Origin of the sequence: Streptomyces thermoalcalitolerans (assembly GCF_039525155.1) — a bacterium.
In the GTDB taxonomy this organism is placed as follows: Bacteria; Actinomycetota; Actinomycetes; order Streptomycetales; family Streptomycetaceae; genus Streptomyces; species Streptomyces thermovulgaris.
Window position 1 is genome coordinate 1 of the sequence record NZ_BAAAHG010000024.1, and the last position, 55,692, is coordinate 55,692.

A 55,692-nucleotide genomic window follows, 5' to 3' on the forward strand; every position below is an offset into this window, starting at 1 on the left:
CGGGGTCTGCGGGGGCTGGGCCGGGGGCGGAGGCGTGTCCTGGCCCGAGCCCTGGCCCGGGTTCTGGGGGGCGCCGAAGCCGCCCTGGGCGGGCGGCGTCTGCGGAGGGGGCCCGAAGCCGCCGGCCGGCGGCTGCTGCGCGGCCTGCTGCTCCTGCGGCTGCTGCGGCTGGTCCTGCGGTGCTCCGAAGCCGCCCTGCGGCGGCTGGTTGGGCGGCTGGGTCATCAGCGCGTTCCCCCCTCGATCCACTGATTTCTCGCCATGCCCTGGGGCACGTGGCGGGCCCAGAGCCAGGTTCGGAAAGCTCTCAAACGTCTCCCTTCCTATCACCCGCCCATGACAGTCCACCGGCCCGCGCGGACCGCTGTTTCCAAGTGTTCCCAAGGGAGGACCGGCCTGTGACGCGCTTGTTATACGCCTCCACGCGCCCTTCACACGGCGCACGCGCCTGCGCTCATCCGCCCTGTACGTCTTCGGCGAGTTCCAGCCACCGCATCTCCAGTTCCTCCCGCTCGCCGGTCAGCGCGCGCAGCTCGGCGTCGAGTTCGGCCACCTTCGCGAAGTCGGTGGCGTGCTCGGCGATCTGGGCGTGCAGAACGGCCTCCTTCTCGGAGATGCGGTCCAGCTGCCGTTCGATCCGCTGCAATTCCTTCTTGGCGGCGCGCAGTTCGGCGGCGCTCTTCTCCGGCTTCCCCGTCTTCCCCGGCTTTCCCGGCTTTCCCGTCTTCTCCGTGCCGGCCTTCTCGGCGGCGGGTGCCGGGGCCAGGGCGGCGGCCGCCCGCTGTTCCATCCGCTGCCGCCGCTCCAGGTACTCGTCGATGCCGCGCGGGAGCATCCGCAGCGTGCCGTCGCCGAGGAGGGCGTACACGGTGTCGGTGGTGCGCTCGATGAAGAACCGGTCGTGGGAGATGACGACCATCGAGCCGGGCCAGCCGTCGAGAAGGTCCTCGAGCTGGGTGAGGGTCTCGATGTCGAGGTCGTTGGTGGGCTCGTCGAGGAAGAGGACGTTGGGCTCGTCCATGAGCAGGCGCAGCAGTTGCAGCCGGCGCCGCTCACCGCCGGACAGGTCGCCCACCGGCGTCCACTGCTTCTCCTTGGTGAAGCCGAACTTCTCGCACAGCTGTCCGGCGGTCATCTCCCGTCCCTTGCCGAGGTCGACGCGCTCACGCACCCGCTGCACGGACTCCAGGACCCGCCAGTCCGGGTCGAGTTCGGCGACCTCCTGGGAGAGATACGCCAGTTTCACGGTCTTCCCGACGACGATCCGCCCGTCGGCGGGCTGCTCCTCGCCCTGGGTCCGCACGGCCTCGGCCATGGCCCGCAGCAAGGAGGTCTTCCCGGCGCCGTTGACCCCGACGATGCCGACCCGGTCGCCCGGCCCGAGCTGCCAGGTGACGTGCTTGAGCAGCACCTTGGGCCCGGCCTGCACGGTGATGTCCTCGAGGTCGATGACCGTCTTCCCCAGCCGCGAGGAGGCGAACCTCATCAGCTCGCTGCTGTCCCGCGGCGGCGGCACGTCCTTGATCAGCTCGTTGGCGGCCTCGATGCGGAAGCGCGGCTTGGAGGTCCGGGCGGGGGCGCCGCGGCGCAGCCAGGCCAGCTCCTTGCGGATCAGGTTCTGCCGCTTGGCCTCCTCGGCGGCGGCGATGCGCTCGCGCTCGGCGCGGGCGAAGACGTAGTCGGAGTAGCCGCCCTCGTACTCGTGCACGGTCCCGCGCTGCACGTCCCACATGCGGGTGCACACCTGGTCCAGGAACCACCGGTCGTGGGTGACGCACACCAGTGCCGAGCGGCGGGCGTTCAGATGCCGGGCGAGCCAGGCGATGCCCTCGACGTCGAGGTGGTTGGTGGGCTCGTCGAGCACGATCAGGTCCTGCTCCTCGATGAGCAGCTTGGCCAGCGCGATGCGCCGCCGCTCACCGCCGGACAGCGGTCCGATGACGGTGTCCAGTCCCTGGGGGAAGCCGGGCAGGTCCAGCCCGCCGAACAGCCCGGTCAGAACGTCGCGGATCCTGGCGTCGCCCGCCCACTCGTGGTCGGCCAGGTCCCCGAGGACCTCGTGCCGCACGGTCGCCTCGGGGTCGAGCGAGTCGTGCTGCGTGAGCACCCCGAGCCGCAGTCCGCCCATGTGCGTGACCCGCCCGGTGTCGGCCTCCTCCAGCTTGGACAGCACCCGGATCAGCGTGGTCTTGCCGTCACCGTTGCGCCCGACGACCCCGATCCGGTCACCTTCGGACACGCCGAGCGAGACGCCGTCGAGCACGGCACGCGTGCCGTACACCTTGCTGACGTTCTCGACATTGACCAGATTGACGGCCATTTCACTCCTGTGCACGGGGTCGGTCGGTCGGCCTTCCAGCGTAGGACCTGCGCAGGCGGGGGTGACGCGCGAGGGGAGGGTCACCCCATGTGGTGATGTGAGGGGAAATGGGCCTTTACCGTGGGGACAGGCAGCAGGATCCCGTCCATGGGAGGAACCATGACCGCCGAGCCCGTAGAGCACCGCCACACCTGGCCGGTGCCGCCGCCGGACGGCTACACCGTGGACGACCTGTTCACCCTGCCGGATCTCCCGCCGCACACCGAACTGATCGACGGGAGTCTGGTTTTTGTGAGTCCGCAGCGCCGTTTCCACTCTCTTGTGATCGATGTGCTGGTCAGCGGGCTGCGCGGCTCTCTCGGACCGGAGTTCAGTGTCGAACGGGGGATGACCGTCGTCCTCGACAGCCGCAACGGCCCCGAACCCGACATCAGCGTGGTCCGGGCCGACGCGGTCACCGGACTGGATCAGACCAGCTTTCAGGCCAAGGACGTCCTGCTCGCGGTGGAGGTCGTCTCTCCGGACTCGGAATCCCGCGACCGTACGACCAAACCGCAGAAGTACGCCGCCGCGGGCATCCCCGACTTCTGGCGCGTCGAGCAGAACGGAACCACCGGCGGGCCCGTCGTGCACGTCTATGAACTCGACCCGCTCACGAGGTCCTACGTACACATGGGCATGCACCGCGACCGGATCAAGGTCGACAAGCCTTCCTCCCTCGACATCGACCTGACCACGATGGAAGGGCGCCCCTGACCCCTCAGGTCAGATCACCGTCGATCAGATCACCGTCGCCCCCGGCACCGGACCCGCCGCGGTCCGTACCGACCTGCACGTCCCCGACGTCTGCAGCGCCTTGGCCACCGCGGACGCCGACTCGGCGTCCTCCACCAGGAACGCCGTCGTCGGCCCCGAGCCGGAGACCAGTCCCGCCAGGGCCCCTGCCGCGCGGCCTGCCGCGAGCGTGTCCGCGAGGGAGGGGCGCAGGGACAGCGCGGCGGGCTGAAGGTCGTTGGAGAGAGTGTCCGCGAGCGCGTGGGCGTCGCCCTTCGCCAGGGCGGCCAGAAGGTCGTCGGAGGCGGTCGGCTCGGGGATGCTCACGCCCTCGGTGAGCCGGTCGAACTCGCGGAACACCGCCGGGGTGGACAGCCCGCCGTCGGCCATCGCGAACACCCAGTGGAAGGTGCCGCCGGCCTCCAGCGGCCTGAGCCTCTCCCCGCGTCCGGTGCCCAGCGCCACCCCGCCGACCAGGCTGAACGGCACGTCGCTGCCCAGCTCGGCGCAGAGATCGAGGAGTTCCTCACGCGAGGCGTTCGTGCCCCACAGCGCGTCGCAGGCCACCAGGGCGCCGGCGCCGTCCGCGCTGCCGCCCGCCATGCCGCCGGCGACTGGGATGTCCTTGGCGATGTGGATGTGCACAGCGGGGCTGCGGCCGTGGCGCTCGGCGAGGAGGAGCGCGGCACGGGCGGCGAGGTTCGTACGGTCCAGGGGGACCTGGCCGGCGTCCGGGCCCGCGCAGGTCACCCGCAGCTCGTCGGCCTCGGTGACCGTGACCTCGTCGTACAGGCCGACCGCGAGGAAGACGTTCGCCAGGTCGTGGAAGCCGTCGGGACGCGCGGCGCCCACGGCGAGCTGGACGTTGACCTTGGCCGGGACGCGGACGGTGACGCTCACTGGTTCCTGGGCTCCTCTTGTGGGGATGCGGGGGCCGTCCTCCGCGACGGTGCGGCCTCGGCGATCCGTGCGAACTCCTCCACGGTCAGCGACTCCCCCCTGGCCTGCGGCGACACCCCGGCGGCGATAAGTGCCGCCTCCGCTGCCGCCGCCGACCCGGCCCAGCCGGCGAGCGCGGCCCGCAGGGTCTTGCGGCGCTGGGCGAAGGCCGCGTCGACGACGGCGAAGACCTCGTCCTTGGTGACCGTGGTACTGACCGGCTCCGTGCGCCGGACCAGCGACACCAGTCCGCTGTCGACGTTCGGCGCCGGCCAGAAGACGGTGCGGCCGATGGCACCGGCCCGCTTGACCTCGGCGTACCAGCCCGCCTTGACCGACGGCACGCCGTACACCTTCGAGCCGGGCTCCGCCGCGAGCCGGTCGGCGACCTCCGCCTGCACCATGACGAGGGCGCGCTCGATGCTGGGGAAGGTGTCGAGCATGTGCAGCAGGACCGGGACGGCCACGTTGTAGGGGAGGTTCGCGACCAGCGCGGTGGGGGCCGGGCCCGGCAGCTCGGTGACGTGCAGGGCGTCGCGGTGGACCAGCGCGAAACGGCCGGCGCGGTCCGGCATGCGGGCGGCGATGGTCGCGGGCAGCGCGGCGGCGAGCACGTCGTCGATCTCGATGGCGGTGACGCGGTCGGCGACCTCCAGCAGGGCGAGGGTGAGGGAGCCGAGCCCCGGGCCGACCTCGACGACCACGTCCTCGGGGCGGACGTCGGCGGTGCGGACGATGCGGCGGACCGTGTTGGCGTCGATCACGAAGTTCTGGCCGCGCTGTTTGGTGGGGCGTACGCCCAGGGCTGCCGCCAGTTCGCGGATGTCGGCGGGGCCCAGGAGGGCGTCGGAGGTGGGGCTGGTCACGGCCATAAGGGTACGGGGCCGCGCGGTGGGGGTGCGCGGGCCCAGGTGCGGGCCGGGTGTGGACCGGGTGTGCGGGGCTGCCGGGTGTGCTGCTAGGTGTGCAGGCGGTCGCCGCAGTGGGGCCAGGGGCTCGTGCCCCGGCGCGTGTACAGCATCTTGGCCCGGTACGTCTGTTCCTCCGCCGACGCGTCCTGGGGGCGGCCCCTGCCGCCGAGCCGGTGCCAGGTCTCGGTGTCGAACTGGTAGAGGCCGCCGTAGGTCCCCGAGGGGTCCACCGCGTCCGGCCGGCCGCCGGACTCGCACTGGGCCAGGGCCTTCCAGTTCAGGTGGTCGGCGCCCCGCACGGACCGCGGGCGGGTCCGGGTGCCCACCTTCACGATCCGGGTGCGTGGCTCGCGCACGACCTCGGACGTCACCAGCCGCGGGCGCTGCCGCACGCCGTTGACGGTGCGCAGCACGTAGGTGACCCGGCGCACGCCTGGTTCCCCGGGCTGCTCGACGACCTCCGTCCCCGTGAACAGGGAGGGGTCGGGGATGCGCCGTACGGTGAAGGGGATCGGTTCCTCGCGGACCTCCCGGCTCCTGGTGATCCGCAGCACGGTGATCGTCTGCCCGTCGCGCGGGAAGCTGTCCGGCGGCACGGACGTGGTGTCCTGGCCCCGCAGCGTGACCCCGGCCGCCTCCACCGCCTCCCGTACGGTCGCCGCATGCGTGCGGACGGTGCGTGCCCGGCCGTCCGCCAGCACGGTCACCGAGCGCTCGGTGCGCACCTCGAGCGCGAGCCCCGCACGGCCGATGGGCCGGGAGCGCGGGACCGACACATAGGCGCCCTCCACGCGCACGCCCAGCTCCCGGAGCATCTCCTCCACCGTGCGTGCCGTCGTCCACACCTCGTGGGGGTAGCCGTCGAGCGTGAGCCGGACCGGCCGCCCGTGGCGCACGGCGATCTCGTCACCGTCGGTGAGCGGCGCGTCGGGGTCGGGCGCCACCACGTCGTGCGGTCCGAGCCGCACGCCCTCGTCGGCCAGCAGCCCGGACACGTCGTCGGCGAAGGTGTGCAGGGTGCGTCTGTGGCCGTCGACGTCGAGCTCGACCTCCTTGTCCTTGGCGACGAACGCCGTGGTCCCGCCCGCCAGGCACGCCACGATCAGCGCGCGCGGCAGCAGCCGGCGCACCCCCGCCTCCGGGCGCCGTCCGGTGTGCCGCGCCCTGCGCCGCCGGCCTCCTCCACCCCTCTGGCGGGGCAGCACCGGCGGGGCGGGCTCATGGGCGGCGGGCCGGCGGGGGCCGGGGTACGGCACCTCATGAGCTCCGTGCGGCGGCGTCAGGGCGTCGTGCGTCCGGTGGGGCTCGTGTGTCCCGAGGGGCTCGTACGGCGAGTTGTTCACGGTGCCAGAAGCTAGCGGAGGGATCGTCACCCTCCAAAGCGGCTCAGCTACTGTGCGTAGTCGAATGCCCGTGCCGTGTTCGCTGCCAGTGCCGCCGCCAGCGTGTCCTCGTCGATGCCCCGTACGGCGGCCATCGCACGCACCGTGACCGGAACGAGGTACGGCGCGTTGGGCCGTCCGCGGTACGGCACTGGGGTCAGGAAGGGCGCGTCGGTCTCCACGAGGACCAGCTCCAGCGGGGCGACGGCGAGGGCGTCCCGCAGGTTCTGGGCGTTCTTGAAGGTGACGTTGCCGGCGAAGGACATGTAGTAGCCCGCGCGGGCGCACACCTCGGCCATCTCCGCGTCCCCGGAGTAGCAGTGGAACACCGTCCGCTCGGGGGCGCCCTCCTCCTTGAGGATGCGCAGCACGTCGGCGTGGGCCTCGCGGTCGTGGATGACGAGGGTCTTGTTGTGCCGCTTGGCGATCTCGATGTGGGCGCGGAAGGACCGCTCCTGCGCCTCCTTGCCCTCGGGGCCGGTGCGGAAGTAGTCGAGCCCGGTCTCGCCGACGCCCTTGACCTGGGGCAGCGCGGCCAGCCGGTCGATCCCGGCCAGCGCCTCGTCCAGCGCCGCGTCCCCGCCCGGCTCGCGGGGTCCCTGCCGGGACCATCCGTCGGGGTCGCCGTGCACGATGCGCGGGGCCTCGTTCGGGTGCAGGGCGACCGCGGCGTGGACGCTCTCGTACGCCGCCGCCGTCTCGGCCGCCCACTGCGAGCTCTTGAGGTCGCAGCCGACCTGGACGACCGTCGTCACTCCCACGGAGGCGGCCTTGGCCAGGCCTTCCTCGACGGTGCCGGACTGCATGTCGAGGTGGGTGTGGGAGTCGGCGACCGGTGTCCGGAGCGGTTCCGGAAGCGGGGGCGCCGTGTTCTTGTCGGCGGTGGAAGGCATGCTCCGATCCTACGAACCCGGTGCATACGAACCCGGTGACAGGGGGATGCCGGGGAGACCGCCCCGTTCACTGCTCCCGCTGCTCCCCCGTCCGCCGCCCCGTGCGGCGCCCTTCTCGCGTCCCCCGCACCTCACCGCCTCCGCACGGCGCACGCGGCGCACCCGCTTGTGCGCCTCACGCCTCCTTCGCGTGCTTGGCGGCGACCACCGCGTCGAACACCTCCCGCTTGGGCACCCCGGCCTCGGCCGCGACCGCCGCGATGGCCTCCTTGCGCCGCTCGCCGGCCTCCTCGCGCGCCCGTACCCGCCGCACCAGCTCCTCGGCGCCGACCTCCCCGCCCCTTGTCTCGGGTGCCCCCTCGACCACGACGGTGATCTCGCCGCGCACCCCCTCGGCGGCCCAGGCGGCCAGCTCCCCGAGCCCGCCGCGCCGTACCTCCTCGTAGGTCTTGGTCAGTTCCCGGCACACGGCGGCCCGCCGCCGGTCGCCGAACACCTCGGCCATCGCGGCGAGCGTGTCGCCGAGCCGGTGCGGGGCCTCGAAGTAGACCAGCGTGCGCCGCTCGCCGGCGACCTCCCGCAGCCGGGACAGCCGCTCGCCCGCCTTGCGCGGCAGGAATCCCTCGAAGCAGAACCGGTCGACGGGCAGCCCGGACAGCGCGAGCGCGGTGAGCACGGCGGACGGCCCCGGTACGGCCGTCACCCGCACGTCCTTCTCGACGGCCGCCGCGACCAGCCGGTAGCCGGGGTCGGACACCGACGGCATGCCCGCGTCCGTCACCAGCAGCACGCGTGCGCCGCCGAGCAGTTCCTCGACCAGCTCCGGCGTACGGGCGGACTCGTTGCCCTCGAAGTACGACACGACGCGCCCCTTGGGGGTGACGCCGAGCGCCTGTGCGAGCCGGCGCAGGCGCCGGGTGTCCTCGGCGGCGACCACGTCCGCGCCGGCCAGTTCCTCGGCGAGCCGGGGCGGTGCGTCCTGGACGTCACCGATGGGAGTGCCCGCCAAAACCAGGGTTCCAGTCACATGCCCCATCCTCTCAAGCCCCCTGCAACACGGACGTATCCGGCCGGTACCGGCCATGAGCGGGACTCCCGCGGCATGGTTCCCTACGATGGCGCGGTGACCAGTACCGCGTCCTCCACGGACACCCGGCAGGCCCTGGCCCCGTACGACCAACAGCCGTCGTGGCAGCAGCGGCTGCGCCGCTTCGGCCATGCGGCGGGGCCCGCAAGCGACGTCCGCGACCGTCTGGTGCCGCCGTTCACCCGGCCCGGCCCACGCCTGTGGGCGGCCCTCGGCATCCCGCGCACGCTCGCCGACCGGATCGTCCGCTGGTCGGGCTGGGGCGGTCCCCTGCTGGTCACGCTGCTGGCGGGCGTCCTGCGGTTCTGGAACCTGGGCAGCCCGAAGGCGGTGATATTCGACGAGACGTACTACGCCAAGGACGCGTGGGCGATCGTCCACCGCGGCTTCGAGGTCTCCTGGGACAAGAACGTCAACAACCTGATCCTGAAGACCGGCGGCGACGTCCCCGTCCCCTCGCACGCGTCGTACGTCGTGCATCCGCCGATCGGCAAGTACGTGATCGGCCTGGGGGAGCTGGTCTTCGGGTTCAACCCGTTCGGCTGGCGGTTCATGACGGCCCTGCTCGGCACGCTGTCCGTGCTGATGCTGTGCCGGATCGGCCGGCGGCTGTTCCGCTCGACCTTCCTGGGCTGTCTGGCGGGCGCGCTCATGGCCGTGGACGGCCTGCACTTCGTGATGAGCCGGACCGCGCTGCTCGACGGCGTGCTGACGTTCTTCGTGCTGGCCGCCTTCGGCTGTCTGCTCATCGACCGCGACCGGGCCCGGGCGAAACTCGCCGCCGCGCTCCCGGCCGGCGCCGACGGCCGGGTCCGGCCCGACGCGCACACGGCCGAGACGACCCGTCTGGGCCCACGCCCGTGGCGCTGGGCGGCGGGCCTCATGCTGGGCCTGGCGTTCGCCACCAAGTGGAACGGCCTGTACATCATGGCCGCGTTCTGTGTGATGACCGTGCTGTGGGACGTCGGCTCCCGCAGGGTGGCCGGCGCCCGGCATCCGTACCTGGCGGTGCTGAAGCAGGACCTGGGCCTGGCGTTCCTGGCCACGGTCCCGGTCGCGCTCACCGTCTACCTGGTCTCCTGGATCGGCTGGATCCTCTCCCCCGCCGACGGCACCGGCGGCTACTTCCGCGACTGGGCGACGAAGGCCGGCCGCGGCGGCAACTGGACGTTCCTGCCGGACTGGCTGCGCAGCATGTGGCACTACGAGCACCAGGTCTACACGTTCCACGTCGGCCTGTCCTCACCGCACCCCTACCAGTCCAACCCGTGGAGCTGGCTCGTCAACGGCCGCCCGGTGTCGTACTTCTACGAGTCCCCCTCCCCCGGCAACGACGGCTGCCCGGCGGACACGGCCGACAAGTGCGCCCGCGAGGTCCTCGCCCTCGGCACCCCCCTGCTGTGGTGGGCGGCCTGCGCGGCGCTGGTGTACGTGCTGTGGCGGTGGTTCTTCCGCCGCGACTGGCGCGCGGGCGCCATCGCCTGCGGTGTGGCGGCCGGCTACCTGCCCTGGTTCCTGTACCAGCAGCGCACGATCTTCTTCTTCTACGCCATCGTCTTCCTGCCGTTCCTCTGCCTCGCGGTGGCGATGCTGATCGGCGCGATCATCGGCCCGCCCGGCTCCACGGAGACCCGCCGCGTCACGGGCGCGGCCGGCGCGGGGGTCCTGGTCCTGCTGATCGCCTGGAACTTCATCTACTTCTGGCCCCTGTACACCGGCATCCCCATCCCGATCGACGACTGGCGGGCACGGATGTGGCTGGATACGTGGGTTTAGCTGGACTGATGCACCGTGATGGCCCGGCCAGCCGGCCGGGCCATCACGGTCCTTGTTGGTCGTCAGTGATCGCTGTTGGCCACCCTCGGACGGCCCAGAGACGGCCCCGCTGCAGATTTACAGTCTTCTGCAAACAGCGCACTTATTCTCCGCACTGACCAGCGCGAATGGCGTTGGTCGGCCGCTTGAACCTCCAGGTCGTCCATATCTCGTCCAAGAAGCGGAGAGTCCGCACCAGTACTCGGCAGTGCGCAGGTAGGCCAGATGACTCATACGGGCTAAAGAGCTCGTACGAGAGAGTCAACTCTCGTCACTAGGTGTAACCTTGCCCCGGCGTGTGTCGTTTAGCGACCTCAATGCACACCAGGGGGACATTGGGTGGGGGAAGAGCTACTGCCGCGCAGCCATCAGTACAAGGTTGTGCGCGAAGCCCTTGAAGAAATCATGTCCGGCGGTGGCTGGTCACTGCACAAGGGCGGACATTGGGGCAGTCTCATCTGCGACGCCGGCTGCCACCGCATCCCCGTCAGCGGCACACCACGAGTCCCGGAGCGGCACGCTCGCGACCTGCTGCGGCAGGCGAGAACCTGTCCACTCCCTGATGACGATCCCCGAAGCAAAAAGCGATCTGTGGCTTGACATCGCGCTTAACGGCCCAGTACTGGGGTACGATGGCGTTGACAGCCGTCAACAGGTCCATCGACCAGAGGGGGAGCGCCGATGACGACCTACGCCCTCGGCTTTGAGGTGCAGCCGCCGTGCGACGTAGCCGCTGTCGAGGCAGCGTTCTACGATCACTTCGACGGAACAGTCGCTGATTCTTTCGGGCGCTTCCTCATCACCATGTATATGGACGGTCACGACAACGGAGTAAGTGCCGCCAAGCATGCGGCGATGGAGCTTCAGCGTAGGCTCGACGTCGTCGTCTGCCGCATGGATCGCGATCTGGTCGACGCCTCGGAGATCGCTCGCCGAACCGGCCGCAGCAGGGAAAGCATTCGTCAAATCATTCACGGTGAACGCCGCAAGGGGGAAGCATTCCCAACACCGCTGGGCGCCCCTAATGGGAAAAGAATCTGGGAATGGGGCGTCGTCAACGAATGGCTTCGCCGGAACATTCCGGGAATCGGCGATCCTGAGCACTATCTCAGCCGGGACGAAATGGCCATCGTAGACGCATGGCTTGTCCGATGGGGCACGATGCCGCGAGACCAGCATGTGCGCTCCGAGTTCTACGAGATCACAGCAGCGCAAATGGTGAGCACCGACTTTCAAAGCCGTAGAGGATCTCATCGCCCAAGTGTCGACTGGGTTTCCTACTGGAATGTGCGACGCCAGACGCAGACTGAATCGCTGGCTTCGCGAACTGCTGGTTGAGGCGGAACGCTATGCCCTTCGTTCTAGAGGTAACAGAAGATCAGCAGAAGCAGGCACACAGCGTGGCCAAACGAGCTCGCCTCTCAGGCATCAGAGTTCTTGAGGTGCACGCAAAGGTGCTCGACGCAGAAGCCGCCGACGAACTTCAACCCCTGGAAGAACTCGCGACGAAGCTTTCGGTGGGACGTTCGGAGGGCCGCCTGCTGTACCGCTTCGAGCACGATCTCACCATCAAGGGCTCAGGCGACAAAGACGCCCTGCAAATCGGCCTTCATGTGGGCGCCCTCTTCGACTTTCCGGAAGAGGGCACGCCAGATGGGGATGCAAGCGATGAAGAACTTGCCGCATTCGGGCGAACTACCGTACAAATGGCGGTTTACCCCTATGTGCGTGCAGCGGTTTCAGATCTGGCAGCCCGTTTGGGGTGTGGGCCTATCACGCTGGACCTCCTGGTCGTGCAATAGCTGTATGGGCGATGGAGCTTTCAACTAACCGTGATCACAGCCCCAAGATGACTCACAGGGGAAGTTCAGTTGGCGGGGCATCACGAGTGCGCTGGTCAGGCCGCTGACTCAGCTCCTCGGCAGCACTCCGTCCACTTCTGGCCCCTGTACACCGGCATCCCCATCCCGATCGACGACTGGCGGGCGCGGATGTGGCTGGATACGTGGGTGTGGGTCAGCCGGCCGATCTCTGTTCGGACAACATCCGGGAACAGGGCCCACAGGTCCCCCCGTGACCCCCTAGAGTCGATGACCCTTCGAAGGGGGGCGCGGTATGCGCAAGGGGGCGAAAGTCGTCGTGGTCGGCGGTGTGTTCGCCGCGTTGATGGGCGGGGCCGGGTACGGGGCCTTCACCCTGGTGTCCGCCCTGCACAACCCGACAGGCCGCCCGGCGCAGGTCAGGACCGGGCCGCCGAGCGGGGACGAGGTGAGGGAGACGTCGGCGAAGTTCTTCGCGGCCTGGGAGAAGGGCGAGGCGGAGACGGCCGCGTCGTACACGAACTTCCCCGAGGCGGCCGGGCAGTTGCTCACCGCCTATGGCAACGAGGCGCACATCACCGACGTGCGGATCACGCCCGGGGCGGTCTCCGGGACCACCGTGCCCTTCTCCGTCGAGGCGACCGTGTCCTACGGCGGGACGTCGAAGCCTCTCGCCTATCGCAGCAAGCTGACCGTCGTGCGCGGCGTCACCACGCACCGGCCGCTGGTCGACTGGGACCCGTCGGTGGTGCACCCCGAGCTGAAGAAGGGCGACACGCTCGTCACGGGTGAGTCGGCGGCGCCGCCGATCGAGGCCGTCGACCGCGACGGCACCGTGCTGACCCGGGACGAGTACCCCTCCCTCGGGCCGATTCTGGACGAGCTGCGGGAGAAGTACGGTGACAAGGCGGGCGGCACGCCCGCGGTCGAGCTGCGCATACGGCACCAGGACTCCGGTGCCGCCGAGACCCCGCTGATCACCCTCGCCAAGGGGCGGCCGGGCAAGCTGCCCACGACCATCAGCGCGCGGGTGCAGGCGGCGGCCGAGCAGGCCGTGCGGAATCACGCCGAGTCGTCCGTGGTCGCCGTGAAGCCGTCCACCGGCGAGATCCTCGCGGTCGCCAACCACCGCGCCGACGGCTTCAACGCCGCCTTCCTCGGCCGGCTCGCGCCCGGCTCCACCATGAAGATCGTCAGCGCGGCGACGCTCATCGACAACGGGATCACCACGGCGGACGGACCGGCGCCCTGCCCCGACACGGCGATGTGGCAGGGCCAGACCTTCCGCAACCTGAAGGGCATGGTCCCCGACGAGAACGCCACCCTCTCGGAGAGCTTCGCCCGCTCCTGCAACACGGCGTTCGTGAAGTACGCGGACGAGCTCGAGGTGGACTCCCTGACCCGGGAGGCCGAGGAGCGCTTCGGGCTCGGCCGGGACGACTGGAAGGTCGGTGTCCCGTCCTTCGACGGCTCGGTGCCCGCCTCCGGCGGCCCGGACACCGCGGCCGATCTCCTCGGCCAGGGCCAGGTCCAGATGAACCCGCTGACCATGGCGTCGGTGACGGCCACCGCGATGACCGGCACCTTCCGCCAGCCGGTCGTCGTCCCGCCGTCGCTCGACGACCGCCCGCTGGCCCGGGCCCGGGGTCTGTCACCGGGCACGGTCGCCCAGCTGCGGCGGATGATGCACCGCACCGCCACCAGCGGTACCGCGGCCGCCGCGATGGCGGGTCTGAGCGGCAGCATCGGCGCGAAGACCGGTTCCGCGGAGGTGGACGGCCAGGCCAGGTCCGACAGCTGGTTCACCGGTTACCGGAACGACCTGGCGGCTGCCGCCATGGCCCAGCAGGGCGGTCGCGGCGGCGACGCGGCGGGCCCGATCGTGGCGGCCGTCCTGCGCGCGGGCGGCTGAGCCTCCCGGCCGGTCCACCGGCCCCCGCACCGGCTGCTCCACAGCCCCTCGCCGACCGGCCCCCGGCTCCGCCCAGCCGGCCCTCGGTCCCCTACCACAGCGGTGCCGAGATGCCCCCGCCCGCCGGGGAGTTGGGGCGGTCCGTGACCCCCCGCCGCCCCCGGACGGAGCCGGGAGGCAGACTCTAGGGTGATGCCGGCGCTGTGAAGCGTGCGGCGGGTGAGGGCAGTGGGGACGGCCCCAGGCAATCGCGAAGGACGGAACGCAGTGGGCAAGAGAAGACGCGTCACCGAGCGACAAGGCGAGCGGCGGAGGGCGACGTCCCCCGCCGTGATCGGCGGGGTGATCGCCGTGGTGGCCGTCGGCGCGGGTGTCGGCGCCTACGCGCTGTACAGCGGTGACTCCACGGCCGGAAGCCAGACGCAGACCTCTGCGCAGACCCGCAAGGCGGTGAAGAGCGGCCCGCTGTCGGCGGACGAGGTGCAGACCGCGGCCACACGGTTCCTGACCGCCTGGCAGGAGGGCAGGCACGCCGAGGCGGCGGCCGCGACGAGCGACTCCGCGGCGGCCGGCGCCCTGCTGACCGGTTACGCCAAGGACGCGCATCTGAAGGACGTCACGCTGACCCCGGGCACCCCCAAGGGCGCCAAGGTGCCGTTCTCCGTGCAGGCGACGGTGTCGTACCAGGGACAGACCAAGCCGCTGACGTACGACAGCGAGCTGACCGTCGTCCGGCGTGCCTCGGACGGCGAGCCGGTCGTCGACTGGCACGCCGCCGTCGTCCACCCCGATCTGCGGGACGGCGACACCCTGGTCACCGGCGAGGCCGGCACCCCGCCGGTCAAGGCCCTGGACCGGAACGGCAACGAGCTGACCACCGACACGTACCCGTCACTGGGCCCGGTCCTGGACGGGCTGCGGGAGAAGTACGGCAAGACGGCGGGCGGCACGGCGGGCGTGGAGCTGCGGGTCGTCCGCGGCGAGGAGTCGAAGAAGGCGGAGCTGTCCGACAAGACGCTCCTGGAGCTGAGCGAGGGCACACCGGGCACGGTGAGGACGACGCTGAGCCCGTCCCTGCAGGCCGCGGCCGAGCGGGAGGTGGCCCGCAGGAAGCGGGCCTCGGTGGTCGTGGTGCGTCCGTCGACCGGCGAGATCCTCGCCGTGGCGAACAGCAACCACAACTTCAACACCGCCTTCCAGGGCTCCCTCGCCCCCGGCTCCACGATGAAGGTCGTCACCGCGTCGCTGCTCATAGAGAAGGGCCTGGCCTCCGCCGACAAGCCGCATCCCTGTCCGAAGACGTTCACCTACGGCGGCTGGAAGTTCCACAACTACAAGAAGTTCGAGATCAAGAACGGCACGTTCAAGGCGAGCTTCGCCCGCTCCTGCAACACGGCCTTCATCAGCCAGGCGGAGAAACTGAAGAACTCCGACCTGACCCAGCACGCCCAGCAGGTCTTCGGCCTGGGCCTGGACAACTGGGCGGTCGGCGTGCCGACCTTCGACGGCGCGGTCCCGGTGCAGTCGGCGGCCCCGATGGCCGCGTCGCTCATCGGCCAGGGCGGGGTCCGGATGAACCCGCTGACCATGGCGTCGGTGGCCGCGACGGTCAAGGAGGGCACCTTCCGTCAGCCCTACCTGGTCCCGCCGTCCGTCGACAACCGCAAGCTCGCCACGGCCTCCCGCACGATCTCCCCGTCCGCGCTGTCCCAGCTGCGCGGTCTGATGCAGTACACGGCCGCGGCCGGCACCGCCGCCGAGGCCATGGCCGGCCTCGGACCGGACTTCGGCGCGAAGACCGGCTCCGCCGAGGTCGACAACCAGAAGAAGCCCAACGGCTGGTTCATCGCCTACCGCGGTGATCTCGCCGCGGCGGCCGTCGTCCAGGCGGCCGGCACCGGCGGCGAGACGGCGGGCCCGATCGTGGCGTCCCTGCTGAAGGCGGGCGGCTGAGCGCGCCGGGCCCCTCAGCGGACGGCGGCGGCCGTCAGCCGTGGACGGCCGCCGCCGCTGCCGCCGCAGCCGCCCTGTGGACCCGCCGCAGGAACCTGAGCAGGGTCCTGGTCTCGAACTGCACCACCGAAACCCCCTGCGCGGAGTGCAGCTCGATCACGCTCTGCGCCCGTCCGCACGGCCACACCCGCACCTCACCGGCACCGGCCGGGGCGCGCAGTCCCTGCTCGAGAAGCGACCGGGGAAAGGCCCGCTCGTACGTACCGGGCAGACCGATCCGCACCTCGCGCGGGTCCACCAGGGGGTCGTAGCGCAGGACGACCTGCACGGCGACGTCCTCCTGGTCGTTCTGGTCGTCGTCCGTGAGTATGTGGGCGCGTGCGTACTCCTCGACTACCGGCATCGGACAACCCCTTACGTCGTGCCGCCTGCGCGCGAGCCGCATCCTGCGATGCGTCCACCCGCCCCTCATGCCCCGTATTTCCCGAAATACACCCCCCATAACTCCTCGAATCCCGGCATGACATCGCACACACGCACCCACACACAACTTCCTCGCTCTTGCGAAGAGGTTGCAACAAGCCACACCATTGAGCGGTGCATGTGCCTGACGGATTCATCAACGCGCCCACGTCCGCCGTCACCGGAGTCGTCGCCGCCGGTGCCGTCGCCCTCAGTCTGCGCGGTGCGCGCCGGGAGCTCGACGAGCGGACCGCGCCGCTGGCCGGTCTTGTCGCGGCGTTCGTCTTCGCCGCACAGATGATCAACTTCCCCGTCGCGGCCGGAACCAGCGGCCACCTCCTCGGCGGGGCACTGGCCGCGATACTCGTGGGCCCCTGTACGGGGATCCTGTGCGTCTCGGTCGTCCTGCTCATCCAGGGCCTCCTCTTCGCCGACGGCGGACTGACCGCGCTCGGCGTCAACATCACCCTCATGGCGGTCGTCACCGCGGTCGTCGCCTACGCCGTCTTCCGCGGCCTGGTGAAGGTGCTTCCGCGTGGCCGCCGCACGGTCACGGCCGCCTCCTTCGTCGCCGCCCTCGTCTCCGTGCCGGCCTCCGCCCTCGCCTTCACGCTGCTCTACGCGGTCGGCGGCACCACCGAGGTCGCGATCGGCAAGGTCGCCACCGCCATGGTCGGCGTGCACGTCCTCATCGGCATCGGCGAGGCCGTGATCACCGCGCTGACCGTCGGCGCCGTCATCGCCGTGCGCCCGGACCTGGTGTACGGCGCGCGCGACCTCCGGCAGCGCCTGAAGCTGCGGGTGAACGGGGAACTCGTCGATGCGCCGGCCGCCCCGGAGCCGGAGCCCGCCCCCGCCGGGGCACGCTCCCACCGCACGCTGTGGATCTCCGGTCTGGTCACGTCCCTCGTGCTCGCCGGCTTCGTCAGCTTCTACGCCTCCGCCGACCCCGACGGGCTGGAGAGGGTCGCCCAGGACCACGGCATCGACAAGGCGGAGAAGGAGCACGCCTACGCCGACTCCCCGCTCGCCGACTACGGCGTGAAGGACGTCGCGAACGAACGGCTGTCCGGCGGGCTCGCGGGCGTGATCGGCGTCGGGGTGACCGTCGTGGCGGGCAGCGGCGTCTTCTGGGCGGTCCGCAGGCGCCGTACGGCCGCCGCCGAGCCCACCGGGATCCCCGGACCCGGAGAGATCCCTGAATCCACCGGGACCTCCGGCTCCGCCGGGTCCGCCACGTCCTCGGACTCCTCCGGGTCCCGGGCCGTCTGACATGGGAGCGAACGGAAGCACCGCCCACGCGCCCGGCGGGGGAGGAACGCAGCGGCTGTACGTGCACGGGAACTCCCCCGTGCACGCGCTGCCCCCGCACACCAAGCTCACCGCGGTCTTCGCCTTCGTCCTGGTCGTGGTGTCGACCCCGCGGGAGGCGATGTGGGCGTACGCCCTGTACGCCGTCCTGCTCGCGGCCGTCGCCTCGGCGGCCCGCGTGCCCGCCGGTTTCCTGCTCAAGCGGCTGCTGATCGAGGTGCCGTTCGTCGCGTTCGCGGTGCTGCTGCCGTTCGTGGCGGAGGGCGAGCGGGTGGACGTCCTCGGGCTGTCGCTGAGCGTGAACGGCCTGTGGGGCGCCTGGAACGTGCTCGCCAAGGGCACCCTGGGCGTGGCCGCCTCCGTCCTGCTCGCCGCCACCACCGAGCCGCGGGAGCTGCTGCTGGGCCTGCAGCGCCTGAAGCTCCCCCCGCTGCTGGTGCAGATCGCCTCCTTCATGATCCGCTACGGCGACGTCATCGCCGACGAGATGCGGCGGATGCGGATCGCCCGGGAGTCGCGCGGCTTCGAGGCGCGCGGCATCCGGCACTGGGGCGTGCTCGCCAAGTCCGCGGGCGCGCTGTTCATCCGCTCCTACGAGCGCGGGGAGCGGGTCCATCTGGCCATGGTGAGCCGGGGGTACGCCGGTTCCATGCCGGTCATCGACGAGGTGACCGCGTCCCGGGCGCAGTGGTCGTACGCCCTGGCCCTCCCCGGTGCGGCGCTCGTGGTCTGTCTGCTGGGATGGACGCTATGACAGTCTCCCTGGAGGTCTCCGGCCTCGCCTTCGCCTACCCCGACGGCCACCAGGCCCTGTTCGGCGTGGACTTCCGCATCGAGCGCGGGGAACGGGTGGCACTGCTCGGCCCGAACGGCGCCGGGAAGACCACCCTCGTGCTGCATCTGAACGGCATCCTGAGCGGCGGCACCGGCACGGTGCGGGTGGCCGGGCTGCCGGTCGGGAAGAAGAACCTGGCCACGATCCGGCAGAAGGTCGGCATCGTCTTCCAGGACCCGGACGACCAGCTGTTCATGCCGACCGTACGGGAGGACGTGGCCTTCGGGCCGGCGGCGGCCGGGCTGAAGGGCCCGGAGCTGGAGCGGCGGGTGCACACCGCCCTGGAGCGGGTCGGCATGCGGGAGTTCGCCGACCGTCCGCCGCACCACCTCTCCCTCGGCCAGCGCCGCCGGGTCGCCGTGGCGACCGTCCTCGCCATGGAGCCGGAGATCCTGGTCCTGGACGAGCCCTCCTCCAACCTCGACCCGGCCTCGCGCCGCGAACTGGCCGACCTCCTGCGCTCGTTGGACGTGACGGTGCTCATGGTCACCCACGATCTGCCGTATGCGCTGGAGCTGTGCCCGCGCTCGCTGATCCTGAGCGACGGGGTGATCGTGGCGGACGGCCCGACCGGCGAACTGCTCTCCGACGACGCGCTGCTGCGCGCCCACCGCCTGGAGCTGCCCTTCGGCTTCGATCCGCGGTCCGTGACAATGGGCGCGTGACGCGCCACGACCACGAAGGACCCGCCGGGTCGCTGCTGCTGGACGACCAGCTGTGCTTCGCGCTGTACACCGCCCAGCGCGCGGTGACGGCCGTGTACCGGCCGCTTCTCGACGAGCTGGGTCTCACCTACCCCCAGTACCTGGTGCTGCTGGTGCTGTGGGAGCGGGGGGAGAGCACGGTGAAGGACCTGGCCGCGGCGCTGCACCTGGACTACGGCACGATCTCGCCGCTGCTGAAACGGCTGGAGGCGGCGGGGCTGGTGCGCCGGGAGCGTGCGGCGCGCGACGAGCGCTCGGTGCTCGTGACGGTCACCGGGCGCGGGGAGGAACTCCGGGAGCGTGCGGCGCGCGTGCCCGGCACGCTGCTGACGACGACGGGGGTCGGCGCGGCGGAGGCCGTACGGCTGCGCGAGGAGCTGTGGCGGCTGACGGAGCGCGCGGAGGCGGCCGTACGGCGCTCCTGACCGGCAGTGCCCGGATGCCGGCCGGGACCCGCGCCGGGCCCCGGCCGGCATTCGCCGGACGAGGCCTTCGCATGCGGCAGAACTCCCGCCGCGTCAGAGGTGGATGGGCTGCGACGTGCGGCCCGACGCCTCGTCGATCTCGGTGTGTGCCTTGGACAGGAGCTGCATGGCGAGCTCGTTCAGGGCCCTCGCCCCGGCGATCTCCTCGCCGACCCGGGGCTGATTCGCATCGGTGTGGTGCCTGGTGGCCCGTCCGTGCGCCCGGATCTCGCTGCCGTCGGGCAGCCGGACCATCGCCACCGCCCGGGTGTGCTGGTCGTCCTCCTTGAACTCCATCTCGACATGCCATCCCACTGCCGTCTTCATCATGACGATCACCTCCGGAACACCTGATTCCAGGGTGCTCCTCCCACGGCGCTCGTGCATCCAAGGAGCCCGGGGAACCGGCCCTGACACCGCCGGAGAGCCGGCCCTGACACCACCGGGGAGCCGGCCCTGCCCGGCCGGGAAACCGGCCTATCCCGCGTGCAGCATCAGCCCGATCCCGACGACCAGCAGTCCCGCGGCCGCGATGCGCGGCACTCCGAAGCGCTCCTTGAAGAACACCGCGCTGATCGCGGCGCCGACGACGACCGACGACTCCCGCAGGGCGGCGATCGGTGCGAGTTCCGCCCGGGTCTGCGCCCACAGCACCAGCGCGTACGCCGTCACGGACAGGACCGCCCCGAGCAGCCCGAGTGCGGCGTGGGGCCGCAGCACGGCCGCCGTGCGTCCGCGCCGGCGCCACACCGCGTACGCCGGGATCACCGCGCCCTGGACCACCATCAGCCAGGCGATGTATCCGAGGGACGACCCCGCGGCGCGTACCCCGAGCCCGTCGACGACCGTGTACACCGCGATGGACAGCCCCGTCGCCAGCGCGGCGCCGATCGCCGCCCAGTTCGGCCGGTGTCCGCGCAGGCCCCACAGGGCGACACCGGTCAGACCGGCGCAGGACAGGGCGATGCCCGTGGCCGTCCGGCCGTCGGGCACCTCGTGCGCGAAGACGGCCGCGAGCACGGTGACGACGAGCGGCGCGGTGCCGCGCGCGATCGGATAGGCCTGCCCGAAGTCGCCGAGCCGGAAGGACTTCATCAGCAGGGCGTAGTACACGATGTGGACGACCGCCGAGGCCAACAGGTACGGCCATGCGCCGGGTGCCGGGAACGGGACGAACGACGCCATGGCCAGCCCGATCAGCAGGCCCCCGCCCGCGATGAGCGTGAACCCGACCAGTTTGTCGGTGATCCGGTGGGCGATCGCGTTCCAGCTGGCGTGGGTGACCGCCGCGAGCAGCACGGCCGCGGTGACGGCCGGGGTCACGGGGTGCGCTCGCGTATGTCCACGAGGGTGCCGCCGGCCTGGGCGACCAGTTCCTTGGGATCCATCGGGAAGACGGTGTACGGGGTTCCGGCGGCCGCCCAGACCACGTCGTGGTCGAGCAGTGCCCGGTCGGCGAGCACCCGCGTCCGCGTGCGGTGCCCGAAGGGCGGTACGCCGCCGATGGCGTACCCGGTGGTCTCCCGTACGACGTCGGCCCCGGCCCGGGTGACCTTCCGGGCGCCGAACTCCTCCCGTACGCGCTCGAGGTCCACACGGGAGGCCCCGTCCACGAGGACCAGGACCGGCACGCCCTCCCCGGGCTCTCCCTCCCCGGGCTCCCGGCCGTGCTCGAGCAGGGGGGATCCCCATACGGTGAAGACGAGTGACTTGCAGATCTGGCTCAGCTCGCAGCCGATGGCCGCGGCGGCCTCGGTGGCGGTCCGGGTGGACTCGGGGAAGTGGCGGACCTCGGCGATCAGCTCCTGAAGTCCCCGCTCGCGCAGGGCCCCGGCGAAACGGGGATGGGCCGCCGACTCGGGTGGCGTGGTCATGAGCGGCAGGTTAACCGCCAAAGGCCGCGGCCGGGCACTCCTTTCCCGTCAGGACGATCTCTTCCCGTCAGGGGAGTCAGGAAGGAGCGGGCCGTCGCACCGGGCCGCGGGACGGACAACTCCCCGCAGGGGCAAGGCCGGTGAGGGTGCGCCGTCCCCATGGCACCCTCACCGGCCGGTCTTTCGGCGAAGCCGCGGCTCAGGCCCGTACCAGTGCCCGGTCGTCGGCCGGGGCGTCCTGTTCGGCGCGCAGGCCCTCGCCCTCCACGTCCACGTCGGGCAGGGCGCGGTCCAGCCACTGCGGCAGCCACCAGGCCTTGTGGCCCAGCAGGGCCAGGACCGCGGGCACGATCGTCATGCGCACGATGAACGCGTCGAAGAACACCGCGACCGCCAGGCCGAAGCCGATCATCCTGACCATCGTGTCGCTGGAGCCGATGAACCCGGAGAAGACGGCGATCATGATGACCGCGGCGGCCGTCACCACCCGGGCGCCGTGCCGGAAGCCGGTGACCACGGCCTGGCCGGGCTTCTCCCCGTGGACGTAGGCCTCGCGCATCCGGGTCACGAGGAACACCTCGTAGTCCATGGCGAGACCGAAGACGACGCCCACCATGAAGATCGGCATCATCGACATGACCGGGCCGGTCTCCTCCACGCCCATCAGGCCGGCCAGCCAGCCCCACTGGAAGACCGCGACCACCGCGCCGAGCGCCGCCAGCACCGACAGCAGGAAGCCGAGCGCCGCCTTGAGCGGGACGAGGACCGAGCGGAAGACCACGATCAGCAGCAGGAAGGCGAGGCCGACCACCAGGGCCAGATACGGCAGCAGCGCGTCGTTCAGCTTCTGCGAGATGTCGATGTTCATCGCCGTGGCGCCGGTGACCAGGACCTTGGCGTCCGCCGTGTCCTCGAGGTCCGCGCCCGCGCCGCGGATGGCGTGCACCAGGTCCTCGGTGGCGGTCGAGGACGGCTTGGACCGGGGCACGACGGTGACGATCGCGGTGTCGCCGGCCTCGTTGGGCTGCGCCGGGGTCACGGTCACGATGCCCTTGAGATCCTTGATCTCGTCGGTGACCTGGTTGAAGGACGCCTTCGGGTCGTCGCTGTCCTTCGCGTCCACCACGACCATGAGCGGGCCGTTGACGCCGGGGCCGAAGCCCTCGGAGAGCAGGTCGTAGGCGCGGCGCTGGGTGGTGGAGGTCGGCTGGGAGCCGTCGTCGGGCAGACCCAGTTCGAGGGAGGAGGCCGGTATCGCGGCAGCGCCCAGGCCGATCACGCCGATCAGCAGGACGGCGATGGGACGGCGGACGACGAAGCTCGCCCAGCGCGTGCCCATGTTCGGCCGGGCCGGCTTCTTCTCGCCCTTCTCCCCGGCCGGCTTGATCGCGCGGCCCGCGTAGCCCAGCAGCGCCGGGATCATCGTGAGCGCGATGAGGACGGCGACGGCGACCGTGCCGGCCGCGGCGACGCCCATCTTCGTCAGCATCGGAATGTTGACCACGGACAGACCGACCAGGGCGATCACCACGGTGAGACCGGCGAAGACCACCGCGGAGCCGGCCGTGCCGACGGCCCGGCCCGCCGCCTCCTCGCGCTCACGGCCCTCGGCGAGCTCCGCGCGGTAGCGGGAGACGATGAACAGGGCGTAGTCGATGCCGACCGCGAGGCCGATCATCGTGGCCAGGATGGAGGTGGTGGAGCCCAGGTCGAGGGGCTTGGCGAGGACGGTGATCACCGCCACGCCGATGCCGACACCGATGATCGCGGTCAGCAGCGGCAGCCCGGCCGCGATCAGCGAGCCGAGGGTGATGACGAGGACGACGGCCGCGATCGCGATGCCGAAGATCTCCGCCGTGCCGGTCTCGGGGGTGGTGAAGAGGGCGTCGCCGCCGATCTCCACGGTCAGTCCGGCCTCCCGCGCGTGCCGCGCGGCCGTCTTGAGAGCGGTGCGGGAGGAGTCCTCCAGCTCCATCCCGGAGACCTTGTAGCTCACCGACGCGTACGCGATCGTGCCGTCCCGGCTGACGGCCCCGGCGGTGTAGGGGTCGGTGACGGAGGCGACCTCCGGGCCGCCGGACAGCTCCTCGACGGTCCTCCCCACGGTCGCCTTGTGGCCGGCGTCCGTCATCTTCTCGCCGTCCGGCGCCTTGAACACCACGCGCGCGGTCGCCCCGTCGGCGTTCGCGGCGGGGAAGCGCTGATCCAGCAGGTCGAAGGCCCGCTGTGCCTCGGTGCCGGGGATGGAGAAGGAGGCGTTGCCCACGGCGGGCGCGGAGGCGGCGCCGGCACCGGCGAGGGCGAGCAGCGCCACCCAGATCAGAGCGACGGCATGCCGTCGCCGGAAGGCGAGCCGGCCGAGTCTGTGGAGGAACGTGGCCACGGTGACGTACTCCCGGTCAGGTCGTGGTGATTTCTTCTGGGCAGGGGTCATCAGCCCGACGACGTGAGCGGTGCGGCGTCAGGTGCTCGATTGATCAGGTGCTGCGCGGACGGGGACGGTCAGGCGGGGGGAACGCCGAGGGCGGGGAGAACCACGGCGTCGATGTACGAGGTGAGGAAGGTGCGTGTCGGCGGCTGGTCGTCCAGCAGCGTCTTGGTGACGAATCCGCCGATCATCATGGGCAGCAGGAAGTCCAGTGCGGGGCAGTCGGCCCGGATCTCGCCCCGCTCGACGGCACGCTGCAGCATCCGCCGGAACTCGGCCAGCTCCGGCTCCACCAGGTGTTCCCGGAACGCCTGGAGCAGGTCCGGGTTGTGGTGGAGGGCCATGGCAACGCCCCGCATCAGCGCGGCGTTGCGCTGCATGGTGCAGTCGTCCTCCTGGGTCACGAGGGCGTGCAGGTCGCCGCGGAGCGTGCCGGTGTCGATCTCCTCGATCCGGGTGGGATGGCTGTGCCGGACGGCCTTGACCACCAGCTCGGCCTTGCCGCCCCACTGGCGGTAGAGGGTGGCCTTGCTGGAGCGGGTGCGGGCGGCGACGGCGTCCATGGTGAGGGCGTCGTAACCGACCTCACGCAGCAGCTCGAGCACGGCCTCGTACAGCTCGGCCTCGCGCTCGGGCGTGAGACGGCTGCGACGGGGTGTCGCGGCCTCGGCCATGGCTTTGCCGCCTTCCTTCTCCGTCTCCATACGACGTCCGTACGCGTACCTTCCGTACGGCTCTTCGTACGAAACGGTTTCGTACATGTCCCGGCATATGGTCCGGCGTCTTTTCCGTACGCGTCGAATGTAGCGCAGTCCGTCAGCGAAACGAAACGGTTTCGTACGTGTGCTGGGTCACGGTTGTCGGTTTTCCATAAAGGTCCAGGAAGGGTCCGCAGGAAAGGTCCACAAGTTGCTGCGGTACATCCCCGGACCAAGCATGGGAAGGTGAGCTATCTGCGTCTGCCGCACCTCAGCGGCGACCTGGTGTGCTTCGTGACCGAGGACGACCTCTGGCTGGCGCCGCTCGACGGTTCCAGCCGCGCCTGGCGGCTCACCGTGGACCGCGCCAAGATCGGCCATCCCCGCTTCTCGCCCGACGGACGGCACATCGCGTACACGAGCTGGCGGAGTCCGGCACCCGAGATCCACCTGGTCGAGACGGACGGCGGACCGGGCCGGCAGCTGACGTACTGGGGCAGCACCGACACCCGGGTGTGCGGATGGGCGCCGCCCGACGAACACGGCCGCTCCGACATCCTCGCCGTCACCTCCCACGGCGAGCCCTTCTCCTACTTCACCTGGGCCTACAAGGTCGGCACCGACGGCTCCCCCGGCCGCAAGCTGCCCTGGGGGCCGGTGGCCGACCTTCAGATCGCCGACGTGGACGGCGAGTACGAGCCCCTGCTGCTGACCGGCACGCCCCCGCACGAACCGGCCTCCTGGAAGCGGTACCGGGGCGGTGCCACGGGCCGGCTGTGGCTGCACGGACAACGGCTGCTCGCCGGCATCGGAGGCCATCTGACCTGCCCGATGTCCGTCGGCGACCGGATCGCCTTCCTCTCCGACCACGAGGGCGTGGGCAACCTCTACTCGTGCGCCCGCGACGGCTCCGACCTGCGCCGGCACACCGACCACGACGCCTTCTACGCCCGGCACGCTGCGAGCGACGGCACCCGGGTGGTCTACCAGTGCGCCGGCGACCTGTGGATCGTCGACGACCTGTCCCCGGACTCGGTCCCCCGCAGGCTCGGGATACGGCTGAGCGGGCCGCAGGCGGGCCGGCGTCCCTACCATGTGCCGGCCGCCCAGCACGTCGACGGCCTCTCCGTCGACGAGACGGGCCGGGCCAGCGCGGTCGTCGTACGAGGCTCCCTGCACTGGCTGACCCACCGCGACGGCCCCGCGCGCACCCTCATCGACCTGCCGGGCGTACGGATCCGGCTGCCGGAGATGCTCGGCGCGACCGGCCAGGTCGCCTACGTCACCGACGCCGAGGGCGAGGACGCCGTCGAGATCGCCCATCTCCCCCGCGCCACCGGCGCCCGCCCGCCCCGCCGTCTGGCCTCCGGCCGCCTCGGCCGCGTCCTGGAGCTGACCTCCGACCCCGCCGGCGAGCGTCTGGCCGTGGCCTCCCACGACGGCCGTCTGCTGCTCCTGGACGTGAACGAGCGTCCGGCCGCCCCCGACGGACCGGAAGCGGCGCAGGCCACGGGCGGCCCCGCCGACGACACGGCGGCGCGCCCCGGTGACACGGCGGCGCGCCCCGGTGACACGGCGGCGCACTCCGGCGGCACGGCGGCGCACTCCGGTGGTGTCACCGAGCTGGTGCGGTCCGACAACGGGCCCGTGCGGGACCTCGCGTTCTCGCCGGACGGAGCGTGGCTGGCCTGGTCGCAGCCCAAAGTGGGGCGGTCGTTGCGGCAGATCAGGCTGGCCCGGATCAAGGACCGGCTGATCGTCGACGTGACCGACGGCCGTTTCGAGGACGAGAACCCGGTGTTCACCCGGGACGGCCGTTATCTGGCCTTCCTGTCCTGGCGCGGCTTCGACCCGGTGTACGACGTGCACACCGGGGACCTGTCCTTCCCGCTCGGCTGCAAGCCCTATCTGGTCCCGCTGTCCTCCGCGACGCCCTCCCCCTTCGCGCTGAACCCCGAGGGCCGGCCCGCCGCCGGCGGCCTGGACCCCGTCGAGGACGAGGGGACCGGCGAGACCGGCGCGGTGACCGTCGAGGTCGAGGGCCTGGAGAGCCGGGTCACCCCGTTCCCGGTCATCGCCTCCAAGTACTCCGCGCTGCGCCCGGTCGCCGGCGGCGGCCTGGTCTGGCTGCGCTGGCCGATCTCCGGCGCGCTGGGCGAGACGTTCGCCAACCCGGACGACACCTCCGGCCGGCCGACGCTGGAGCACTTCGACCTCGGCAAGGCGAAGAAGCGCGACCTCGTGTCCCATCTCGACTTCTTCGAGGTCAGCGGCGACGGCACCCGGCTCGTCGTCTCCGACGAGGGCGAGCTGCGCGCGGTGCCGTCCACGGAGATCGGCGACGTCGACACCATCACCTGGATCGACCTGCGCCGGATCCTGCACGTGGTGGACCCGCCCGCCGAGTGGCGCCAGGCGTACGAGGAGGCGGGCCGGCTGATCCGGGCCTACTTCTGGGAGCCCCGGATGTGCGGCATCGACTGGGACGGGGTGCTCGCCCAGTACCGCCCGCTGGTCGAACGCGTCGCGTCCCCCGACGAGTTCGCCGACCTGCTGCGCGAAGTGCTCGGCGAGCTGGGCACCTCCCACGCCTACGTCGTCGCCGCCCGCCGCAACGAGGGCCCCGCCCCCTACCAGCGCCACCAGGGCCTGCTCGGCGCCGATCTGGTGTGCCGCGAGGGCCGTTGGGTCATCGAACGGATCCTGCCCGGCGACTCCTCCGACTCCAGGGCCCGCTCCCCGCTGGCCGGCACCGGCATCCGCGAGGGCGCGGTCCTGACCCATGTGGACGGCCGCCCGGTGGACCCGGTGACGGGTCCGGCCCCTCTGCTGGCCGGTTCGGGCGGGACGACGGCGGAGTTGACGTTCGAGCCCGCGGAGGGCGGACCGCCCCGCCGGGTCGCCGTCGTCCCCCTGATCGACGAGCGCCCGCTGCGCTACCAGGACTGGGTGGCCAACCGGCGTGCCGTCGTCCGGGAGTTGAGCGGCGGCCGCTGCGGCTACCTGCACATCCCCGACATGGGCGGCTCCGGCTGGGCCCAGTTCACCCGGGACCTGCGCATGGAGATGTCCCGGCCCGCGCTGATCGTCGACGTCCGCGGCAACGCCGGCGGCCACATCAGCGAACTGGTCATCGAGAAGCTGACCCGGACCATCCTCGGCTGGGACCTGACCCGGGGTGCCCAGCCCGTGTCGTACACCTCCGACGCGCCCCGCGGCCCGATCGTGGCCCTCGCCGACGAGGCGACCTCCTCCGACGGCGACATGATCACCGCGGCCTTCAAACTGCTGAAGCTGGGCCCGGTGGTCGGTCAGCGCACCTGGGGCGGTGTGGTCGGCATGACCGGCCGGCACCGCCTCGGCGACGGCACGGTCATCACCGTGCCGATGAACGCGGCCTGGTTCGACGCCTACGGCTGGTCCGTCGAGAACCACGGCGTCGCCCCCGACGTGGAGAGTCTGCGCACCCCCCTGGACTGGGCCGAGGGCCGTCATGTCGAGACGGACGACGCCATCGAGCTGGCCCTGGACCTGCTGGAGGCCAACCCCGCGGCAACCCCGCCCGACTACAGCGACGTACCCGACCGCTCACGGCCGAAGCTGCCGCCGCGCCCCTGAACCCGCCCCCTGAACGTCCCCTGAACGTCCTCTCGACCCCCTCAACACCTCTGAACGCTCCCCTCAACCCCCCTCAACGCCTCTGCACCCGCCTGCCGGAGAACACCTGCCCGCACACCCCCTCACCGCACGTGGGGTGCACCGGCACACGGAGCACCCCACGTCGTCACGGCAGAAGCCGAAGGTGGCGACAACCGTGGCTACCGGTCGTAGTCCTGGTTGTAGCGGTCCTGGTCACGCCTCTCGTCGTGCGTGCCCCCGATGCCCTGCCGGCCACGCTCCTGCGGCTGGGAGATGCGCTGCCCCGCCTTCTCACGGCCCTCGCCGGGCCTCTCCTTGCCCTGACGCTGCGCCTGCCCGGACTGGCCCTGGGACTTGTCCTTCATGCCCATGCTGATTCACTCCCGTATGGGTGAGGGTGATCCCCACATGGACGAGGGGATCGGCCTCGACCAGATTCACACGGGCGGTGACCCTGCGCATGTCGATCAGTCACGGTGCGTGGCCGAAGCCGCCCTGTGCTGCTCGTCGGCTGCGCCGCCCGCGCCGACCAGTCCGGTCCGCACACCCGCAAGCCGGTCCGCGAACCGCCTCATCTCCCGTGGCCCCACGGTCCCGATGAGCCCCGGCAGCCATCCGCGCACGCCCTGCATCCCCCGCAGCCACCACTGCCCGTACACATGGGCGGCGCGCCGCTCGATCCCGGCCACGATCCGGTCCACCGCCGGTCCCAGCGGATAGGTCTTGTTCGCCGGCCACGGCAGACGCTGCCTCAACTCCCGCATGACGTCGTGCTGATCGGCCCCGCGCACCATGTCGGTGTCGGTCCACGACAGATAGGCCACGCCCACCCGCACGCCCTGGTGGCCGACTTCGGCCCGCAGACTGTGCGCGTACGCCTCCACACCGGACTTGGAGGCGCAGTACGCCGTCATCATCGGCGCCGGGGTGATCGCGGCGAGCGAGGCGATCTGCAGCAGATAGCCCCGGCTCCGCACGAGCGCCGGCAGGAACACCCGCCCGGTGACCGCCGATCCGATGAGATTGACCTCGATCACCCGCCGCCATGACTCCGGATCGGACTCGGCGAACGGACCGCCGGTCGCCACACCGGCGTTGGCGACCACGATGTCGACCCTCCCGAACCGCTCCTCGACCTGTGCGGCGACCCGTGTCATCGCCTCGTGGTCGGTGACGTCGGCATGCCAGTGGGCGCTCTCGGCGTGCAGCCGCTCGGAGACCTGCTTGAGCCGGTCCGGCTCCAGTCCCACCAGGGCGATCCGCACCCCGCGCGCGGACAGTTTGCGCGCGAGCAGCTCGCCGACGCCCCGCGCCGCCCCCGTGACGACCGCGACCCGTCCCTCCAGAACCGCCCTGCTCATGCGCCCTCCCCGACCTGTGCACCGGCCCGTGCGCCGGCCTGTGCGCCGGCCCGTGCGTCGTCGTTGTCGTTCCCGCGGACCCGTCCGGCTCCCCGGAGAATCCGGTACTCCATCAGGTCCACCCGCCGGGTGGCCCGCCGGAACTCGCTCGTCGTACCGGGCCAGAGGGTGGTGTTGCGGCCGTTGGCGTCCAGGTACCAGCTGGTGCAGCCGCCGGTGTTCCACACCGTGCGCTGCATGCGCGCCTGCACCTTGCGGTTCCAGGCGTTCACCGCGCTCGGGCGGGCGTCCAGGGCGACCCGGCCGCCGAGGACGTCCAACTGCCGCAGGAAATCGGCCATGTAGTTCAGCTGAGACTCGATCATGAGGATCATCGAGGAGTTCCCGAGGCCGGTGTTGGGCCCGATGATCGTCATCCAGTTCGGGAAGCCGGCGGCGGAGGCGCCGCGCAGCGCCGCCATGCCGTTCTTCCAGCACTCCGCGAGCGTACGGCCGTCCGCGCCGACGACCCGTTCGGCGATCGGCATGTCCGTGACGCGGAAGCCCGTACCGAAGACGATCGCGTCGACCTCGGCCTCGGTGCCGTCGGCGGCGACGACGGTCGAGCCGCGGACCTCGCTGAGCCCGCTCGCCACCACGTCCACGTTGTCCTGTGCGAGCGCCGGATAGTACGTGTTGGACAGCAGGATCCGCTTGCAGCCGATGCGGTAGTCCGGGGTGAGCCTGGCGCGCAGCTCCGGGTCCTTGATGGCGCGGGCCATGTGGCTCCTGGCCAGCCGCTCGACGAGCCCCAGCTGCCCGGGGTGCCTGGTGAACGCCTGGACCTGCAGCTCCCGGATCCCCCAGAGCACTCCGCGGCGCAGCTGCGCGGTGAACGGCAGCGTGCGGTGCAGGAAGCGCTCCGCACCGCTGATCGCGCGGTCCATGCGGGGCAGCACCCAGGGCGGGGTGCGCTGGAAGACGGTGAGCCGGGCGACCTCCGGCTGGATGGACGGCACGATCTGGATGGCGGAGGCACCGGTGCCGACCATGGCGACCCGCTTGCCGGCGAGGTCGTAGTCGTGGTCCCAGCGGGCGGAGTGGAAGACCTTGCCGGGGAAGGAGTCGAGTCCGGGGATGTCCGGGATCCTGGGGTCGGACAGCGGACCGGTGGCGCAGACGACGACATCGGCGGAGAGATTCCCCCCGGTGGTCTCGATGTCCCAGCACAGCCTCTCCGTGTCCCAGACCATCCTCTTGACCTCGGAGTGGAAGCGGAGGTGCGGGCGGAGACCGAAGACGTCGGTCACGCGCTCCAGATAGGCGCGGATGTGCTCCTGCCCGGAAAAGGCGCGCGGCCAGTCGGGGTTGGGGGCGAAGGAGAACGAGTACAGGTGCGAGGGCACATCGCAGGCGCACCCCGGATAGCTGTTGTCGCGCCAGGTGCCGCCGACGCTGCCGGCCCGCTCCAGGACGACAAAGTCGGTGATCCCCTCCCGGCGCAGCCGCACGGCGGCGCCCAGTCCGCCGAACCCGGCCCCGATCACCGCGACCCGCACATGCTCGTGCCCGGACATCGCGCCCCTCCCTGCCTCGCGTATCACGACTGGTGTCCAGCCCTCGGCAACCATGCCAGTGAACACTGGCGCAATGGGGAGCGTAGAGGAGGCCCGTACCGAGCGGTAGAGGGCGGGCAAGGAAACTTACCCGCGGTACAACATAGGCTGCTGCCGTGGCAGAGGACGCAGAGGACAGCGAGAACCGCGACGGCCGCCGCGAGTACCGCATGGAGGAACTGGCCCGGCTGGCCGGCATCACCGTGCGCACCCTGCGCTTCTACCGCGAACGCAAGCTGATCCCGCCGCCCCGCCGCGAGGGCCGTATCGCCTGGTACAACGACCACCACCTCGCGCGCCTGCGCACGATCTCGGCGCTGCTGGCACGCGGCCACACCCTCAGCGGCATCGCGGAACTGGCGGAGGCCTTCGACCACGGCCGGAACGTCGGCGACCTGCTGGGCCTCGACGCCCCGACGGAGGAGACCCCGGTCCGCCTCACCCCGGAGGAGCTCGCCGACCACTTCGCCGGCGAGGTCACGGCCGAGAACCTGGCCGCCGCCATGGAACTCGGCTACATCGGCACCGACGGCGACGAGATCGTCCACATCAGCCGCCGTCTGCTGGACGTCTCCTCCGCCCTGGTCCGCGAGGGCGTCCCCCTCGCCGAAGTCCTCGACGCCGGCCGCCGCGTCCGCGAACACGCCGACGCCCTGGCCGCCCTGTTCACCGACCTGATCCTCCGTCACACCTCCGAGGAGGACCTTCCGCGCCTGCGCCCGCTGGCGAAGAGCGCGGTGGAGGCGGAGCTGTCGCTGGCCCTGGACCGCAGGGCGCGCAAGCAGACGTAGCGGGTCACTGCGCCTGGAGGTCGTACACCACGGTCACCGGCGCGTGATCGGACCACCGCTCGGCATGGGTGGCCGCCCGCTCGACGAAGCCCTTGACGGCCCTGGCGGCAAGACCGGGCGTGGCCACGTGGTAGTCGATGCGCCACCCCGCGTCGTTGTCAAAGGCACGCCCCCGGTACGACCACCAGGTGTACGGCCCCTCGGCCTCCGGGTGCAGTGCTCGCACCACGTCCACGTATCCGCCGTCCGCCGGGTCGAGGACCCGGGTCAGCCACTCCCGCTCCTCCGGCAGGAAGCCGGAGTTCTTGGTGTTGCCGCGCCAGTTCTTCAGGTCGGCCTGCCGGTGGGCGATGTTCCAGTCGCCGCAGACGAGGACCTCGCGGCCGTCGGCGGCGGCCCGCTCGCGCAGCTCCTTCAGGTAGGCGAGGAACTCGCCCATGAAGCGGACCTTCTCCTCCTGCCGCTCGGTGCCGACCTCGCCGGAGGGCAGGTACAGGCTGGCGACCGTGACACCGGGCAGGTCGGCCTCGACGTACCGCCCGCTGCCGTCGAACTCGGCCGACCCGAAGCCGATGCGCACCCGGTCGGGTTCGCGGCGGGTGTAGAGCGAGACTCCGGCGCGGCCCTTGGCGGCGGCGGGCGCGTGCACGACGTGCCAGCCGTCGGGCGTGCGGACGTGCTCGGGCAGCTGATGGGGCTCGGCGCGCACCTCCTGCAGGCACAGCACATCGGCCCGGGTCCCGGCGAGCCACTCCACGAAGCCCTTCCTGGCGGCGGCCCGCAGTCCATTCACATTGACAGAGGTCACAGTCAGCACGCGGGCACCCTACCCGCACACCGGGCAGGGGGTTTTCGGCTACCGTTCCTCTGTTTGCGTTCTTGTCCCTTGCCCCTTGCCGCATCGACATACGGTTCACCCCATGGACATCCGCCCCGTGCCCTTCGACCACCCCGACGCCGTCAAGCTGAACGACGAGGTCCAGGCCGAGTACCACGTCCGCTACGGCGGCGGCGACGCCACGCCCCTCGACCCGGCCGACTTCCGTCCTCCGAACGGCCTGTTCCTGATCGCCTACGACGAGGACGGCACCCCTGTCGCCTCGGGCGGCTGGCGCCGCCAGGACAGGAACGGCCAGGGCAACGAGGACGGCGACGCGGAACTGAAGCGGATGTACGTGATCCCCTCGATGCGCGGCCGGGGCCTGGCCCGCCGCATCCTCGCCGCCCTGGAGGAGGACGCCCGCGCCGCCGGCCGCCTGCGCATGGTCCTGGAGACCGGCGACCAGCAGCCGGAGGCCATCGCCCTGTACACCTCCAGCGGCTACGAGCCCTGCGCCAAGTTCGGCTACTACCGCGAGTACGAGTCGAGCAAGTGCTTCGCGAAGCGGCTGCGCTGAGAGGCACGCCTTCTGCTGTTTCCCGCGGCGTCCCGTCCGGCCGCCACCCGGCCGAGAGCACTCAGAGCTCGGGAGCGAGCAGGGTCAGCCGCAGCAATGCGGCAGCGGCCAGGACGGCAGGGACGGCGTACCACCACCCGCGCAGCCACTCGACTTTGACGAACAGCCAGGTCAGCAGTGCCGTGATGCCCGAGAGGACCAGGGCGAGACCGGAGGCGATGTCCGAGTGGGCGACGGTCTCGCTGTCCCAGGGACCGGCCGGGTTCGCCATGTACGCAATGCAGGTGACGTAGATCGTCGGCAGATGTCCCAGAGTCAGGACCAGACCGCCCAGCGCGGAGCCGATCCGGGCACGCACGCCTGAATCCCGGCCTGCCGGAGCCCGGGGGGTCGAGAGACGGGTGGAACGGCTCATCACAGGGCCTCCTTGGCCTTGTCCGGATTCTGTCTGCCATGCGCAGGCCTAAAGACGATCAAAGCCGAGGAGCTCGTTCCTGCCTGGGGTGCAGCCATGACCGGAACGAGCTCCCGGCGGTCGCGGGAGGCGGCTGCCCGTCCGTCTCGTGGGTCGCCCTCTGCTTTCTGCTCGTCGTCTCTACTCGCCGCGAGTCACGTGGGCGTGGCCGTCAGTCCCGCTGCTCTTCTGGTGATCGGCGGTGTCGTCGGCCTCATCGAGGGCGTCGGTGTCGTCCGTGTCGTCGGGCTGGGGCAGCAGACGCCGGCCGCGGGACTCCGCCACGCGCAGGGCGTCGGCCAGGCACTCGGAGAGCCGGATCGCGGCGTAGCGCACTTCGGCGTGCGGGGACAGGAGGTTGCTCAGCACCTTCCGGGCCTCGGCAAGCACCTCCAGCCCCTCGGCCAGTTGCCGGGCCTCCGTCTCGTCGGCCAGGCGGGAGAGGTGTCCGCCCTCGGTGGCGTTGGCGAGGAAGCAAGGCTTTCCCTCGGGCGAGGTCCAGGGCAGCAGCCGGAGCGTGGGGTGGGATTCCATCAGGCCGCCGTCCTCTCCGCGCCGATCACGTACCGGTCGAGGTCGATGCCGAAGTCGGCGGCGAGGACGAGAGCGAGACGGCGACGGCGCTGGCGCGCTTCCTCCCGTTCGTGGGCGACGAGGTAGGGACGGACCAGCCGTGACTCGGTGCCGTCAAGAGGGAGGTGGAGGCAGTACGGGGAGCGGTGGAAGGGGAGGCGCGGGGAGTCGGCGGGGCGGGGAGTAAGGGGATGTGCGGGGCGGCGGTGGGGACGGGGGCGAGGGTCGCCTGCTCGGTGGGTTCCGGTGCCGGGGCCGAGGAGAAGGCTCAGCCCATGGGCAAGCCGGCGGATAAGGTCGTGCATGTCGACGCTCCTGGACAGCGTTGGCCGTGCCCCGGGGCCCTGCCAGGCCGCCGGGGTCTTTGTGTGTGGTTGCAGACTACTTTGCTTCAGGAAGCATTAGGTAGCAATAGGAAGCATGCAGTTGCACCCGTACGTGGTGGCCCGCTACCCGGCGCCTTAGCGTGCAGCCATGGCTGATGAGCGTGAATGGAGACCCGATCCGACCAGCCACGTCTACGTGTATCTGCAGGTCGTGCACCACATCACCGAGCAGATCCGGACTGGACGGCTGCCCGCGGGAGCACGCCTTCCAGCCGAACGGGACCTCGCGGAGCAGTACGGCGTAGCCGTCAACACCATTCGCCGGGCCATCCGCGAACTGCGCGACCGAGGGCTGGTCATCACCGTCCCCATCAAGGGAACCTTCGTACGCCCCGAGTCGGCCTCCGACGACACCCAAACGAACAACGACGGCCCCGCCGACTGACGGCTCCGTCCCCGTCTCCCTGTCACCACCCAGTGGACCCCGCCCACCCGCTCCACCGCTTCCCGGCGCGCCGGGCACGGAGGCCGGCCCGGTCTCCGGCAGGTGACGTTCGGCGCGGAGCTTGCCCGGCTCGTCCGCCCGCACCCCCATTAGAGGGAAGAGCGAGGAATCACCCGCTCTGGGCAGGAGTGGCCTGGCAGAGTCGGCGCCATGAGAAAGATCGCAAAAGCGTCGCTCGTGGCCTTCTCGGCCGGTGTCCTGGCCTTGCCCCAGGTGGGATCCGCGCAGGCCGCTCCGTACTGGAACAAGACGGTGAGGTGCCAGCAGAAGGACTGGGACGGGCGGAACATCCCCACCCGTACAGGCAACAGCGAACTCGGCTGGAACCACTTCTCCGGCAGACACAACATCCGCACCTGCCGCATCGTCAACGCCCCTCTCAACGGCAAGCCGGACAAGAACGACGGCAGGGGCGGCCTGGAATACTGGGGCTACGCCTTCGACGGCAAGCACCGCACGGTGCAGATCGTCGTCAAGGCACAGGTCACCCGCCGTACCCAGGACAAGCGGTACGACGCCGGGAAGGGCCGGATGATCGGCGTCATCACCGCGTTCTGCAAGGGCATGACGAAGTGCCCCAACTGGATGAACCAGTCCGCCGCCACGTTCATGCCCTGACAGGGAGGCTCCGTATGACGCCGTGGGAAGTGGCCGTCGCGCAGGCCGAGACGACCGGCCACATGATCCGCTACACACAGGCGCCCCTGGTGAAGAAGCTCCGCGTCCGCGGTGTCCTCCCGGCCCCCGGCCAGTCACCGGCCGTACGGATCGCCCTCGGCAAACGCAAGGCGGACGTCCGTGACCTTCTCACCGTCTACGAGATCCCGCTCTGCCGGCGGGACGAGACGCTGAGCCCGTGGGACGCGGTCGGCCGCGTACGGCACGAGGCGAGCGAGGTGCGTTTCCACTCCGGCGGCGAAGTGGACACCGTGTTCGGCGCACCACTGATCAGGCTCTCGGAGGACGTGCCCTACGAGGAGCGCCTGGAGGACCGGGCGTACGCGCTGCTGACCACGCTGAACTGCCCGGCTCCGAGCGATGAGGAGCGGGAGAAGGCGGAGTCGCTGCTGGTCGGCTTCCTGTACCTCCCGGGAGGCCGGATGCGGCTGTACGTACGGCATCAGCGCGACCCCGAGGTAGTGGGGTGCGATGTGCGGCTCGCGGAGGCGGGACCGGCGGTGATCGCCGAGGTGTTCCCGCGGTCGCAGGAACGCGAGCTGTTCGAGGAACCGGGGGACGATCCGCACTGCACGGCCGTGGTGAACCTGGTGCACTGACCGGCCGAGGAGGCACCCCCGAGAGGGCACCTTTCCGAACCCGTCCGCAGCTTCCGGGATCCGGCCGGTTCGGCCGTCGACCCGCCCGCGCCGCACGGCACCACGGATTCGGCCTTACGGACGTCAGGCCGAGGCGCCGCCGTCGACGACCAGGTCGGTGCCGACCACCGCGCCGGCCGCGGGCGAGGCGAGGTAGAGCACCGCGGCCGCCACTTCTTCCGCCTCCGCGACCCTGCCGAGCGGGTTCCCCGTTCTCATCCGCTCGGCGCGGTCGGCCTCGGTCTCGCCGGGCCGCAGTGACATGGGGGCGGCGGAGGCGCCGGGGCTGACCGCGTTGATGCGGATGCCCTGGTGGATGTGATCGAGTGCGGCGGCACGGGTCAGCGCGGAGACCGCCGCCTTCGAGGTGATGTACGCGGCGAGGTTCGGGACCCGCAGGTGGGCGCCCAGGTTGGAGGAGATGTTGACGATGGCGCCGCCACCGTTGTCCTTCATGTGTGCGATCTGGTGCTTCATGGACAGCCAGACACCGGTGACATTGGTCCGCAGCACCGCCTCCCAGTCCTCCTCGCTCACCTCGCCGGCGGGTACGGCGCCGCGGAGTGTCCCGGCGTTGTTGACCGCGACGTCCAGCCCGCCGAAGCGGGTGACGGTCTCGTGCACGAGGTTCCGGACCTGACTCGAGTCGGTGACATCGGCGGTGACGGCGGCGGCCGTGCCGTCGGCGGCCTCGATGAGGCCGACCGTCTCGTCCAGGGAGGCCGCGGTACGTCCCGCGACGACCACGGACGCGCCCTCGGCGGCGAAGGCGAGCGCGATCGCCCGGCCGAGGCCGGAGCCCGCCCCGGTGACGAGAACGGTCTTGCCGGTGAAGCGGTTCATGTCGGTGACTCCCTTGGGTGCTGGGGTACTTGGCGCGGCGGTTCACAGGAGGGTGACGGCGCGCCGGCGCTGCACAGGGATGACGCGGACGGCATCCGCAGTGGCCACACCCCCTTATTTTTGACCGATCGATCTATTATTCAGGCATGCCAAAGGCGGCTCGGTGGCCGCGGTGGACGTGCCTCAGTCCAGCAGAGCCAGCGCCTGCTCGGCCGCGTCCCGCACCCGGGCGGGATCGCTCGACGCCTTGCCGACGACCCGCATGCCCTGCAGCAGGACGAGAAGCATGCGGGCCAGCGCGCGTGGATCCCGGCCCTCGGGCAGCTCGCCCTGGGCCTGGGCCCGTACGAGCGCGGAGTGCAGCGCGGTCTCGAGGCGCTCCCAGCTGTTCTCGACCCGGCGGGCCGCCGCGACGTCGTGCGGGGCCAGCTCGGCCGCCGTGTTGGTGATGAAGCACCCGTTCAGCCGGCTCTCCGGCGCGGCGGCCTCCGCGGCGAAGGCGCGCACCACCGCCCGCACCGCGGGCAGTGCGGGACCCGGCCGGGACAGCTCGGCGACGAGACGTGGGTCGCGTGTCTCGGCGTACCGGTCCAGGGCCTTCAGGTACAGCTCGTGCTTGCTGCCGAAGGTCGCGTAGATGCTGGCGCGGCCGACACCGAGATGCTCGACGAGATCCGCCATGGACGTCGCCTCGTAGCCACGCTGCCAGAACAGCTCGAGAGCCGACTGCAGTGCGGCGTCCGGATCGAATTCTTTGGTCCTGGCCACGCCCAGGACTCTAGACGTTTCTGAAACGATCGGTCAATTAATTGTGCGGCACAACCGGATCCATGGGGCTCTTGTCCTCCCGCGCACCCCGGGTCTTCGCACATCGCCGCGCGGGAGGGAGACGGGTTCCACGAAGGTTCCGCGAGACGCTCCCAGGGGGACCATCACCTTCCATGCCTGCGCACGGCGCACAGTGCACAGCGCACGAAGCAGCACTCCCGCCGTCCCAAACCACGACAACGGCCGCTAGGAGAAAGCCGCCTGTGCGAGGGTCATGCCGAGGAACACGGCTCCCAGCCCGGCGACGACCGAGGCCACCACGTTGACCGCGGCGAGGAAGCGCGCCCCGGACTCCGCCAGGCTGAGCGTCTCGTAGGAGAACGTCGAGTACGTGGTGAGGGCTCCGCACAGGCCCGTGCCCAGGAGAAGCTGGATGCTCTCCGGAACGGGTCCGGCGAGTACGGCTCCGGTCAGCGCGCCCAGGATCACCGATCCGGTGACATTGGCCGCGAACGTTCCCCAGGGGAAAACGGAGTCGTGACGTGCCTGCACGGCCCGGTCGATCAGGTACCGCAGGGTGGCGCCGACGGCTCCTCCGACAGCGACGAGCAGGAACCTCATGAGGCCGTGGTGTCCCGGCCCTTGTAGTGCACCACCTCGACCTCCTCCAGGGTGATGAGGCCACTGATGGGCAGTTCCTCGAGCTGGGACATGAACGCTCGGACGCGGTCCTCCTCGTCGACGATGACGACGGCCGTCGGCAGGTCGTCGGCCATGGACAGCAGGCGCGTGGTGTGCACGACCGAGGTCTCCCCGAAACCCTCCGAACCACGGAAGACCGTGGCCCCGGCCAGGCCGAAGGCGTGGGCACGGTGCACGATTTCCGTGAACAGGGGCTTGTGGTGCCAGGTGTCCGTGTCGTCGACGATGATCGTCAGACGCAGTGCGCGTCCGTGAAGCCTCATGATCAGGATCCTCTCGCCGACGGGACGAGCCGGGCGGCGATCATGCCGATCCTCGCGGCGGCCAGCGCGACGACCACGGTTGCCGCCAGATAGACCAGGGCGATGCCGGCCCTGTCCGCCCGCACCAGACGTTCGATGTCGACACAGTACGTGGAGAAGGTCGTGAAGCCGCCCAGGACTCCCGTTCCGAAGAACGGGCGGAGCAAGGGATGCGCGGTGAAGACCTCCGTGACCATCACCAGGAACACGCCGATGACGAGGCACCCCACCGCGTTGACGCCCAGCGTCGTCCACGGGAACTCGGCCTTGCCCGTCGGCCAGAGCAGTGCCGCCTCGTAGCGGGCACAAGCCCCCAGGGCTCCGCCCACGGCGACGGCCGCCCATACCCGCGGGTGCCTGCGACGGGCCTCCCGGCGCACGCGTGCCTGTTCCGCAACGGAGCTTTCCGCTGCCGCGAATGCCGACGAATGCGGGACAGGATCGTCGCTCACGTTGTCACCTCGCCTCACCAGCTTCGAGGCCGTCCGGCTCAGGACGATCCCCTGGTGGGGTCGGCCCGGGGTGTGGGGAGTTCCCCGCCTCATGCCGCTCCCCCAGGAACCCACCCTAAGCCTTGGGGCAGGCCGCACCGGACGGCCGCCGAGGGGGAGACGCGCAAGGGCGCGGCACGCATGCGGGCCGCACCGGCGAGGAACGAGGAAGAGGAAGAGGAAGAAGAGGACGGCGGCCCCGCTTGCGGAGCGTGCTCGCACCGTACGCGGGTCCTGGTCGACGACGGTGCCGACCGTCGCCGTACGACAAAGCCCCGGTCGGTGATCACCGACCGGGGCTCTCTGCTGCGTGGACCTGAGGGGATTTGAACCCCTGGCCCCCTCGATGCGAACGAGGTGCGCTACCGGACTGCGCCACAGGCCCTTGCAACGAGGAAAACTTTAGCATCCCCCTCCGGGAGGTTGGAAATCCGTTCCCGGGCAGGTCAGGGGTGGGGCTCCTGAAAGGGTGTCCGCTCCGGGGCCGCTCCAGGGCCGCCCCGGGGTCACTCGTTGGCCGCGCGCGGGCGGTCGCCGTCCTCGTACTGGTCGAAGAGCGGGGTGCGTCCGCGTTCGCGGGCGCGGCGGGCCGAGGCGGCGCGGCGGGCGTCGGTGCGGCCGTCCCCGCGGCTCTCCGCGCGGTCGCCGGCGGGGGGCGGGGAGGGTTCGTCCAGGAGCGGGGAGGGCTCGTCCAGGACGGGAGCCGTGTCCTCCTCCGGCACCACCGGGGACGAGCGCGCCGAGCTCCAGGTGTCCGGGGCGCCGAGGTCGACGTCGGAGGTGGCGCGCGGGGCGACCGGGGCGGTGACGTACGTGGGCAGCGGTACGGGGACCGGGTCCCAGCTGTCGCCCTGGCCGGGGCGCTGCTGGCGCTCGCGCTGCTGGTCGAGCCACTCGGCGTGGTCGGTCTGCTCGACCAGGGCACGCCGGTCGGCGGCGAGGGCGGACAGGCCGGGGTCCGCCTCCGGCTCGGGGCCCGCCTCCGGTTCGTCCGCAGCAGGGTCCAGGGGCTCGCGCCGGCGCGGCTGGCGCCGGGTCTCGCGCAGCCGCTGCGCGGCGGCCTCGGCGCGGCGGCGGTCCATCTGGTAGGCGAAGCGGCGCCGCTCCTGGACGCGCAGATACGCGATGTACGCGCTGAGCAGCACGGCGGGGATGGCGGGCGCCCACAGGAAGGCGAGTCCGCCGACCGCGGCGAGGATCGAGCCGCCGGTGAAGGCGAGGAAGAGAAGGATCGTGGTGCGGCGGCGGCGTGCCAGTACCTTCGAGCGCCGGGCGCGTGCCGCGGCGGCCTCCGCGGCGGGTGCGCGCCGGGCCGCGGGAATGCGGGCGTGCGTGTCGGCGGAGGACGCCGACGGTGCGGCGGCCCGGTCCCGGGGGGCGCGTTCGCCCTTCGCCGTCTCCCGCTTGTCCCGCATGTCCTGGGCCGGCGGCCGCGGCCGCTGCCGTGCATCGGTCGGAGGCACGGCGAAGGCCCGGACGTCCACCGAGTCGGTGATGGCGTCCGGTTCCCCGGTGTCACACCCCCCCTCCTCGGCGGAGCGCGCCCTGAGGTCCCTGGCGTACCGGCGCTCCATTCCCGCTCGTCCGGACAGGAGCCGGATGGCGGTGCTGAAGCGTTCCGTCGGACGGGCCTCGTTGAGCTCGTCCTGCCTACGGAGCCACATCGGCACCAAGTAGGCGGCCCAGGCCCCGACGATGACTGCGTAGATGAGGCCGCTGCTGCTCACATCTCACACCGTAGAGGGGTTTGCATGAGGCCATCTGCCAATTGGGCCGGTGTGTCGCACGATCTGGCTGATATTTCGAACTTTTTTTGCGATCGATGCGATCAGGAACGAGCGCCGCTCAAATTCGAACGTTTATTCAATTTCTGGGCGGGGCGGGATTCCCGTCCGACGCCTGCCGCGCACGGCTCCGCCGCCAGCGGCTCAGCAGCCCCTCGGGCACCTCTTCCGCGGTGAGCGCGAACACCATGTGATCGCGCCAGGCGCCGTCGATGTGGAGATAACGCAGGCGCAGCCCCTCCTCGCGGAATCCCAGTTTCTCCACCACTCGCCGGCTCGGCCCGTTCTCGGGGCGAATGCAGACCTCGATGCGGTGCAGTCCCACGGTGCGGAAACAGTGGTCCACGACGAGTGCCACCGCGGTCGGCATCACCCCGCGGCCGGCCACCGCCTCGTCCACCCAGTAGCCGATGTGGCCCGAGCGCATCGAGCCCCAGGTGATCCCGGCGACCGTCACCTGCCCGACCAGTTTCCCCTGGTACTCGATGACGAACGGCAGCATCCGGCCCGCGCGTGCCTCGGAGCGGAGGTGCCGCACCATCTGGCGGTAGGTCGGCCGGTGCGTGACGGGCCCGCCGGGCACGGGCGGCGGAATGGTCGCCTCCCAGGGCCGCAGCCAGTCCCGGTTGCGCTGGTTGACCTCACGCCAGGCCCGCTGGTCGCGCAGCCTTATCGGCCGCAGGACGACATCGCCCTCCGCCAGCACGACAGGCCAGAATGAGCCGCTCAGCTCGCACCCCCACTCCCGGCGGCGGGTCCGGCGTGGTCGCCGCCGCGCAGCTGGTCGACGGCGTGCGTCAACAGGGGCTCCAGCACGGCCAGTCCGTCTTTCACCCCGCCGGTGGAACCCGGCAGGTTGACGATCAGCGTCCGGCCGGCCACCCCGGCCAGCCCCCGGGAGAGCGCCGCGGTCGGCACTTTCTGTCTGCCGTACGCCCGGATGGCCTCCGCGATGCCCGGCACCTCGTGGTCGATCACCCGGCGGGTGGCCTCGGGGGTGCGGTCGGTGGGCGAGATGCCGGTGCCGCCGGTGGTCACGACGACGTCGTACCCGGCCTCGACGCCCGCGCGCAGAGCGGCCTCCACCGGGTCTCCGTCGGGGACGACCCGCGGGCCGTCGACGGCGAAGCCGAGGCGCTTCAGGCCCTCGGCGATCAGGGGGCCGCCCCGGTCCTCGTAGATCCCGGCGGCGGCCCGGTTGGAGGCCGTGACAACCAGTGCGCGGTAGGTCATGTCCGGCTCCAGTCGCCCGACGCGCCGCCCGTCTTCTCCTCCACTCGCACGTCCGTGATGACCGCCCCCTTGTCGACCGCCTTGACCATGTCGATCACGGTGAGCGCGGCGACGGACACCGCGGTGAGCGCCTCCATCTCGACGCCCGTGCGGTCCGTCGTCTTCACGGTGGCCTGGATCTCCACGGCCTCGTCCGTGACCGACAGGTCCAGTCTCACACCCGACAGCGACAGCGGATGGCACAGCGGGATCAGGTCGGGGGTGCGCTTGGCGCCCATGATTCCGGCGATCCGCGCGGTGGCGAGCGCGTCGCCCTTGGGGACGCCCTCGCCGCGCAGCAGCTCGACCACGCGCGGCGAGACGAGGACACGGCCGCTGGCGCGGGCGGTGCGCGCGGTCACCTCCTTGCCGGAGACGTCGACCATACGGGCGGCGCCGGCCTCGTCGATGTGCGTCAGCCGGTCCTGCGCAGGGGATCCGGGGGTCTCCCCCCGGGAAGGCTCAGTCATGATCGTGTGGGCTCCCGGTCCGGGCCCGGCTCGGTGCGGCGCACGGGCCTGCTGTGCGCGACACGGTACCGCCCTCCTCCGGGACTCAGCCGAGCAGGATCACCTCGACCTCGGCACCGGGCTCGACGGACTCGACGTCCTCGGGGACGACGATGAGGGCGTCGGCCTGCGCGAGGGCCGCGACCAGATGGGAGCCGGCGCCCCCGACGGGCCTGACCTCGCCGTCGGTGTACGTCCCGCGCAGGAACTGCCTGCGCCCCTTGGGCGAGGCGAGCGCCTTGTCCGCGGCCAGGGTCGCGCGGACTGTCGGCCGGTGGACGTCCGGAAGACCCATCAGGGTACGGATGACGGGCCGGACGAACAGCTCGAAGGAGACGTACGCCGACACCGGGTTGCCGGGCAGGGCCAGCAGCGGGACGTGCTCGGGGCCGACGGTCCCGAAGCCCTGGGGCTTTCCGGGCTGCATGGCCAGCTTGCGGAACTCCACTCCGCCGCCCGGCTCGTCCGCGTCGCCGACGTGCGACAGCGCCTCCTTGACGACGTCGTACGCCCCGACGCTCACCCCGCCCGTGGTGACCAGCAGATCGGCGCGGACCAGCTGGTCCTCGATGGTGGAGCGCAGGGTGTCGGCGTCGTCGGTGACGGCGCCCACCCGGTAGGCGATGGCACCGGCGTCCCGGGCCGCCGCGGTCAGGGCGAAGCTGTTGGAGTCGTAGATCCGGCCGGGGCCGAGCCGCTCGCCGGGCTGGACGAGTTCGCTGCCGGTGGACAGCACCACCACGCGCGGGCGGGGGCGCACCCGGACCGTGCCGCGGCCGATCGCGGCCAGCAGGGCGATCTGCGCCGGCCCGAGGACCGTACCGGCCTTGAGCACGCGGTCGCCGGCCTTCACGTCGCTGCCCTGGGCGCGCACATGCGCGCGTGCCTCGACCGGCCGGTACACGCGTACGTGCCCGCCGGCGCCCTCGGGGTGGAGGCTGCGGGCGCGCATGGCGCCGACCGGGCCCCCGCCGAGTCCCCCGTCGGTCCACTCCACGGGGACGACCGCCTCGGCGCCGGGAGGCAGCGGGGCACCGGTCATGATCCGGGCGGCCTGTCCCGGCCCCACGTGGAGCGGTTCCGCCGAGCCCGCCGCGACGTCCCCGACGACGTCCAGGACGGCCGGGAACTCCTCGCTCGCGCCCGAGACGTCCGCGGTCCGTACCGCGTACCCGTCCATGGAGCTGTTGTCGAACGGCGGCAGGGAGACCGGCACCGTGACGTCGTCGACCAGGAGGCAGCCCTGGGCGTCGAGCAGGTGCAGTTCGATGGGTTCCAGCGGGCGGACGGTGGTGAGGACGTCCTCCAGGTGCTCGTCCACCGACCACAGGTGGTCCGGGCCGACGGTGCGGGGCTCGGCGCTGCTCAATGTCGTTGCATCTCCTCGGCTACGTACCGCTGAAGCCAGGCCCTGAAGTCCGGGCCCAGGTCCTCACGTTCGCATGCGAGTCTGACGATGGCGCGCAAATAGTCGCCGCGGTCGCCGGTGTCGTAGCGGCGTCCCTTGAAGACGACACCGTGCACCGGGCCGCCGATCGTCTCGTCCTGCGCGAGCTGCTGCAGCGCGTCGGTGAGCTGGATCTCACCGCCGCGGCCGGGCTCGGTCCTGCGCAGGACCTCGAAGACGTTCGGGTCGAGGAGGTAACGGCCGATGATCGCGTAGTTGGAGGGGGCCTCCGCCGCGTCCGGCTTCTCGACCAGGCCGGTCACCTGGACGACGTCGCTCTCCCCGGTGGGCTCCACGGCCGCGCAGCCGTAGAGGTGGATCTGCCCGGGGTCGACCTCCATCAGGGCCACCACGCTGCCGCCGTGGAGCTCCTGGACCTCGATCATCCGCTGCAGCAGCGGGTCGCGCGGGTCGATCAGGTCGTCGCCGAGCAGGACGGCGAAGGGTTCCCGGCCGACGTGCGGGGCCGCGCAGAGCACCGCGTGTCCCAGCCCCCTGGGGTCGCCCTGGCGGACGTAGTGGATCGTGGCGAGATCGGTGGACTCCTGCACCTTGGCGAGCCGGTCGCCGTCGCCCTTCTTCTCCAGGGCGGACTCCAGCTCGTAGTTGCGGTCGAAGTGGTCCTCCAGGGGCCGCTTGTTGCGGCCGGTCACCATCAGGACGTCGTCGAGGCCCGCGGCGACGGCCTCCTCGACCACGTACTGGATCGCCGGCTTGTCCACCACCGGCAGCATCTCCTTGGGAGTGGCCTTGGTCGCCGGCAGGAACCGGGTGCCAAGGCCTGCCGCGGGAATGACAGCCTTGCTGATCCTGGGACGCTTCTGAGTCATGCCCGCAACCTTATCCACTGCCTTTGTGGGAAATCCTCGACTCCGGTTGTCCGGCTCATATGTGAGCACGAATGCCGACACGGGAAGCCGCTGCGGGAAACTGCAGGAAGCCGCAGGAAACCGGCACGGGAACCAGCCCGGAAACCAGCACAGAACCAGTACGGGAACCGGCACAGGAAAGGGCACGGAAGGACCAGTGGGCCACACCGGACGCGGGGCCGAGGCCGCCAAGCGCACATTGCGACGAGAACTCCTCGCGGCGAGGAACACATTGACCGCGGATGACGTGCGGGAGGCGGCCCACGCGCTCGCGCGGCGCGCCCTGGAGCTTCCCGAGCTGGCACGTGCCCGCACGGTGGCCGCGTACGTCTCCGTGGGCACCGAACCGGGCACCCTTCCGCTGCTCGACGCCCTGCGCGCGCGGGGCGTGCGCGTCCTGCTGCCCGTCCTGCTGCCCGACAACGACCTGGACTGGGGCGCCTACGCCGGGGAGGGATCCCTCACCCGCGTGCGGCACAGCGGGAAGATGGCGCTGCTCGAGCCGGCCGGCGAGCGCCTCGGCCCGCACGCCGTGACAAAGGCCGACGCCGTCCTGCTGCCCGGTCTCGCCGTCGACGCGCGCGGGATGCGCCTCGGACGCGGCGGAGGCTCCTACGACCGTGTCCTCGCCCGTCTGGAAGCGGCGGACACGCACCCCGCACGCGTGGTCCTGCTGTACGACACGGAGGTCGTCGGGCACGTCCCCGAGGAGGCCCACGACCGGCCCGTGCAGGCGGTGGTGACCCCTTCGGGGGTGCGCCGCTTCTCCTGAGGTCCCCCTGAAGGTCCCCTGAGGTCTCCTGCCTCCTGAGGCCACGCCCCGGTCTCCACGGCCCGCGGCGGCGACCCGTACGGCGCGCACACCACGTACGACGTGCAGGGCGTGCAGGGCGTGCAGGGCGCGCACGACGCGTACGACGCGTACGGCGAGAACCCTCCGCTTGTGCGCCGAAGGCCCCCCACGCGCGCGTGGAGGGCCTTCGTCATCCGCGGGCGGTCAGCGGCTCACGGCTTGAGCACCAGCGTGTCGCTCGTGTCCTTGTCGACCGCCTTGGCCGAGAAGGCCCACGGCAGCAGTTCGCCCTTGGCCCACTTGTCCGTCTGGTCGGTGTAATGGGCGTTGTAGGCGTGTCCGGAGGCACCGGTGAGGTTGATCCACCGGGACTTGTCGAAGTCCGCGAGGTTGACCACCATCCGCATCGACGGCACCCACACCGCTCCGTAGCCCCCGGCCGCGTTCCAGCCGGTGGCGTTGACCGCGGCCTCGCCGCCGCTGAGCTTCCACGGGCCGCGGTTGAGGACGTACTGCAGGAAACCGGGTCCCTCGGTGCCCAGGGTCTGGTTCTTCAGGAACAGACGGTGCAGCCGGCCCCAGCTCCAGGTGTCGATGTCCTTGCCGAGCTTGGCGGTCAGCTCCCAGCGGGCGTCGATCATGGCGCGCTTGAACAGCTCGTCGCGGTTGTCGGCCGCGGGCCGGGTGCCCGACGCCGGGGTCTTCCACCAGTCGCTGTCCGGTTTGTCCATCAGGTTGCGCAGCACCTCGAACCAGCGGTCGCCGCCGTCCGGCTGCGCCTGGTCGGGGGCGCGCTGGCCGCACTCGCGGACCTTCCGGTTCTCGTCGGCCGGGCCGGTGTGGTCGGCCGGCTCCACCCACAGGCACTGGCCCCTGACCCGCAGTTCCTTGGGCAGCTTGTTGCCGAAGGAGAGCTTGAGGATGTTGCGCCAGACCGCGTTGAAGTAGGCGGCCGCGGCCGAGTCGGCGTCCTGGGTGCGGTCCCAGCCCTCCAGCAGCTTCTGCGCCTGGCGGACGTCCTCGTCCTCGATGTCGATGTTCAGCAGCTTGGGCACCAGCAGGTTGGCGATCGCGCTGCTGTTGTCCAGCTGCATCTGGCGCATGTCCTCGGTGGAGATCTTGCCGCCGCCGTCGATCTTCTGCTGGATGAGGTCGGTGATGCGCCGGCTGCGGGTGCCGTAACCCCAGTCCGTGGTCAGGGTGTACGGGTAGTTCTTCGGGTCGACGACCGCCTGGTTGGCGGTGACGATGTACCCGCGCTCGGGGTTGTACTCGTACGGCAGTTCCTCCGGCTTGATGTAGCCGGTCCAGTCGTACTCGGGGTCCCAGCCGGGAGCCGGGAGGGAACCGTCACCCTTCGCGCGCAGGGGGATGCGGCCGGGCAGCGTGTAGCCGATGTTGCCCTCGGTGTCGGCGTAGACCAGGTTCTGCGAGGGCACGTCGAACAGCTTCGCGGCCTCACGGAAGTCGTCGAAGTCCTTCGCCTTGTCGATGGCGAAGACGGCGTCCATGGTGGTGCCCGGCTCCAGCGCCGTCCACTTCAGGGCGATTCCGTAGCCGTCGCCGCGGTCGGGCGCCGCGGTGTCGACCGGGGCCTTCTTGCCGACCGTCACCAGTTCGGCGGAGCGGTCGGACAGCAGGGGCCCGTTGGCGGTCTCGCGCACCACGATCCTCTTGGACGCGCCGTCGGCGACCTTGATGACCTCCTCGCGGGTCCGGAACGGCACCGTCTTGTCGCCGCGCACGTAGCCGTCGCCGCTGAGCTTCTCCAGGTACAGGTCGGTGACGTCCACACCGGAGTTGGTCATGCCCCAGGCGATGTTCTGGTTGTGGCCGATGATCACGCCGGGCAGACCCGCGAAGGTGTAGCCGCTGACGTCGTACGGGCACTTGGCGGAGACGGTGCGGCAGTGCAGGCCCATCTGGTACCAGACCGAGGGCAGCGAGGCCGACAGGTGCGGGTCGTTGGCGAGCAGCGGCTTGCCGGTGATGGTGTGCCGGCCGGAGACGACCCAGGAGTTGGAGCCGATGCCGTTGCCGTTGACGCCGACGGCCGTCGGCAGGTCGTCCAGGACCTCGTACAGGCCCGCCAGTTGGGTCTGCAGGGCGGAGGTGCCGGTCCCGTCCGACGAGGACGCGCCGGTCGCGGTGCCGGTCCCGGTGCCCGTGCCGGCCGTACCCGACGTGCCGGCCGGGCCGTCCGAAGAGCCCGTGCCCGTCGAGCCGGTCGCGTCGTCGCTCGCCTCGAAGGCCTTGGTGATCTCGTTGTACTGGCCCTGCGAGACGATCGGCTTGTTCCGGCTGTACGGGTAGTCCGGGTACAGGTCCTTGATCTGCTTCGGCCCGAGGCGGCTGGTCATCAGGGCGCGGTCGATCTCGTCCTGCATGTTGCCGCGCAGATCCCAGGCCATCGCCTTCAGCCAGGAGATCGAGTCGACGGGGGTCCACTTCCCGGGCTTGTAGTCGTTGGTGAAGCCCAGGGCCGCGTACTCGAGGGAGATGTCCTTGGCCTCCCGGCCCTCGAGGTAGGCGTTGACTCCCTTGGCGTACGCCTGCAGGTACTTCTTGGTGGAGGCCGACAGCTTCTTGTCGTACTCCTGCTTGGCGACCCGGTGCCAGCCCAGGGTGCGCAGGAACTCGTCGTTCTTGAGCTGGCTCTTGCCGAACATCTCCGACAGGCGTCCGGAGGTCATGTGCCGGCGCACGTCCATCTCGTAGAACCGGTCCTGCGCCTGGACGAAGCCCTGCGCCATGAACAGGTCCTCGGGAGAGGAGGCGTAGATCCGGGGGACGCCGTGGCTGTCCCGTTTGACGTCGACGGGGCCGGACAGGCCCTGGAGTCTGAGCGTTCCCTCGGTCTGCGGGAAGGGGGCGCGCACGGTGCTGACGGACCAGTAGGCCCCGTAGGCAATGCCTCCGATGAGCGCCAGCACCAGGACGAACACCATCAGTCGGGCTTTTCGCCCCTTCTTCCTGCCGGACTTGCCGGGCTCGTCACCCGTTGGGGCGGTGGTGTTGGGGGGCATCGCTGTCCTTGCTGTCCTAACGCGAGCGGCAGGCGGTCCTGGAGTACTGGAGCAACCATAGGCGCAGGGCCCGGTTGCACTTGACCCGGAGTCGGGTCGGAGCACATCCGGACGTTCGATTCCGCCACAGAAAGCGTCAAGAAAACGTCAAGATTTAGATAAGGTAACGAAGTACTCCGGGAACTCGCGGAAGGATCCGCTACTGACTCTCCACCAGCTCAACCAGCTCCTGCTCGTCGGCTCGCTCGTCCTGCTCGTCGCGGTCGCGGCGGTCCGGATCTCCTCGCGCAGCGGGCTCCCCAGCCTGCTCATCTACCTGGGGATCGGCATGGCCATCGGCTCGGACGGCCTCGGCCACATCAACTTCACCAACGCGGAACTGACCCAGGTCTTCGGCTACGCGGCCCTGGTCGTGATCCTGGCCGAGGGCGGTCTCGGCACGAAGTGGAAAGAGATCAAACCGGTCCTCCCGGCCGCCGCCTCCCTGGCGGTGGTCGGCGTCGCGGTGAGCGTCGGCGTCACGGCGGCCGGCGCCCACTACCTCGTGGGACTGGAGTGGCGCCAGGCCCTCATCATCGGCGCGGTGGTGTCCTCCACGGACGCGGCGGCCGTCTTCTCGGTGCTGCGGAAGGTCCCGCTGCCCGCCCGCCTGACCGGCACGCTGGAGGCCGAGTCCGGCTTCAACGACGCCCCCGTGGTCATCCTGGTCGTCGCCTTCTCCACCGCCGGTCCGCTCGAGCAGTGGTACGTGCTGGTGGGCGAGATACTCCTGGAGCTGGCCATCGGAGCGGCCATCGGCCTGGCGGTGGGCTGGCTCGGCTCCTGGGCCCTGCGGCATGTCGCGCTGCCCGCCTCGGGCCTCTACCCGATCGCTGTGATGTCGATCGCGATCACGGCGTACGCCCTCGGCGCGCTGGCGCACGGCAGCGGCTTCCTGGCCGTCTACCTGGCGGCGATGGTGCTCGGCAACACCGGCCTTCCGCACTGGGCCGCCACCCGGGGCTTCGCCGAAGGGCTCGGCTGGATCGCCCAGATCGGCATGTTCGTCCTGCTCGGCCTGCTGGTCACCCCGCACGAGCTGGGCGACGACATCTGGCCGGCCGTCATCATCGGCCTGGTGCTGACGATGGTCGCGCGCCCGCTGGAGGTGGTGGTCAGCCTGCTGCCGTTCCGGGTGCCGTGGCGGGAACAGGCACTGCTGTCCTGGGCCGGGCTGCGCGGCGCCGTGCCCATCATCCTGGCGACGATCCCCATGGTGAACGGCGTCGCCGCCGCCCACCGCATCTTCAACATCGTCTTCGTTCTCGTCGTCGTCTACACCCTCGTCCAGGGGCCCACCCTGCCCTGGGTCGCCCGCAAGCTGCGGCTGGGCACCGAGGAGCCCGCCGACATCGGCATCGAATCGGCACCCCTGGAGCGGCTGCGCGGCCATCTGCTGTCCTTCACCATCCCCGAAGGGTCGCGGATGCACGGCGTCGAGATCAGCGAGCTGCGGCTGCCCGCCGGGGCCGCGGTCACCCTGGTCGTCCGCGAGGGGAAGTCGTTCGTACCGCTGCCCACCACGCCCCTGCGGCACGGCGACGAACTCCTCGTGGTCGCCACCGACCCCGTCCGCGAGGCGGCGGAACGGCGTCTGCACGCGGTCAGCCGGGGCGGCAAACTCGCGGGATGGCTGGGCACCAACGGGGCCAATGGGGACAGCGGGAGCTGAGCGCACCGAGGGACATGAGGGACATGTGGTACAGCCCGCTGTACGATGGGGGCGCACCCTGATCGGAACCAACTCTGCCTGATGCAGAGCTGGCGCGACCGTATGGCGGCCGGGGCGCCCCGCGGCGGGCGCCAGGTATCTACCGCAGTCCGCGCACTGAGGACAGCTCTCGGCGTGCCTGCCCGCGAGGGGCGCGCTACCAGGCGGCAGAAAGGCACGGGCCGTGGAATCCACGGTCACCACCACCGAACCGGCGCAGACCCCGAAGACCTCCTCCCGCCCGGGATACGGCCAGCTGCTGCGCACCCGCGGCGCCTGGACGTTCCTGCTGCCCGGCTTCGCGGCACGTCAGCCGTTCGCGATGCTCACCCTCTCCATCGTCCTGCTGGTGCGGCACACCACCGGCTCCTACGGTGCGGCGGGCGCCACCGCGGCCGTCACCGGCGTCTCCATGGCCCTCTTCGCGCCGTACAGCGGGCGGCTCGCCGACCGCTACGGGCAGCGCGCCGTCCTGATCCCCGGCGTCCTGGCACACGCCCTGGCGGCACTGGCACTGACCACCCTCGCCCTGGCGCACGCACCCCTGTGGGCGCTGTTCGCGGCGGCCGTGCCGACCGGCGCCTCGGTGCCGCAGATCGGGCCCATGGTGCGCGCCCGCTGGGCGGTGACCCTCAAGGACGCGCCGCTGATGACCACCGCGGCGGCCTTCGAGTCGGTCACCGACGAGCTGACCTTCGTCCTCGGCCCCCTGCTGGCGACCGCCCTGTGCACGACCGTCGACCCGGCCGCCGGGCTGGTCGCGGAGGCCGGACTGACCCTGGCCGGCGGCCTGCTGTTCGCCGCGCAGAAGCGCACCCAGCCGCCCGTCACCACCGGCACGCGCACGCGGGTGAGGCACGACTCCGCCCTGCGCGTCCCCGGCGTGCGCGTGCTGGTCGTGACCTTCCTCGGCATCGGATGCGTCTTCGGCGGCATGCAGGTCTCGCTGGCCGCCTTCACCGAGTCGATCGGCCGCCCCGGCCTCAACGGCGTGCTGTACGGGACGTTCGCCGCGGGCAACATGCTCTCCGGCATCGTCTGCGGCGCCATCGCCTGGAAGGCCGCCCCGCACCGTCGTCTCGTCCTCGGCCACACCGCCCTCGCGCTGGCCGCGTCCACCCTGTGGACCACGCAGTCGGTGGTGCTCCTGACCGTGCTCGGTCTCCTGGTCGGCATGTGCATCGCCCCGGCCCTGGTCACCGGCTACACCCTGGTCGAGAGCCTGGTCCCGGCGGGCACCCGCACCGAGGCGTTCACCTGGCTGACGGGCGCGGTCGCACTCGGCCAGGCGGCCGCGGCCACCGTCGCCGGACAGCTGGAGGACCGGCTGTGGAGCGGCGCCGGATTCCTGGTCCCGATGACCGGCACGGTGCTCGCCCTCGTCACCCTGGTGGCGCTCAGGTCACGGCTCGCGCCCCGGCCGGACGGCTCCGCCTCCTCACGTGGCGTCGGTCACCGCACCCCTGTCTCAGTGGACTGATCGAAAGGAATGCGTCACTATGGACCGTCGTTAGCACTCATCGAGTGAGAGTGCCAGGAGGAAGACACAGTGCCCACCTACCAGTACCAGTGCACCGAGTGCGGCAATGGCCATGAGGCGGTGCAGAAGTTCACCGACGACGCACTCACCGAGTGCCCCAGCTGCGGTGGCCGCCTGAAGAAGGTGTTCTCCGCGGTGGGCATTGTCTTCAAGGGCTCCGGCTTCTACCGCAACGACAGCCGCGCCTCGTCGAACGGCTCGTCGTCCTCGTCCTCCTCGTCGGACTCCTCGTCGTCGTCGTCCTCGTCCTCCTCGACGAGCAGCTCCGCGGCCTGACGTCACTCCCTTCCGGGTCCTCTCCGGCTCTTCTCCGGACCCTGCCGTCACGGGACGGCGGGGTCCTCAGCGTCCGCGCGGGCGACTAGTGTGCCGGTCATGGCGAACGCAGAGATCGGTGTCATCGGCGGTTCCGGCTTCTACTCGTTCCTCGACGAGGTGACCGAGATCCAGGTGGACACCCCGTACGGCGCGCCCAGCGACTCCCTCTTCCTCGGCGAGATCGCCGGCCGGCGGGTCGCCTTCCTGCCCCGGCACGGCCGCGGCCACCATCTCCCGCCGCACCGCATCAACTACCGGGCCAACCTGTGGGCGCTGCGTTCCGTGGGCGTACGGCAGGTCCTCGGCCCCTGCGCGGTGGGCGGACTGCGCCCCGAGTACGGGCCGGGCACCCTGCTCGTGCCCGACCAGTTCGTGGACCGGACGAAGTCCCGGCAGCAGACCTACTTCGACGGGCTGCCGCTGCCCGACGGCACGGTGCCGAACGTGATCCACGTCTCCCTGGCCGACCCCTACTGCCCCGTCGGCCGGACGGCCGCGCTGAAGGCGGCGCGCGGGCGGGGCTGGGAGGCGGTGGACGGCGGCACGCTCGTCGTGGTGGAGGGACCGCGCTTCTCCACCCGGGCCGAATCGCTGTGGCACCAGGCGCAGGGCTGGTCGGTGGTGGGCATGACCGGCCACCCCGAGGCGGCGCTCGCCCGTGAGCTGGAGCTCTGCTACACCTCGCTGACGCTGGTCACCGACCTGGACGCGGGCGCCGAGAGCGGCGAGGGCGTCTCGCACGAGGAGGTGCTGCGGGTGTTCGCGGCCAATGTGGAGCGGCTGCGGGGCGTTCTGTTCGACACGGTGACCGCGCTGCCCGCCACCGAGGACCGGGACTGCCTGTGCGCGAACGCGCTGGGCGGGATGGACCCGGGGTTCGAGCTGCCGTGACCGGGGGCGGGGCGACTGGGTCGACTGGGTCGGCGGGCTGCCGAGCTGACGGGTTGGCAGGCTGACGGGTCGAGGGCTGGTGGGCTGGTGGGCTGGTAGGCCTGTGGACTGCTGGGCCGATGGGCCTGTGGGCCGATGGGCCTGTGGGCCGGTGGGCTGGTGGGCCGGAATTCCCCGTTCGGGTGAGGGAGTTGTCCACAACCCGTGAGTAGTACACGGGCTCCAGCGGCCGACGGCGCGATGCCTCATCGTGGCATCGCAAGCCGAAATCCACGTCGCTGGGGGTGGTTCCCCATGTCCCTGCCCTTCCCTTCTCCCCTGCCCTCGTCCCCTTCTCTCCCCTCCTCTGTCTCTGCCTCTCCTCCTTCCGCCTCTTCCCCTCCCTCTTCGTCCTCTCTTTGTTCCTCTCTTTGCGCGCCCGGCACGGAAGCCCCGGCCACATGCGAGGTGCCGCACTTCGCGCCGGTGCGGGTGCGCGGCGGGAAGTACGCGCTGCGCCGGTTCGTACGGCACCGCAGGCGGGCCGTGGCGGCCGGGCTCGCCGTCACCGCGGCCGCGCTGGTGGCGGCCGGCCCGCGAGCCGCTTCGGACTCTCCGCGCAACGGACCGGCCCGCGGACATCCGGCACCGGCCGACAGGACGGAGCCGTCGTCCGGGGCCCGTGCTCCGGACGGCGAGCGGACGGTGACCGCGCCCGTGCGCATCGCGGACGCGGCCACGGTCCGGCTGCTGCGTCCCGGCGACCGGGTCGATGTGATCGCCGCGGAGGATCCGGCGACCGGCGGGCGGGCCGAGGTGATCGCGCGCGGCGCCCGGGTGGCGAAGGTCCCGGAGCCCGTGGACGAGACGGCCGGCGGCGGTGCGCTGGTCGCACTGTCGGTGCCGCGCTCCACCGCGGCACGTCTGGCCGGTGCGAGCACGACGGCCAAGCTGGCGGTGACTTTGTGGTGAGCCGCGGATCGCGGAGCAGCTCGGTCCATGCCCTGCGCATTCGATGCAGTGCGCTGCGGAGGTCCGCTGCGGAAGGGAGAAGCCCCGGGTGGTGAGCGGGAAACCCCGGATGACGAGCGTGAAGAAGGCCCCGGGCGTCCGGCAGGGCCTCATGGAGATACGCGGTGAGATGCGCGGCCGGATACGCGACGAACGGGGCGCGCCGGCCCGCGACGCGGCTCACCACCGCGAGCGGTCACGGCCCGGTGGGCGGCGTCCGCCGCGGTCCGGCGGGCGCGCGGGCCTCAGAGGTGGTGGGGCGGCTTCTCGTCGAGGAAACGCCTGAGATCGGAGGCCGCGTCACCGTCCGGACGCTCGCCCCACCCGCGGTCGGTGTCATCCGTGGACTGCTGGTCCAGCGGGTCGTCGAAGATCAGCGCGGCCTTCGGTTCACGCGGTGCGGGGGCCGGCTCCGCAGCGGGGTCGGGGGCGGTGCTCATGCCTCCAGAGTACGGTCCGCGCCAGACGTGGCCGCCCCGGCTCGGCGCGGCTGGTACGACGTTCCCGCTCCGGCGAGAAGACCCCGTTCCGTTCCGGCGAGGAGATCCAGTTCCGTTCCGGTGAAGAGCGCCATGACGTCCCCTCGGCCCCGGGGCGGACCGACTCCCTCAAAAGCAGACTGGCTCCCATGAGAGTGGACGCTTTGACGGACGTCCCGGGTGTGCGGGTGGGTCATGCGACGCGCAGGGGTGACGGTTGGCTCACCGGCACGACGGTCGTGCTCGCGCCGGAGGGCGGCGCCGTCGCCGCCGTGGAGGTGCGCGGCGGCGGTCCCGGCACCAAGGAGACCGATGCTCTCGCTCCGCGCAACCTGGTGCGGACGGTGGAGGCGGTCGTGCTGACCGGCGGCAGCGCCTA

55 protein-coding genes, 1 tRNA gene and 1 pseudogene (1 of these 57 only partly in view) are annotated in these 55,692 nt (G+C 71.3%); 23 read left to right on the top strand and 34 right to left on the bottom strand.

Features of this window, described 5'->3' with window-relative positions; genetic code table 11:
* Together ABD224_RS15600 and ABD224_RS15605 are read right to left on the bottom strand one after the other, a co-directional pair.
* A pseudogene (locus tag ABD224_RS15600) lies at positions 1–225 on the bottom strand (outer membrane protein assembly factor BamB family protein); the annotation flags it as partial.
* Between the two features lie 229 nt (positions 226–454).
* Entirely contained in the window at positions 455–2,320 is a 1,866-nt protein-coding gene (locus tag ABD224_RS15605) for an ABC-F family ATP-binding cassette domain-containing protein (RefSeq protein ID WP_344050181.1), read from the bottom strand.
* A 159-nt stretch (positions 2,321–2,479) separates the two neighbouring features.
* On the opposite strand from ABD224_RS15605, the gene ABD224_RS15610 reads away from it, so the two are divergent.
* On the top strand, positions 2,480–3,076 hold the full coding sequence (locus ABD224_RS15610) for a Uma2 family endonuclease (protein ID WP_344050182.1): 597 nt from the start codon (positions 2,480–2,482) through the stop codon (positions 3,074–3,076).
* 24 nt (positions 3,077–3,100) lie between these two features.
* Here the strand turns inward: ABD224_RS15610 and ABD224_RS15615 are convergent, their stop codons facing one another.
* The 5 genes from ABD224_RS15615 to rsmI form a co-directional block, all read right to left on the bottom strand.
* Positions 3,101–3,994, bottom strand: coding sequence for a 4-(cytidine 5'-diphospho)-2-C-methyl-D-erythritol kinase (locus tag ABD224_RS15615; protein ID WP_344050183.1), 894 nt, complete (start codon positions 3,992–3,994; stop codon positions 3,101–3,103).
* A complete protein-coding gene (rsmA, locus tag ABD224_RS15620; RefSeq protein ID WP_344050184.1) occupies positions 3,991–4,899 on the bottom strand; it encodes a 16S rRNA (adenine(1518)-N(6)/adenine(1519)-N(6))-dimethyltransferase RsmA in 909 nt (302 codons plus the stop codon). Before rsmA ends, ABD224_RS15615 begins: the two co-directional genes overlap by 4 nt.
* Positions 4,900–4,991: 92 nt before the next feature.
* Complete coding sequence (locus tag ABD224_RS15625; protein ID WP_344050185.1) at positions 4,992–6,287, bottom strand: resuscitation-promoting factor; 1,296 nt, start codon at positions 6,285–6,287, stop codon at positions 4,992–4,994.
* A 47-nt stretch (positions 6,288–6,334) separates the two neighbouring features.
* Entirely contained in the window at positions 6,335–7,219 is an 885-nt protein-coding gene (locus tag ABD224_RS15630; RefSeq protein ID WP_344050186.1) for a TatD family hydrolase, read from the bottom strand.
* Positions 7,220–7,394: 175 nt separating this feature from the next.
* The gene (rsmI, locus tag ABD224_RS15635; RefSeq protein ID WP_344050187.1) at positions 7,395–8,246 is read right to left on the bottom strand and encodes a 16S rRNA (cytidine(1402)-2'-O)-methyltransferase; all 852 of its coding nucleotides are present in this window, start codon (positions 8,244–8,246) and stop codon (positions 7,395–7,397) included.
* Between the two features lie 96 nt (positions 8,247–8,342).
* Between rsmI and ABD224_RS15640 the strand changes: the two genes are divergently transcribed.
* From ABD224_RS15640 to ABD224_RS15660, 5 genes are all read left to right on the top strand, one after another.
* Positions 8,343–10,082, top strand: a complete 1,740-nt coding sequence (locus tag ABD224_RS15640) for a dolichyl-phosphate-mannose--protein mannosyltransferase (RefSeq protein WP_344050188.1) — start codon at positions 8,343–8,345, stop codon at positions 10,080–10,082.
* 720 nt (positions 10,083–10,802) lie between these two features.
* Positions 10,803–11,459, top strand: a complete 657-nt coding sequence (locus tag ABD224_RS15645) for a hypothetical protein (RefSeq protein ID WP_344050189.1) — start codon at positions 10,803–10,805, stop codon at positions 11,457–11,459.
* Positions 11,460–11,470: 11 nt separating this feature from the next.
* Positions 11,471–11,923, top strand: a complete 453-nt coding sequence (locus ABD224_RS15650) for a hypothetical protein (protein WP_344050190.1) — start codon at positions 11,471–11,473, stop codon at positions 11,921–11,923.
* Between the two features lie 313 nt (positions 11,924–12,236).
* Positions 12,237–13,853, top strand: a complete 1,617-nt coding sequence (locus tag ABD224_RS15655; RefSeq protein WP_344050191.1) for a penicillin-binding transpeptidase domain-containing protein — start codon at positions 12,237–12,239, stop codon at positions 13,851–13,853.
* 267 nt (positions 13,854–14,120) lie between these two features.
* A complete protein-coding gene (locus ABD224_RS15660; RefSeq protein WP_344050192.1) occupies positions 14,121–15,806 on the top strand; it encodes a penicillin-binding transpeptidase domain-containing protein in 1,686 nt (561 codons plus the stop codon).
* Positions 15,807–15,840: 34 nt separating this feature from the next.
* On the opposite strand, the gene ABD224_RS15665 is transcribed toward ABD224_RS15660, so the two are convergent.
* Positions 15,841–16,209 carry an SsgA family sporulation/cell division regulator gene (locus ABD224_RS15665; RefSeq protein ID WP_344050193.1) on the bottom strand — a complete coding sequence of 123 codons (369 nt, stop codon included), beginning with the start codon at positions 16,207–16,209 and terminating at the stop codon, positions 15,841–15,843.
* A gap of 194 nt (positions 16,210–16,403) precedes the next feature.
* Here ABD224_RS15665 and ABD224_RS15670 point away from each other — a divergent pair, with 194 nt between their 5' ends.
* From ABD224_RS15670 to ABD224_RS15685, 4 genes are read left to right on the top strand one after another with little or no spacing between them, the layout of a single operon-like run.
* Positions 16,404–17,540, top strand: coding sequence for an energy-coupling factor ABC transporter permease (locus ABD224_RS15670; RefSeq protein WP_344050194.1), 1,137 nt, complete (start codon positions 16,404–16,406; stop codon positions 17,538–17,540).
* A gap of 1 nt (position 17,541) precedes the next feature.
* A complete protein-coding gene (cbiQ, locus tag ABD224_RS15675; RefSeq protein ID WP_344050195.1) occupies positions 17,542–18,333 on the top strand; it encodes a cobalt ECF transporter T component CbiQ in 792 nt (263 codons plus the stop codon).
* Positions 18,330–19,079 carry an energy-coupling factor ABC transporter ATP-binding protein gene (locus tag ABD224_RS15680; RefSeq protein ID WP_344050196.1) on the top strand — a complete coding sequence of 250 codons (750 nt, stop codon included), beginning with the start codon at positions 18,330–18,332 and terminating at the stop codon, positions 19,077–19,079. Before cbiQ ends, ABD224_RS15680 begins: the two co-directional genes overlap by 4 nt.
* Positions 19,076–19,543: a MarR family winged helix-turn-helix transcriptional regulator gene (locus tag ABD224_RS15685; RefSeq protein WP_344050197.1), complete on the top strand. Its 468-nt coding sequence runs from the start codon at positions 19,076–19,078 to the stop codon at positions 19,541–19,543. Before ABD224_RS15680 ends, ABD224_RS15685 begins: the two co-directional genes overlap by 4 nt.
* Positions 19,544–19,636: 93 nt before the next feature.
* On the opposite strand, the gene ABD224_RS15690 is transcribed toward ABD224_RS15685, so the two are convergent.
* The 5 genes from ABD224_RS15690 to ABD224_RS15710 all read right to left on the bottom strand — a co-directional run bounded on the left by ABD224_RS15690 (position 19,637) and on the right by ABD224_RS15710 (position 24,558).
* A complete protein-coding gene (locus ABD224_RS15690) occupies positions 19,637–19,912 on the bottom strand; it encodes a DUF1876 domain-containing protein (RefSeq protein WP_344050198.1) in 276 nt (91 codons plus the stop codon).
* A gap of 147 nt (positions 19,913–20,059) precedes the next feature.
* Positions 20,060–20,905, bottom strand: a complete 846-nt coding sequence (locus tag ABD224_RS15695) for a DMT family transporter (protein ID WP_344050200.1) — start codon at positions 20,903–20,905, stop codon at positions 20,060–20,062.
* Positions 20,902–21,456 carry a YbaK/EbsC family protein gene (locus tag ABD224_RS15700; RefSeq protein WP_344050201.1) on the bottom strand — a complete coding sequence of 185 codons (555 nt, stop codon included), beginning with the start codon at positions 21,454–21,456 and terminating at the stop codon, positions 20,902–20,904. The genes ABD224_RS15695 and ABD224_RS15700 overlap by 4 nt, the downstream gene beginning before the upstream one ends.
* Before the next feature lie 199 nt (positions 21,457–21,655).
* Entirely contained in the window at positions 21,656–23,839 is a 2,184-nt protein-coding gene (locus ABD224_RS15705) for an MMPL family transporter (RefSeq protein WP_344050202.1), read from the bottom strand.
* A gap of 119 nt (positions 23,840–23,958) precedes the next feature.
* Positions 23,959–24,558, bottom strand: a complete 600-nt coding sequence (locus tag ABD224_RS15710) for a TetR/AcrR family transcriptional regulator (protein ID WP_344050255.1) — start codon at positions 24,556–24,558, stop codon at positions 23,959–23,961.
* 270 nt (positions 24,559–24,828) lie between these two features.
* Between ABD224_RS15710 and ABD224_RS15715 the strand changes: the two genes are divergently transcribed.
* Complete coding sequence (locus ABD224_RS15715; protein ID WP_344050203.1) at positions 24,829–28,200, top strand: S41 family peptidase; 3,372 nt, start codon at positions 24,829–24,831, stop codon at positions 28,198–28,200.
* 200 nt (positions 28,201–28,400) lie between these two features.
* Here the strand turns inward: ABD224_RS15715 and ABD224_RS15720 are convergent, their stop codons facing one another.
* From ABD224_RS15720 to ABD224_RS15730, 3 genes are all read right to left on the bottom strand, one after another.
* Positions 28,401–28,592, bottom strand: a complete 192-nt coding sequence (locus ABD224_RS15720) for a hypothetical protein (protein ID WP_344050204.1) — start codon at positions 28,590–28,592, stop codon at positions 28,401–28,403.
* A 96-nt stretch (positions 28,593–28,688) separates the two neighbouring features.
* Entirely contained in the window at positions 28,689–29,582 is an 894-nt protein-coding gene (locus ABD224_RS15725) for an SDR family oxidoreductase (RefSeq protein ID WP_344050205.1), read from the bottom strand.
* Positions 29,579–31,138: a flavin-containing monooxygenase gene (locus ABD224_RS15730; protein ID WP_344050206.1), complete on the bottom strand. Its 1,560-nt coding sequence runs from the start codon at positions 31,136–31,138 to the stop codon at positions 29,579–29,581. Before ABD224_RS15730 ends, ABD224_RS15725 begins: the two co-directional genes overlap by 4 nt.
* Positions 31,139–31,347: 209 nt before the next feature.
* On the opposite strand from ABD224_RS15730, the gene ABD224_RS15735 reads away from it, so the two are divergent.
* Entirely contained in the window at positions 31,348–31,968 is a 621-nt protein-coding gene (locus tag ABD224_RS15735) for a MerR family transcriptional regulator (RefSeq protein ID WP_344050256.1), read from the top strand.
* A gap of 4 nt (positions 31,969–31,972) precedes the next feature.
* Here ABD224_RS15735 and ABD224_RS15740 read toward each other — a convergent pair whose 3' ends face one another.
* Positions 31,973–32,785: an exodeoxyribonuclease III gene (locus ABD224_RS15740; protein WP_344050208.1), complete on the bottom strand. Its 813-nt coding sequence runs from the start codon at positions 32,783–32,785 to the stop codon at positions 31,973–31,975.
* Positions 32,786–32,888: 103 nt separating this feature from the next.
* On the opposite strand from ABD224_RS15740, the gene ABD224_RS15745 reads away from it, so the two are divergent.
* Positions 32,889–33,365 (top strand): GNAT family N-acetyltransferase, encoded by a 477-nt coding sequence (locus tag ABD224_RS15745; protein WP_344050209.1) that lies wholly within the window; start codon positions 32,889–32,891, stop codon positions 33,363–33,365.
* Between the two features lie 61 nt (positions 33,366–33,426).
* Here ABD224_RS15745 and ABD224_RS15750 read toward each other — a convergent pair whose 3' ends face one another.
* From ABD224_RS15750 to ABD224_RS15760, 3 genes are all read right to left on the bottom strand, one after another.
* The gene (locus tag ABD224_RS15750; RefSeq protein WP_344050210.1) at positions 33,427–33,780 is read right to left on the bottom strand and encodes a hypothetical protein; all 354 of its coding nucleotides are present in this window, start codon (positions 33,778–33,780) and stop codon (positions 33,427–33,429) included.
* Between the two features lie 180 nt (positions 33,781–33,960).
* Positions 33,961–34,353 carry a hypothetical protein gene (locus ABD224_RS15755; RefSeq protein ID WP_344050211.1) on the bottom strand — a complete coding sequence of 131 codons (393 nt, stop codon included), beginning with the start codon at positions 34,351–34,353 and terminating at the stop codon, positions 33,961–33,963.
* A complete protein-coding gene (locus tag ABD224_RS15760) occupies positions 34,353–34,697 on the bottom strand; it encodes a hypothetical protein (protein WP_344050212.1) in 345 nt (114 codons plus the stop codon). Before ABD224_RS15760 ends, ABD224_RS15755 begins: the two co-directional genes overlap by 1 nt.
* Positions 34,698–34,866: 169 nt before the next feature.
* Here ABD224_RS15760 and ABD224_RS15765 point away from each other — a divergent pair, with 169 nt between their 5' ends.
* The 3 genes from ABD224_RS15765 (at position 34,867) to ABD224_RS15775 (ending at position 36,500) form a co-directional block, all read left to right on the top strand.
* Positions 34,867–35,163, top strand: a complete 297-nt coding sequence (locus ABD224_RS15765) for a winged helix-turn-helix domain-containing protein (protein WP_344050213.1) — start codon at positions 34,867–34,869, stop codon at positions 35,161–35,163.
* A 210-nt stretch (positions 35,164–35,373) separates the two neighbouring features.
* The gene (locus ABD224_RS15770; RefSeq protein ID WP_344050214.1) at positions 35,374–35,841 is read left to right on the top strand and encodes a hypothetical protein; all 468 of its coding nucleotides are present in this window, start codon (positions 35,374–35,376) and stop codon (positions 35,839–35,841) included.
* Positions 35,842–35,855: 14 nt separating this feature from the next.
* Positions 35,856–36,500, top strand: a complete 645-nt coding sequence (locus ABD224_RS15775) for a hypothetical protein (protein ID WP_344050215.1) — start codon at positions 35,856–35,858, stop codon at positions 36,498–36,500.
* A gap of 123 nt (positions 36,501–36,623) precedes the next feature.
* Here ABD224_RS15775 and ABD224_RS15780 read toward each other — a convergent pair whose 3' ends face one another.
* From ABD224_RS15780 to galU, 12 genes are all read right to left on the bottom strand, one after another.
* Positions 36,624–37,382, bottom strand: coding sequence for an SDR family NAD(P)-dependent oxidoreductase (locus ABD224_RS15780; RefSeq protein ID WP_344050216.1), 759 nt, complete (start codon positions 37,380–37,382; stop codon positions 36,624–36,626).
* A gap of 183 nt (positions 37,383–37,565) precedes the next feature.
* The gene (locus tag ABD224_RS15785) at positions 37,566–38,150 is read right to left on the bottom strand and encodes a TetR/AcrR family transcriptional regulator (RefSeq protein WP_344050217.1); all 585 of its coding nucleotides are present in this window, start codon (positions 38,148–38,150) and stop codon (positions 37,566–37,568) included.
* A 246-nt stretch (positions 38,151–38,396) separates the two neighbouring features.
* On the bottom strand, positions 38,397–38,771 hold the full coding sequence (gene crcB, locus ABD224_RS15790; RefSeq protein ID WP_344050218.1) for a fluoride efflux transporter CrcB: 375 nt from the start codon (positions 38,769–38,771) through the stop codon (positions 38,397–38,399).
* The gene (locus ABD224_RS15795) at positions 38,768–39,118 is read right to left on the bottom strand and encodes a DUF190 domain-containing protein (RefSeq protein ID WP_344050258.1); all 351 of its coding nucleotides are present in this window, start codon (positions 39,116–39,118) and stop codon (positions 38,768–38,770) included. The genes crcB (ABD224_RS15790) and ABD224_RS15795 overlap by 4 nt, the downstream gene beginning before the upstream one ends.
* Positions 39,118–39,534, bottom strand: coding sequence for a fluoride efflux transporter CrcB (gene crcB, locus ABD224_RS15800; RefSeq protein WP_344050259.1), 417 nt, complete (start codon positions 39,532–39,534; stop codon positions 39,118–39,120). Before crcB (ABD224_RS15800) ends, ABD224_RS15795 begins: the two co-directional genes overlap by 1 nt.
* A gap of 422 nt (positions 39,535–39,956) precedes the next feature.
* A tRNA-Ala gene (locus ABD224_RS15805) sits at positions 39,957–40,030 on the bottom strand.
* Positions 40,031–40,151: 121 nt separating this feature from the next.
* A complete protein-coding gene (sepX, locus tag ABD224_RS15810; RefSeq protein WP_344050219.1) occupies positions 40,152–41,372 on the bottom strand; it encodes a divisome protein SepX/GlpR in 1,221 nt (406 codons plus the stop codon).
* 136 nt (positions 41,373–41,508) lie between these two features.
* Entirely contained in the window at positions 41,509–42,135 is a 627-nt protein-coding gene (locus ABD224_RS15815) for a GNAT family N-acetyltransferase (RefSeq protein WP_344050220.1), read from the bottom strand.
* 20 nt (positions 42,136–42,155) lie between these two features.
* Positions 42,156–42,662 (bottom strand): MogA/MoaB family molybdenum cofactor biosynthesis protein, encoded by a 507-nt coding sequence (locus ABD224_RS15820; protein ID WP_344050221.1) that lies wholly within the window; start codon positions 42,660–42,662, stop codon positions 42,156–42,158.
* Positions 42,659–43,171 carry a cyclic pyranopterin monophosphate synthase MoaC gene (moaC, locus tag ABD224_RS15825; RefSeq protein ID WP_344050222.1) on the bottom strand — a complete coding sequence of 171 codons (513 nt, stop codon included), beginning with the start codon at positions 43,169–43,171 and terminating at the stop codon, positions 42,659–42,661. The genes ABD224_RS15820 and moaC overlap by 4 nt, the downstream gene beginning before the upstream one ends.
* A gap of 85 nt (positions 43,172–43,256) precedes the next feature.
* Positions 43,257–44,579, bottom strand: coding sequence for a molybdotransferase-like divisome protein Glp (glp, locus tag ABD224_RS15830; protein WP_344050223.1), 1,323 nt, complete (start codon positions 44,577–44,579; stop codon positions 43,257–43,259).
* Positions 44,576–45,487 (bottom strand): UTP--glucose-1-phosphate uridylyltransferase GalU, encoded by a 912-nt coding sequence (galU, locus tag ABD224_RS15835; protein WP_344050224.1) that lies wholly within the window; start codon positions 45,485–45,487, stop codon positions 44,576–44,578. The genes glp and galU overlap by 4 nt, the downstream gene beginning before the upstream one ends.
* 196 nt (positions 45,488–45,683) lie before the next feature.
* Here galU and ABD224_RS15840 point away from each other — a divergent pair, with 196 nt between their 5' ends.
* A complete protein-coding gene (locus ABD224_RS15840) occupies positions 45,684–46,298 on the top strand; it encodes a 5-formyltetrahydrofolate cyclo-ligase (protein WP_344050225.1) in 615 nt (204 codons plus the stop codon).
* Between the two features lie 233 nt (positions 46,299–46,531).
* On the opposite strand, the gene ABD224_RS15845 is transcribed toward ABD224_RS15840, so the two are convergent.
* Positions 46,532–49,345, bottom strand: a complete 2,814-nt coding sequence (locus ABD224_RS15845; RefSeq protein ID WP_344050226.1) for a penicillin acylase family protein — start codon at positions 49,343–49,345, stop codon at positions 46,532–46,534.
* 202 nt (positions 49,346–49,547) lie between these two features.
* On the opposite strand from ABD224_RS15845, the gene ABD224_RS15850 reads away from it, so the two are divergent.
* The 5 genes from ABD224_RS15850 to ABD224_RS15870 all read left to right on the top strand — a co-directional run bounded on the left by ABD224_RS15850 (position 49,548) and on the right by ABD224_RS15870 (position 54,795).
* The gene (locus ABD224_RS15850; RefSeq protein WP_344050260.1) at positions 49,548–51,056 is read left to right on the top strand and encodes a potassium/proton antiporter; all 1,509 of its coding nucleotides are present in this window, start codon (positions 49,548–49,550) and stop codon (positions 51,054–51,056) included.
* Between the two features lie 223 nt (positions 51,057–51,279).
* A complete protein-coding gene (locus ABD224_RS15855; RefSeq protein WP_344050227.1) occupies positions 51,280–52,575 on the top strand; it encodes an MFS transporter in 1,296 nt (431 codons plus the stop codon).
* A gap of 69 nt (positions 52,576–52,644) precedes the next feature.
* Complete coding sequence (locus ABD224_RS15860; protein ID WP_344050228.1) at positions 52,645–52,911, top strand: FmdB family zinc ribbon protein; 267 nt, start codon at positions 52,645–52,647, stop codon at positions 52,909–52,911.
* 99 nt (positions 52,912–53,010) lie between these two features.
* Positions 53,011–53,844, top strand: coding sequence for an S-methyl-5'-thioadenosine phosphorylase (locus ABD224_RS15865; RefSeq protein ID WP_344050229.1), 834 nt, complete (start codon positions 53,011–53,013; stop codon positions 53,842–53,844).
* A 294-nt stretch (positions 53,845–54,138) separates the two neighbouring features.
* Entirely contained in the window at positions 54,139–54,795 is a 657-nt protein-coding gene (locus ABD224_RS15870; RefSeq protein WP_344050230.1) for an RcpC/CpaB family pilus assembly protein, read from the top strand.
* Between the two features lie 284 nt (positions 54,796–55,079).
* Here the strand turns inward: ABD224_RS15870 and ABD224_RS15875 are convergent, their stop codons facing one another.
* On the bottom strand, positions 55,080–55,274 hold the full coding sequence (locus ABD224_RS15875) for a hypothetical protein (RefSeq protein ID WP_344050231.1): 195 nt from the start codon (positions 55,272–55,274) through the stop codon (positions 55,080–55,082).
* A gap of 188 nt (positions 55,275–55,462) precedes the next feature.
* On the opposite strand from ABD224_RS15875, the gene ABD224_RS15880 reads away from it, so the two are divergent.
* Positions 55,463–55,692, top strand: partial view of a P1 family peptidase gene (locus tag ABD224_RS15880; protein WP_344050232.1) — the 5' portion only. It continues 802 nt past the right edge of the window; 230 of the gene's 1,032 nt are visible here — the first part of the coding sequence; the start codon lies at positions 55,463–55,465; its stop codon lies off the right edge, out of view.

What these genes read in the sequence shown, in the direction of transcription:
- ABD224_RS15775 (WP_344050215.1), top strand. Translation starts at nt 35,856, where the DNA reads ATGACGCCGTGGGAAGTGGCCGTCGCGCAGGCCGAGACGACCGGCCAC.
- cbiQ (WP_344050195.1), top strand. Translation starts at nt 17,542, where the DNA reads ATGGGAGCGAACGGAAGCACCGCCCACGCGCCCGGCGGGGGAGGAACG.
- ABD224_RS15845 (WP_344050226.1), bottom strand. Translation starts at nt 49,345, where the DNA reads ATGCCCCCCAACACCACCGCCCCAACGGGTGACGAGCCCGGCAAGTCC.
- ABD224_RS15765 (WP_344050213.1), top strand. Translation starts at nt 34,867, where the DNA reads ATGGCTGATGAGCGTGAATGGAGACCCGATCCGACCAGCCACGTCTAC.
- ABD224_RS15610 (WP_344050182.1), top strand. Translation starts at nt 2,480, where the DNA reads ATGACCGCCGAGCCCGTAGAGCACCGCCACACCTGGCCGGTGCCGCCG.
- ABD224_RS15690 (WP_344050198.1), bottom strand. Translation starts at nt 19,912, where the DNA reads ATGATGAAGACGGCAGTGGGATGGCATGTCGAGATGGAGTTCAAGGAG.
- ABD224_RS15605 (WP_344050181.1), bottom strand. Translation starts at nt 2,320, where the DNA reads ATGGCCGTCAATCTGGTCAATGTCGAGAACGTCAGCAAGGTGTACGGC.
- ABD224_RS15730 (WP_344050206.1), bottom strand. Translation starts at nt 31,138, where the DNA reads ATGTCCGGGCACGAGCATGTGCGGGTCGCGGTGATCGGGGCCGGGTTC.
- ABD224_RS15700 (WP_344050201.1), bottom strand. Translation starts at nt 21,456, where the DNA reads ATGACCACGCCACCCGAGTCGGCGGCCCATCCCCGTTTCGCCGGGGCC.
- moaC (WP_344050222.1), bottom strand. Translation starts at nt 43,171, where the DNA reads ATGACTGAGCCTTCCCGGGGGGAGACCCCCGGATCCCCTGCGCAGGAC.
- ABD224_RS15865 (WP_344050229.1), top strand. Translation starts at nt 53,011, where the DNA reads ATGGCGAACGCAGAGATCGGTGTCATCGGCGGTTCCGGCTTCTACTCG.
- ABD224_RS15725 (WP_344050205.1), bottom strand. Translation starts at nt 29,582, where the DNA reads ATGAGCAGGGCGGTTCTGGAGGGACGGGTCGCGGTCGTCACGGGGGCG.
- galU (WP_344050224.1), bottom strand. Translation starts at nt 45,487, where the DNA reads ATGACTCAGAAGCGTCCCAGGATCAGCAAGGCTGTCATTCCCGCGGCA.
- ABD224_RS15820 (WP_344050221.1), bottom strand. Translation starts at nt 42,662, where the DNA reads ATGACCTACCGCGCACTGGTTGTCACGGCCTCCAACCGGGCCGCCGCC.
- ABD224_RS15780 (WP_344050216.1), bottom strand. Translation starts at nt 37,382, where the DNA reads ATGAACCGCTTCACCGGCAAGACCGTTCTCGTCACCGGGGCGGGCTCC.
- ABD224_RS15710 (WP_344050255.1), bottom strand. Translation starts at nt 24,558, where the DNA reads ATGGCCGAGGCCGCGACACCCCGTCGCAGCCGTCTCACGCCCGAGCGC.
- crcB (WP_344050218.1), bottom strand. Translation starts at nt 38,771, where the DNA reads ATGAGGTTCCTGCTCGTCGCTGTCGGAGGAGCCGTCGGCGCCACCCTG.
- ABD224_RS15755 (WP_344050211.1), bottom strand. Translation starts at nt 34,353, where the DNA reads ATGGAATCCCACCCCACGCTCCGGCTGCTGCCCTGGACCTCGCCCGAG.
- ABD224_RS15645 (WP_344050189.1), top strand. Translation starts at nt 10,803, where the DNA reads ATGACGACCTACGCCCTCGGCTTTGAGGTGCAGCCGCCGTGCGACGTA.
- ABD224_RS15760 (WP_344050212.1), bottom strand. Translation starts at nt 34,697, where the DNA reads ATGCACGACCTTATCCGCCGGCTTGCCCATGGGCTGAGCCTTCTCCTC.
- ABD224_RS15770 (WP_344050214.1), top strand. Translation starts at nt 35,374, where the DNA reads ATGAGAAAGATCGCAAAAGCGTCGCTCGTGGCCTTCTCGGCCGGTGTC.
- ABD224_RS15665 (WP_344050193.1), bottom strand. Translation starts at nt 16,209, where the DNA reads ATGCCGGTAGTCGAGGAGTACGCACGCGCCCACATACTCACGGACGAC.
- ABD224_RS15750 (WP_344050210.1), bottom strand. Translation starts at nt 33,780, where the DNA reads ATGAGCCGTTCCACCCGTCTCTCGACCCCCCGGGCTCCGGCAGGCCGG.
- ABD224_RS15735 (WP_344050256.1), top strand. Translation starts at nt 31,348, where the DNA reads ATGGAGGAACTGGCCCGGCTGGCCGGCATCACCGTGCGCACCCTGCGC.
- ABD224_RS15680 (WP_344050196.1), top strand. Translation starts at nt 18,330, where the DNA reads ATGACAGTCTCCCTGGAGGTCTCCGGCCTCGCCTTCGCCTACCCCGAC.
- ABD224_RS15630 (WP_344050186.1), bottom strand. Translation starts at nt 7,219, where the DNA reads ATGCCTTCCACCGCCGACAAGAACACGGCGCCCCCGCTTCCGGAACCG.
- ABD224_RS15870 (WP_344050230.1), top strand. Translation starts at nt 54,139, where the DNA reads ATGTCCCTGCCCTTCCCTTCTCCCCTGCCCTCGTCCCCTTCTCTCCCC.
- ABD224_RS15875 (WP_344050231.1), bottom strand. Translation starts at nt 55,274, where the DNA reads ATGAGCACCGCCCCCGACCCCGCTGCGGAGCCGGCCCCCGCACCGCGT.
- ABD224_RS15650 (WP_344050190.1), top strand. Translation starts at nt 11,471, where the DNA reads ATGCCCTTCGTTCTAGAGGTAACAGAAGATCAGCAGAAGCAGGCACAC.
- ABD224_RS15720 (WP_344050204.1), bottom strand. Translation starts at nt 28,592, where the DNA reads ATGGGCATGAAGGACAAGTCCCAGGGCCAGTCCGGGCAGGCGCAGCGT.
- ABD224_RS15655 (WP_344050191.1), top strand. Translation starts at nt 12,237, where the DNA reads ATGCGCAAGGGGGCGAAAGTCGTCGTGGTCGGCGGTGTGTTCGCCGCG.
- ABD224_RS15745 (WP_344050209.1), top strand. Translation starts at nt 32,889, where the DNA reads ATGGACATCCGCCCCGTGCCCTTCGACCACCCCGACGCCGTCAAGCTG.